A 53,828-nucleotide genomic window follows, 5' to 3' on the forward strand; every position below is an offset into this window, starting at 1 on the left:
GTTTGATCCGGCGCGTCGGGTAAATTTCGTCGAAATGGCTAAACACACCGACGCGGTGTTCCGGCTTGTAAGGATTGCCTTGCAAGACGGCCTCGACATAAGTCGGTACCGGAAACCCCTGCGCAGCTCCGTAAAGTTCAGCATCCGGGCCCGTCGCAGAGAACACTGGTGCGGCATTGCCCGCCGCGTTTCCACTGGCATCTATTGGTTTGGCCGTGACCAACGGCGTTCCGGTAGCCATTTGCGCAACGCTCGCGGCGATACCGACGAGCGCGTCACGACGGGAGAAAGAAAGCGATTTGGCGCGCATCCAGCTATAAGCCTCGTTCCAACATCGAACGAGGGTATATCATGCACGAAGCAGCCGGTCTCCTATTGGCCCTTAGCCGAAGATCACATTGGCCGCCTGCAGGTCGACTCGTGGGGTAGACCGGACGTAGCTCAGCGTGACCAAGTCCGGCTTTTGACCCGACCCGGACATCAGTGTCAGTTAGCCCGCCTCACAAGCAATAAGGAATGCCGCCGGGCGGCCGATATTGCATAGCGCGCAGCCGATAAAATCATGCAGGCTTGTTATGCGCGGATGTGAAAATCCGCGAGCATTGATAAAGATCAATGGGTCAATCCTCTCCTTATGGAGAGGTAGGGCCACACATTGGGAGGGCTAAATGAAAATGCACCGGATGAATCAGACCGCTGCTATGGCGCTGTTGCTGCTGACGGGTTTTGCAACGGCCTCCTTCGCTGACACCGGTACGGTGAGTGTCGTATTTACCAAGGGCGGCTTTATCGTCGACGTCGGCGGCGGCCAGGGTGTACTGACCTTTAGGGGCAAGAGATATCCCTTCACGGTTTCAGGTATGAGCCTAGGCCTTTCGATCGGCGCCTCCACCAGCAAGTTCGTGGGCAGGGCACTGAACTTGCGGAGGGCCGGCGATCTCGCAGGCAGCTATGTCGTAGCCGGCGCGGGCGGAGCGGTCGCCGGTGGAGCGGGGGGCGCGCAGTTGCAAAATGCCAACGGCGTTATCTTACAGCTCAGCGGTGCGCGGATCGGCGCTGAAGTTTCGGCCGCCGTCGGCGGCGTGACGATTACGATGCAATAAGAACCTGCGCGACCGACTGCAAGCAACCGTCCGCGAATGGGGCTCGTCAAGATAGAGACCCCCAATGGCAGAAGACGGACGGACACTTGGCTGGCACCGCGAGAGAGTAAGCTGAAGTGAGTGTTAGCTTTGCTATAATAGGATCTGAAGCGATGCCCAAATTTACGGGAGTTGTCACAGACCGCGTGACAATCTCTGTACTTTTGCTGTCTTTGCTCGGCACGTCCAGCTACGCTCAGCAAACTACTGGACAGCTATTATTGAGTTCGGGATTCAATCCCATCGCTGCCATTACGCCCGAAATGATGGCACGTTTGAACTCTCTCCCGGCAAACCAATTCCTGCTACGGAGTAAGGGAGGGCGTCCCTACTACCTTTATGCGGACCCGTCGGGATGTGGCTGTGCCTACGTCGGTACGGTAGCTGCGATGGACAAATATCGTGCCGCATTCGGGGCGTTGCCTGCCGACACTCTTTCGTCCGGTGGCTTCACGATTCCGGAGCAGAACATAATCAACAGCATGGAACAGGACGACGCGAGCGCCCAATTCAACGACGACGTATTCGGTCCGAATTTTTAGCCGATGTAGCAAGCTTCTGCTTTGTCGTGGCGGCTGAACGACCTGCGCGGGACAGGATGAATGTCGGAGGATGGCCCGATGGCGTCATGGCCAATAACCCCTGACATAATCGAAAGGACTATTGGTTCGTCGGCGTAGTAGCTGTTGCCATTGGAAATGGATATCTGGCCGCCGCCGCAAGTGTACAAATTTCCATCGGGGTCGGTTTGATAACAGGGTTGATGCACTGGCGCTTGTCACGAGAACAAGAGCGATAAAAAGCCCAAACACAATACGCATTACTCAACTCCCCAACAAAGCCCCATTCCACCGTCCCGCGGCGTTGAGTCAATCGTGGGGCTAATAAATATGCCTAGTCAGACGGGAAGGGTGACTGAGCGCGCGGAACGGCTATCGTCGCTGAAATTGCAGCGGAACATGCTTGTAACAAAGTCCATCTCGGGTATCAAAGTCCACACCATCGCCCACGCAAGGCACAGGTGGATTTCCAGGATATCGGAATGCTGTTGGATTGAAGGAAACAAACAATATCAGCGCGGCCGCGCCGGCCCACGCAATAATCACAATGTATCGTGCGTTCGTTGAGAGAGGAACCAACTGCTCTACGACACCCGCTGCGAGCCACGCCCACACGAGCACAGCTGGTAGCAGCGACAGGCATAGTGCCCATAGTTCAAAGGTGCTCATAGCCTGCAAGAGCTGCCTGCAGGGATTGGTTCCTAAAGCTCGTTTTAAGGGGGCCGAAAGCGCTGATGAGCCCGATCGCTATTGGGATGAGAGCGACGCAAATCCATAAATGCGGGCGCGCTAGAGCTCAGGCCGGCAATGAGGACCCAAAGACCAAACCCGACGAGTCCGAGCGATATGCATAGGCGACCGCTTTTTCCATGATCGAATCCAGACGCAAAACCGCGGGATCGCATCAAACTGGCGGACCTTTCGCTACCGCCAGATCAAACGGCCCCAGCTTCTGGAAGGACAAGCTGGGGCCGCCATTCCAATGCGCCAGGCTGGAAAGCTAACCGGCGCCAAGCAGAACGGGCCTAGTGACACTCTGTTCCTAAATCCGCCGATTGCTATAACCACAGGGCGGCTACGATCAAGATGACCGCTCCAACCACAAGGATCATCACGTCGATAGTGAGCCACTGGGGGACGCGCATCGCAAGTTTCGTCATGGGCCGGGTCCTCCCCAACCTGTATTCTCCGACGATCCCGAGCGAGACGCTGTGAGCTGGTTCACTACACCGGGAAAAAACGGCAATCGGTCGATCCACGTTAGCTTGCCCTTTGTCGGCTGATTCGCTACGCGCGAGGCAGGATACAGGTCCTCAACGCGCCGAAGGCAAATGACACTCATTTAGAGGTGGTAGCCTTCGGCCGCTTCCACATCGGTTAGTGAACTGCGCGAATCAAGTAATAACTAACACCGCCTATCACGATGACGGCAGGAACAGCCCACATGATGAATACTGGCATTTTGCGCCTCCTTCATACTTACCCACTCTGAGGAACGCTGCCGTATTGCCAGTTGTTCCCGTCTCCAGGTTGGACGATGTTCCTCTTCGGAAAAACGGCACTTCTGAGCGCCGGGCCATTTAAGTTAAACGGCTTTCCTTCGGATCGGCACCATAGCGCAGCAAAACGCCCCCCAGAGCTACCGGCAGGGGCTTTGCGGGTGGACGGCGTGAGGCTGGACATGTGTGTGTCACACCAAGAACCCGACTCTTTTAATGCGCGCGCAAATCCCGCCGCCCGAGAGTTACGGCAGGAATAGGCGCATATCCCTTCTCAGTTCGACGTGCAAACCTTGATGGCTTTCATGCCAGACTCGGCTTCGGCCTTGGTCTTGTAAACGCTGTCGCCGCTGACCACGGTCACTTCCGATGACGCCGGCTTCGTTTCGGTGATCGTGCATTTCTTGGTCTTGACGTCCTGCACCACGTAGAACGCTTGCGCGAACGCAGGTGCTGCAACTGCCGTCATAACTGCAGCGGCGATAAAGGTCGTTAGCTTCATTCTGTCCTCCTCCTCGTAGTGCAGGCTGTTCCGGCCTGTGTTTGCACCAACTAGGCGAATTGCCACTTATTCCCAACTGGACCTCGGAGCGCTTCCGAGTTTTTGAAAGTAGTGGAAGGAGTGGAATGATGGACGGGCGCCAAGAAGCAGGTTTGTCGGTTTGGGGATTGCGGCCCTGTATTTTGGTCTGATACTTGCGGCAGTTGCATCCATGTGAAGGGGTATAAAATGCCTTTACAAGGTCGCCACAGCTTCAATCGCTCTGCTATTTGCCGCGGTCCTCATGCTGAGCAGTTATCGGTTCGTGGATAGTCGCGCGCCAATCCACGATCCTGCAGTTCCCGTGCACGGGGTACGGTGAAGATTCAACGCGTCCACGTGAGGTCGCGTGGTCCCATCTGTCGCGGCGCGAACGGGGACGTCGGACGTGGAGAGGCGGCGTGCACGCCCAGACCCCTTCATTGTCGCCGACAAGCGCTGAGCCATGCTTGCGACTTTGAGGGATCCCAGGCGCCGGCGGGGCGACCAGTGGATTCATGAAATTAAGTACGGCGGCTACCGCGTTCAAATTCACCGAAACGGCGCTTTTCTTTGGCAAGCTAGAGATCTGCCTCCACGGATGATTGTAAGTAGTCGCTATCAAAGCTTGCAAGCCGCACAAGAGAATCCCAGTCCTTGATCCTCACATGCTTGGAATCCCACTCCACCAGCCCGAGCTGTCGAAGCTCCTGAATGACCCGATTGGCGTGAACCTGGGAGATACCGCTGGCGTCAGCAACGTCCATTTGAGTCCACGGCACGGAAAATGCGAGGTCGCGCGCCAATCCGACCATTTGAAGCCGTGCAGTTAATTCACAAAGGATATGAGCGATTCTTGCGATCGCGTCGCGGCGCCCCAAATTGACAATCCATTCTTGAGAAATAGCCGCCTGCATCAAAGTTTCGCGCCAGAATGCCCGCGCCAACCCAGGTGACCTATCAAGCACCTCCGTGAGTGACGAGTGCGGCACGAACGCCACGACCGTAGGACCGAGCGCGCTGATACCGTGCTCGACCTTCGACAGGTAAAATGATGAAAGATCCGCTACATCACCAGGTACAAAGAACGAGGTGATTTGGCGACGCGAAGTCGCTATGGATTTGTGGCTGTACAGAAAACCACCCAGCACAAGCGTGCATCGTGATGATGAGTCGCCATGCGAGACAACTTCTGCATCAGCGGAGTAGTTGGCGATCTTCAATGGAAGATCGATGAGGCGTTGCTTATCGTCAAGCGACAGGGCGTTTAACCGTTCCAGCCGTAGCAACAGCCGCGAGTATGGTCTTCCAATTTCCATGCCTCACCCCGCTGGCAAGGCTATAGGACCGATGCCCTAACCTTGCAGAAATGGAGCGCCCAACGCGGAACGCTGAAATGTGCTCGCCGTGGGGCGAACAACTGGTCCTCGGGATTCCCAATAAGTCGGGTACCCGACACTCCCGGCAAGATGTGTCCCGTTGGCCGGGAAAAAGTAGCAATTAAACTTTGATCAAAGGCGAGCGTTCCAATAAGCGCGATTCTGGGTAGAGCCCGTGCGTCGGGTCTGTACCTGCTGTCGGTGTACTGGCGTCGGGCTGAGCATTTTCCTTGCGGGAACGGGGCGTTTGGGTCGGCGTTCTCTGCCGAAGCGACAATCGGGCGCTGAATTGAGGATATCCGACCGATAACGTGCAGAAGGGTCGGAGAAACAGGCGGCCGCAATACCCGAAGCAAAATCGCTGGCTCAATTCTGATAGAGGAGAAGCTGGTGTCGGCACGAGAACGTTTGTCGGGACGGGACGGCATTGGTGCGATCTTTGTTCTCGAGATCGAGGGAAGACCGACGCTTGCCTTTGAAGCGCGTGATCGCACAGAAGCCCTTCAGATCGGTAGAGATGCTGGCCTGCGGATGAATCTGATGGAATTTACATCCAAGGGAGTTTCGATTTGCTCCTCGGAGTCAACGTTCAATATCCGACTGGCAAGGCAGACAGAAATCGAAGTGTTCAAGAACGCGATCGAAGTGGCACCAAAGTGCGATCAACCCACAATGACTTTCCTGATTGGAATCGACGGTTTGGTGGTCGTAACCGTCGGGCCTGAGTCAACCTAATACACAGCACGCATGTAAGGCTAACTGTTGATCGTTATGTCAACACGGAAGCGCAACCTGAACTTCTCAACGGCGAGGGGCGTTGGGGAATCGGCAGTGAAAAAGTGCGGGCCTAGAGACCCGCCGTCCGCCAATCGTCGCGGCTTGCGATTGCCACAAGCTCAATTGGAAGGTTGTGCCGGTACAATATAGTCGCGATGCAAGGAGTTGGTCGTCCTATTTCCATCGAACCGCACCGTGATGCTGCTTCTATAGATGCCTCTACCTACAACGGTGCCAATCTTTCCAGCGAGTCGAGGGCAACGAACAGACCCAAGCTCGCTCATCCTGACGCGAGTTCCGATCGGCATTTCGTGTGCTTCCTGATGCGTCACACGCAAAACACTTCTTTCGTTCGGATAAATCAATGTGGCGCGGGGAGAGCATCTTGTCCGGCGAACATTCGCCCGGCCGATTTGGAACCGGCTAGACTGTCGCAGGTTCTCAGTGATCGTAAGGCGAGATCTAGCAATTGCAAACAACAATCGCATTCTCTCACGCGGTGAGCAAGAGCCGGGCAACCGGTACTGCAATAACGACTCTGTTGTTCTGTTCTGCGTTTCAGTTCTTCCACTCGATCGGCAACGCCTTCGAAACGCATCCGCTTGCGGCCTATCTCTTGCTCGAAGCGACGTTGGCAATGCTGATTGCTATTGCCATGCTCACGATCTCCACCGAACTGGCTTCCGGCAAGTTGCGGCCTCTCGATCTTTTCTTCTTTCTTTTCCCTTTCACGTGGCTGCTTCTCGGCAGCGGATTTGCCTGGCTTGCGTTCGATCAGCCGCCAATTTACGGCCTAAGCGAAGAGCGACGCATCCTAACGTTTCTTTATTGGTTTGTGCTTGATCCAGTGCGGCGCAAATTTGGGTTGACGGTGAGTGACCTGCTGCTTTCACTTACATTGTGTGCCAGCATCTATTTGGTCACCGCCATTGGGCTCCAGCTCGCTGTACCGGAGCTGTTGAGCGGTCGGGCTTTGCCAGATCTCGATACGCGAAGGTTACGCATGTCCTCGGCTGGCGACTGCTTCGCCATATCGTTCATTATCGGGGTGGCCGGTTCGCTGGTCTCACCACGACGCACTACATATCTCGTGGCGGCGATCGTCGGACTTGTCGGGCTTGTCCAGGTCGCTCAGTCGCGCCAACTCACGTTGGCCGCCGCCATCACTGTCCTCGTACTCATTTTTCTACTACGACCGCTTTGGGCCATGGTTGTTGGATTGATAACAATTGTTGCGTTCCTGGGGACGTTGTCAATCCGCGGCCCAGTCGTGTTCTCGCAGATTCTGGACACGCTGCTGCCGAATATCTCAGAATTCTTCGGCTCGAATCTGTCAGATAATCCGCGCATCAATACGCTCGCCATCATCGCTAACTCACTCTCGGAGAACTATTTCCTCGGACTGGGAGCAGTGTCACTTCTTTACGACGGCGGCTTGGCGCGGCTTTATGGGCGCAATTTCTTCATCAATGATGTCGGCGTTATGGGAGAAGCGTTCCGCGTAGGTCTGTTCTATGCAATCTTCGTTTGTGCCTATGCAGCGATGGCTTTGAGGCCATGGCAACGTATCGACCGGATGGAGCACCGGAGCCTAGTTCTCGGGGTCTACATCCTCTATTTCCTCCAGGCGCCCACCAACGGATTTTTCTATCGGTTCGGCTTCGTGCATGCATTTCTACTCCTGTTAATGACCGCAGCGGGTCAACACCGAAAGCCATCATCTGCTTACCTGGCGTCGCCGCAACCAGCCGCTTCCATCAGGTGACCATAGGGATAGTCCAAGGAGGCGGGTCACATTGAGTGCTTCATGGAGGCATTCACGTCCAAGATGAGTGCAGACGAGTATGGCGAGAGTAATCGCATAGGCTGTGGATACGGATAATGCGATGAGCAGCCAAGGGGCGCTGGGCAAGCGTTGTCCAATGAGTGAAATCGCCGCTATGGTACATATCGCGGCAACGCAGAACGGCAGAACGACTTCGCCTACGTCTCTCGCTCGCACTGAACCTGTTCGGGTAGCCCAATAGATTGCCAGAGGCGACCGGACGACCTCGCTAACTGCATAGCACGCGGCGACTCCCCATGCACCGAATGGCAAGCCGATGGCGTAGGCAACGCACGCGAGCACAAAGCTGAGTGCATTGAGAACAGTCAACTCCCGCGCGCGCTCCTGACTGATCAGAAGCGAACTAATAGAACTTGTTACCAGTTGCAGTGCGCCTGCCAGAGACAGCCAGGCAAGAAGCGGGGCGGCTTCGATCCATTCGCTTCCAAGCAGCAGCAGACAAATAGGTTCAGGGATGGCCATGATTGTGACCATCGCCGGCAGGATGGCTAGCAGGGGAGCCTGGAGAGCCAGTCGGTAGATCTTCCGATAACGGTCGTGATCTAAGCGCATTCGCACCAACGAGGGAAGAACGAGGCGGTCCATGGGTGCGGTTACGAAAATGAGAGGAAACAATACTATGCGGTAGGATCGATCGTACAATCCGAGTTCAAACGGTCCGCGAGCGCGGCCGATCAGAACGTTGTCCACACTCCGGATTAGAAAGTCGAACAGGCCGGACAGGGTGATGTTGCCTCCGACGCGAAGGATATCCGCGATTTTGCTGCTTCTATTCGGCCAACCGGGGCGCCAACGGCAGAGGATCCAGCTCGCGATAACAATCGTCACTGTGGTGGTGTAGCTTGCACCCAACAACGCCCAGTAAGAGCGAGTCAGCAGCGCTATCACCGTGCCTACAGCAAAGCCAAGTGCCAGCGAACCCGCGTCTATGAATGCCAGGGCGCGAAAGCGCAGCTCTCGGTTCAGCAACGCCATGTGCTGCAGCGAGAGGGATCCCGTCACGACGATGGCGGTAGAGGCGATAATCAGAGGGATCAGGCGTGGCTCGTCGTAAAAATGCGCAATCAAAGGGGCTGATAACCCCAGGATTGCAGCAACTGCGCAACCCCAGCTCGCGTGCAGCCAGAATAGCGTGCTTAGTTCTTGATGGGTTATCGAACTGCGCTGAAGCATTGCGCCGTTAATGCCGCCGTCGCGCAGTATCGCGGCGAGCGCGAGTACTGGCGAGATCATGGCAAATACACCAAAATTGCTTGGACCAAGAAGTCGAGACAGGAGAACGATAGCGGCCATGTGCACGAGCAGCTTGAGTCCCTGCCCAAGGGCAGTGAAGGCCATACCGGCTGATGCAGCGGTGCGGAAGCTTTTGAGCTCTTCGTCTCGCACCGCTTGGCTCTTTCCCTAGTGAGTGGCAGCAGTTGCGGTCGTGATACGATCGATTAGGAAATCAAGATCGTTGGTTATCCAGAACGAAGCCGCCGGCTGTTCTGTGGCTGTAAGTCGGCCTGTCTTTTCCAACCAGTACACCGGCAGAACGGGCTTCCAATCAGGTGAAAAAAGCAGCAGAGCCGCCAGCAGGTACTGTTCGCCGTATAATCGGGAATTGTAGAAGCTTCGGTACTCGTACGGCAGGTTGACGTCGTGAACATGCACAAGAACGCCTTTTGGAAGCAGCGGCAAGATCTCCAGAAAGACGTATTGGGTATCACAGCCCTGCACCACGAGATGGCTTCCATCGAAGAAGAGGATGTCGCCAGGTTCTAACGATGTGAAGACGTTCGTGCTGGTACGCTGGACGGTCTCGTAATGTATCTCGTCGGCAATTGCATCTATTTCGGCTCGTGGGGCAGGATCCACACATGCCAGGCGGGTCGAAAGCCCATGATACTCGATCGCGTGACGGAAGAATTTCGTGGAGTTGCCACTTCCGATCTCAACGATCAATCTCGGTCGCATCAGCGCCGTAAGTGCCCATGCGGCGCTCGCGTCGTTTCCATGAAAATAGGCGTTATCCCAGAACGGCGTCGTTTCGTTCTGCGCCTCTTGCTGAATGATCGTCTTCGCTAGCGACGTATGAGGGCTCATTGCGCGGAGCAGCGTGTCATAAACAGCATCCTGCTCGGCTATTCGTCTGCGCACCTGGCCGTAGACGAACTCGCCGCTGGTCGGTGACACCACAGCTCGATGGTCGAGAGGCAGAACTGCATAACTGCCGAGGGCTGAACCTGTGCTGCTCAGTGCTCGAACGCCGAACCGAAAAACGCTGCGGATCGCGTCTCCGAGGGAGTGATAGGTCAGGCGGGAGAACTGTTCGCTAAGCGACATTGCGAACTCCGTGATCAGGTGGGTCGAAGGCCTGCCGAATAACAAATGCTAATCACCCCGAACACCGGGGAGCGGCTTGTGGAACGTTCCGACCTCGTGAACGTAGATGCCCACGAAAAGTTTCTCGGTCTCGAAGGGCGCGCATGCAAACAACATCAAATAGGGCGGCGCGGACGGGCGACCGGCCGGAGCCGGAGAGTGGGCCGGTCCCACTCAGTCACGCCGCAATCAATGGGTGTGCAACCATAGCTGTCTGTGTGCTGGGCCCTTGCGCCGACGTCCGGCTGTTTCATCAAACTGTGGAGGGCATTGTCGATCAGGACTATCGCGGCCTGGTCGTCGGGATTGTGCCCAATGTTATGGCGCTGGATGGTCAATGGGCTCTAGATCTAGCGAGTCAAACTCGAAAAATAATCGTCTGTCGAGGTTCGTCCGAGCTGAACTGCAACTCGGCGTGTGCGATCGCCTTGGATCTTCAGCCCGAGGCGCAATTCATAGCACTCATCAACTGCGGGGAGAGGCCTCCAAGAAAGTGGCTACATTCGCTTAAGGAGGTCCAGGAAGAGTTTGACGCCGACGTTGTTACCGGACCTGTTAAGTCAATGTTTGACGAGCCACCGTCCGATTGGATGCTGGCGAGTGGATATTTTGACAGATGCGGAATGCGTTTCGGCCCGATAACGTGTCTGCCCGCCCTCGATAATTCACTGATCCGGTCGACGACTATTCGATCGTGTTTGCCCGAGATCATCCCGTTTCACCTGCCTGAAGCAGACGGAATCGATTTCGCCTATCAGCTGAAGATGTTGGGCTCCGTTGCTGTTTGGGCGAATGAAGCTATTGTATTCAACTCAGTTCCCAAGTCCAGAATGAACGACGAATGGTTGCTCGAGAGAGATTTCTTGAGAGCATATGCCGTCGCACGCGTGGAGTCCCGCTATAGGGCGAACAGATTGGCTGATGCACTTCGTCGAGTTCGTGCGTGTGGCTTACTGCTAGCAGGTATTGCTGCTTACGGCGTAGCTCCGCGCGATTCGCTAAGAGCGCGTCTGATGCTTGCTCGGGCCAGGGGCGCACTTGCCGGCAGCCTTCCTAATCGGTCCTGACGCGGGAGGCAGCATGAAGGTTTCACGTTGTGTACAGCGCCGCGATTTTCTTGGAGGCATCGCATTGTCGGTCGGAATGGTGCTCTGGCCGGGATCGACTGGCGCCGTCGATGGGGAGAAGGCGGTCGTTTGCGACACTGGTCTGCCGAGTGAGCCCTGGAGAGAGTTTGGCATCAATATTGTGGGACCTGCGCTGTCGCCGGGCGTGCGCGGAGAGTATGCAAAGGACTACATATATCCGGACGAAAGTTTGTTGGCGTACTACCGCTCGAAGGGGTTCAGAGTAGCCCGGGTCACGTTTCTCTGGGAGCGGTTACAACCGAAGCTGTTCTCGGATCTTGACGCAGCAGAGACTGAACGTCTTCAGTCCCTGATCGAGAAGGCACGCGGTCAGAATATGGTCCTCATCATAGGACCGCACAATTATGCGCGTTACGCCGTGAAAGACGGCATTCCCGAGTTAATTGGCAGCAACGCGGTGCCTGTTGCCGCGTTCGTCGACTTTTGGAGACGCGTCGCTATTCGCTTTGCTGCCCACGATGAACAGCTGATCTACACTCTCATGAACGAGCCGCACGATACCAAGGGAGCGTGGGCAGGAATCGCGCAGGCTGCAGTCGACGCAATTCGCGAGATTGACAAGCAGCGCTGGATCTACCTGCCGGGTGACGGCTGGAGCAGTGCGCGGAGTTGGCGAGAGTTCAATGAACATCTGGCGATCACGGATAGTGCGGATCGGCTAGTTTATGTGGCGCACCAGTATTTCGACGGAAGCGGCAAGGGGATTTATGAGAAGAGCTACGATGACGACCGGATCCATCCCGAGATAGCGATCAATCGTCTGCGGCCATTTCTCGAATGGCTTCAACGTCGTGGCTTTCGAGGAACCGTAACAGAATACGGTGTCCCGAATGATGATCCGCGCTGGTTCGCCGTTCTTGATAGCGCGCTCGATACACTCAAGCAGGCGGGAGTTGGCGGAGCGTATTGGGCCGGCGGTCCCTGGTGGGGGGACTATCCGCTTTCGAGCGAGCCGCGGGGCGGAACGGACGCACCCGTAATGTCTGTCCTTACAAAATTCACCAATCCATGTTCGCTGCGCCGATGGGAATAGAGCGAGGGCGGGGACCAAGTGAAGGAATCTGACAACAGTAGCAGAGTGCAGACATGCTAAAAGAAACGCGCCAGCGACATCTGCAGATGGCTCGCCCCATGCTGGATGTTGAGGACGGGCACGTCCTTGCGATCCCGCCTGGCTTCGGCAGCTTGGTCAGGCACAAGCGCTTAATCTTGCAAGTGACGGCCTTCTTTGTCGTCCTGGCAGTTCTGTTCTCGCTGTATCGAAATGACTCCTACACAGCGATCACAAAGTTGCTGATCGATAACAAGAGCCTGCAGCTCGGCCGTCAAGATGCGGTTTTCGCTCGGTCGGAAGTCGACGTTCCATTGATTCAGAATCAAATAGAACTCCTTCGATCTGAAGAAATTGCAAACCGGGTTATCGACGCCCTTAAGCTGATCGACGATCCCGAGTTCTTGGCTGCGAGTGGGCTTTTTGGATCGTCGAATGCACTCCGGAGCGAGGAGCAGCAACGCCGTCGCGCTCTCGACTCGTTTAAGCGAAGGCTCTACGTCGGTCGTGTTGGTGATAGCTACACACTGGAGATTCGCTTCACTGCCCGTACACCCGATCAAGCGTCGAACATTGCCAACCAGATCGCTGTCGAGTACATAAACTTCGTGGCAAGTTTGAATGCCAAGGTCGCGCAATCCGCCAGTTCGTGGCTACGAACACGCATGGCGGGGATGGGACCGAATGCCACCGTCATAACAGCGGCGACCGCACCTATCCGCAAAGATGGGCCAAGTGCGATTGTGGTCCTGTGCGCGGCAATCCTGGTCGGATCAATATTTGGGATTACCGCTGCGTTTGCGGCAGACTTACTGGATCGCACCATCCGAACGCCCAACCAAGCGAGTCTCGCAACCGGAGCCGAATGCTTCGGGATTGCCCCGCTACTGAGCGACCAGAATGTCACCTTCAATGCGATTCGCAATCCGCGGTCCTTCCTCACTCACGCGATCCGTCGATCCCTTGCAGCTATTCGCGATCAGCCGAATACAAAAGTCATCGGTGTTACATCGATGCTGCCGCGTGAAGGGAAGACAGAGATAGCGGCCAATCTTGCGCAACTGGCCGCAGCTACGGGAAGCCGGGTGCTTCTCGTGGACGCTGCGACGAATAGCGGAAGACTATCGCAGCTGCTGGCTCCGAAAGCGCAAACAGGCCTGGTCGACTTGCTGGCAAAAAGCAGTTCGTTGGGGAATGTCTTGTGGGCTGTATCGGAATCAAACTTGCGGTTCCTGCCGCTCGGACAGATGCCGACCGCATCCGCCAGTCCACTGAGTTCGATTTCCGCCCTGTCACATGTGCTTTCAGAGGCGACCCCATTGTTCGACCTTATCATCGTTGATCTGCCGCCAGCAACACCGATGGCCGACGTGCGCGAGGCCGCCGGCGCATTCGATGGATTTCTACTAGTTATAGAATGGGGGAGGACGTCGCGGGATGTTCTTGAGTCCGTAATGAGCGGCCAAGAGGAGTTCATGCAGAAGGTGCTCGGAACAATCCTCAACAAAGTCAATGTTCGACGGCTTCGAACTTACGACGCAGCTTTGGCGGCGTTCTTCGACCAAACAAAGTTCGCAAGACCCGCGAATGGTTCGGCCGATTCGAGGCGGGTCACCTGGCTCAACGCCAAAGCCGAGAAGAAGCGGAGGGGACAATGAGCACGAAGCGGACTTTTATCGCTTTCCTCCTGCTGTTCACGACGCTAGGGGTACCCGCGCGTGCGGACTACTTGCTTGGTCCAGAAGACACTGTGACCGTTAAGGTATATGAGTGGCCAGATGTGAGCGGCGACTTCAAGGTTGGGGCGGATGGAAGAATCTCCTTTCCGCTGATCGGAGAGATCAATGTAAATGGGATTTCCACTGCGCAACTTGAACAAGCTGTGGAAGGTGCCCTTAAGCAGCAATCCCGTTTCAATGAAACCCCAAATGTGTCCGCTCAAATCAAGGAGTACCGGCCGTTCTTCATACTGGGAGACGTTCAGAAGCCGGGGGCATATGCATTTCGACCGGGCCTCACGGTGCTCCAAGCCGTAAGCATCGCAGGCGGCTTTTTTCGTATGAATGATCCCGGACTCCTGCGGCTTGAGCGCGATGCAATCATGCAACGGGCAGACCTTCGAATTCTCAAGGAAAAATCGACCATGCTCGCTGTACGCAATGTGCGCATAGAGGCTGAGCGAGCTGGTGCGGCCGAGATTTCGTTTTCCGAGATAGACGGGCTCGATCCAACAGACACGAAGGTGGGGCTCCAGGAACGCGAGCGTGGACTCTTTCAGGCTCGGAAGCGAGAACTGGAGAAGCAACTGACAGGCTTCGCGGAGCTTCAGAAGCTGTATCAAGGCGAGATTCAGGCAGTACAACAGCAGATTCAGGCGGAGAAGCGGCAGGCCGAGTTGGTTCAGAGAGAACTGGACGAGGTGCGCGGTCTCGCGGCGCGAGGACTTGCGTCCAACCCCAGAATCCTGCTCGTCGAACGCACGCTCGCGGAGATAGAAGGGACACAACGGAACCTCGATGCGATCATCATGCGCGCGCGTCAAAGCATTGCGCAGGCCATCCAACAAGGGGATGAACTGAGAGCGAAGTCGCGCGAGCGCATCGACGCGGAAAGCGACGCTGTCAGCGTCGAGATGCGAGACACACGAGCTCGGATTGAAATGGCGAAGCAATTGATAGCGGAGGCTGAGACGACTGCTCCCCTCGCGATAGCCAAGCGCGTGCGGAACGCCGGTGTGACGCCGAGATACGAGCTGGTGAGACGTGCATCCACAGGCGAGAGCCAGCAGACGGCAGTCGAGGGTTCGGAGCAAGTCCAGCCAGGCGATGTCGTTGAGGTGCGCGCCAGACCCTCCGAAGACCTCGAAAGCAGCGTCAGGCTGCGGACCGGCAGGGCAGAGCTGCCCGCGACCCGCTGATGATGGGCGCCAATCTCGGCTCGCATCGACTGATTGAGTCCCGACACTCCTCCCGCAGCGAGCAGCCGCTGCCGGCCGATCAACCCATGCGAGCTAGCCGGGTAGCAAGCCCGCGGCGACACCGTGGTGTGTCCAAGGGCACAAGTCAAAACATAGGTTAATGAATCTGCAAATAGTGGAGGATTTGCGGGAAGTTTCCGAACCGTACAGTCATCGCTGCGTTGCGAAGGGTATGACGTGCCGAACAGTGCGATCGGCATCCTTCCCTGACTGGAAAAGCCATGTTGATCGTTCATGTGGTTCGGCAGTTCTTCCCTTCGGTTGGCGGTTTGGAGGATGTCGTCCGCGAGCTATCCAGACGGCAAGTAGAAGATGGTTTTGCAGTTAGGGTCGTAACGCTGGATCGCCTGTTTCGGCCCAGCGCTGGCTCGGGCGAGGCGAAGCTACCGTCGTATGAGATTGTGGATGGAGTGGAAGTTGTAAGAATCCCGTATCGCGGTTCGCACCGGTATCCTATCGCACCACGGGTGCTGGGCTTTATCCGGACGGCCGATATCGTCCACGTTCACGGGATCGACTTCTTTTTTGATTTCCTTGCCCTGACGAAAGTCATTCACCGCCGCCGCCTCGTCGTGTCGACTCATGGCGGCTTTTTTCATACCAGCCGCTCCTCCCTGCTTAAGTCAATCTGGTTTCGGACGACGACGTTGATGTCAATGAAGGGCTATGCAGGCGTCGCTGCCGTGAGCAAAGCGGATCTGCAGCGCTTCAGCCACATTCGAAGCGCAGGCCTGAACTTGATTGAGAACGGCGTTAACGTTTCCAAGTTCGTGGCGGCGGGCAGCAGGTATCCCATCAAACACATGGTTTGCATTGGAAGACTGTCTTGCAACAAAAGGTTGGATCGGCTGGTCGCGTGGGTAAGGGAAGTTCGACAACTCGATCCAGAGTGGTCGCTGACAATTGCGGGACGACCGTGGGATCACACCGCAGCCGATATCCGTGATCTGATTAGCCGCTCCGGTCAACTGGAAGCCATTTCCGTCATAGAGTCACCTTCGGACGAGCAGATACGAGAGCTGATTCGGCAATCGAGCATTTTCGTCAGTGCGTCCGAGTACGAGGGCTTCGGCCTCGCCGCAGTTGAGGGCCTTTCGGCCGGCCTCTATCCGATTCTTTCCGGCATTGGAGCGTTTGAGTCCCTGGTAAGCTCTACTGGCATCGGTCGCCTGGTGGATTTTGATCAGCCGAAGGTGGCGGCGGGCGCCTTCGTTCAGCAGTGGATGCAGGTGAGCGAGCGATACGAAGAGGTGCGCAATGCCTGCCTCGAAGCGGCAAAGGCATATGATTGGAATGCTGTTACGGCTCGCTATTTGGCACTCTACAGATCGGTGCTCGGACAACCGACACGCGCGATTCTGGATGTGCCCATACAGACGATCAATCGGCGGGGCGCTTTTGTGTATCTCGAACGCGCGATCGATAACGGTTCAAAAGGTATTGTTGCGTTTGGCAATGCAAATCTTCTGAACATTGCACATGCCGAGCCAAGCGTTCGCGAGGCATTGCGCCGTTTCATGGTACTGAACGACGGCATCGGGACGGACATCGCAAGCAGAGTTTTATATGGCGCAAGATTCCCGGACAATTTGAATGGCACGGATTTCATCCCCTATTTTCTCGGTCGCTCTGTCCAAGGTCTGAGGATCTTCTTGTTGGGCGCGAAGCCAGGGATAGCCGCACAGGCTGGAGCTGCTCTGAAGAAGAAGTATCCTCAGCACGACGTCGTGGGGGTTGAGCATGGATATGGCGATCTCCAGTCGCCGGGGCTTCTTGCAAGAATCCGGAGTTGCAGGCCGAGCCTGATTTTGGTTGGCCTTGGAAACCCCGCCCAGGAGCTCTGGCTCGCGAAGAACTTCGATCAGACCGGCTGCACGCTCGGCTTTGGCGTCGGCGCGCTGTTCGATTTTCTGGCCGGTAACGTTTCGCGCGCACCTCACTGGGTGCGTGCGGCCCGCCTGGAGTGGGTCTACCGCTTGTGTCTGGAGCCGCGGCGGCTAGCAGCGCGCTACCTCGTTGGAAATCCGACATTTCTGGCGAGCATTATTGCGCATTGGTGGTCGGGAGCCCGAGGGGACGAAAACAGCGAGGCGATGAAGTTGCTGGGACGCTTGTAAGTGCGGATGGAGAGTGCGGGATGGTAGAATCGACCTGGTCAGCAGCCTCGGCCGAAGAGCGTGCATTTCTTGCGCACCGCGATGTCCGCAATAGTCTTGTCGCAGCCGTCGCCTTCACCGAAATGTTGGCTATCGCACTCTCAGCATACTTTGCGTTTGTCGCCTACCATCAAGTCGTGTGGGAAGGTCTGCCCGATAACCTGCCTTATGGGTGGATATCTATCGGTCTCGCATTGATCTACGGCATAATTTGCCTCGCAGACAAGCAGTATGACTTTCTGGGCACCGAATGGAATAACGGAGCAGTTCATCGGAGCGTACTCGCATTGTGCTTGGCATTTGTTTTTCTTCTCGCCCTTATGTTTCTATCGGGCAAGGTGACCATCTATTCGAGGGGTACGTTCGTTGCGCAGCTAGCATTGGGACTGCCAGTGGCAATCTGCGTCAGGATCATAGGTTGGCGTGCGGTGGAAGCGGCGCGAAAGCGTCATTACTGGACCGCTCCCGGCCTATTGATCGTAGTCTTTCCAGGAGTTAGCCAGCCCCTGGAAGTGCTCGAACGATGGTCTTCCAGATTGGAAGAGATACGGAAAATATACTACCTGAAAGCGGACGATGCCGACGCGCAGCTGAGTGAGATTGTTCGAGAATGCCGCAAATTCCGATCCACCTCTGTTCTGCTTCTATTTGATGGGGATGAGATGAGCGCGATTGCCGCAGCGGTGGAAAAGCTGTCGCAGGCGCCGGTAAAGGTTCAATTGTTGCCGAACGGAATGGTGGAGTTTCTGCATTGCGGTCGAATTGGCTCCTTTGGTCGTGCGCCCGTCATCGAGATGATTGCAGGTCCGCGGTGGGTGGCCGATCGTCTCCTCAAGCGAAGTTTTGATCTTGTTGTAGCTATCACGGCGGGGTTGCTGCTCATGCCCCTTATGCTGTTGGTGGCTGCGTTAATCAAACTCGACTCTTCGGGCCCCGTGCTCTTTCGTCAGATCCGACATGGATACAATAACGCGCCCATAAGGGTTTTGAAATTCCGCACCATGATGCAGCGGAGGGATGAACATCAGTTTCGCCAGGCGAGCCGGGATGATCCACGGGTCACGCGTATCGGACGGATGTTGCGTCAAACCAACATGGATGAGCTACCGCAGCTGCTTAACGTAATCCGAGGGGAGATGTCGTTAGTAGGGCCACGGCCGCATGCGGTCCTACATAATCAAATGTATGACGGCCAGATTGCGCGGCTATCGAGAAGACATAACGTCAAGCCGGGCATTACAGGCTGGGCGCAGGTAAACGGATTGCGCGGTGAAACGGATACCTTGGACAAGATGCAGATGCGTATTGCGTACGACCTTTACTACATCGACAACTGGTCCTTCGCGTTCGACGTGAAAATCGTCATCAAAACGGTGTTCTCGAAGAAGAGCTATCAGAACGCCTACTGAAAAAACTCGCCGGCAATGCCAGCTATTTTTGCAATGTGCGAAATAGATGGCCCCCGACATATCCAGCTTGTAACGCAAGTATCGCAAGAATGCTGACAAGAATGGAATCTAAGACTGTCCATCCGCTAAGAGCGGCAATGATGAATACTGCAACAGCAGAGGTCATGGTTGCGATTGCAACTGAAAACACATTGAATTTTGCTAAGAGTATTCCGAGTACAAAGGCCACCAGCCCAGCTGCAACCATTGAGCCTTCTCCGCGGCCGCGCTTACAGACAAGGAATGCGAATGGTGTAAAGTATAGACGTGTAGATGGTAGCTGTCTGCGATCGTCGACTGTTGACTGTCGGAAGCACTGCAGGAAAGAACTGTCTCTCACGTTGAGCAATAGCGCCTGTCGCCTAGTCCGCAGCTGCAGAGATCCTGTGCTCAGCTCTCAAGCGATGGCGCACCCTGTCGCGCGGGAGGACCGCGGCCAGCGCTTCTGCCATTGCGTTTGTACCCTCATGGGGTGCCGAACTGCGCCGTACGGTTGCGGCCCCGGTTGGGGCAATGGGACTACCATTTGGAGGTTAGTTGGAATCGATGTCGGCGACGTTGGATTGGTAGGTAGCGGTACGAAATGCTCTCGGAAATTAGGAACGAGGCCGTAGCGACGGCGCTCGCAAGGGGGTTGTATTGGCCAAACCCGCTTTCTTCTAGACCGCCCAAACGCCACGGCAGCGGATTTTTTCATCTAGGTTAGATGCGGGCGGGCCCCGCCTTTTGAGCAAGCGGACATTACGTTGCGTTCCGAAATACGAAGCTTCACAGCGATGGCACAAATCTACACGGCGCGTGGCGCGCCGCGCGAGACAGCGGGAGTTTGCTACCCGCCACTTCTCCCATTGCTTCGGACGGAAGCTCAAGATTTCTCAAGACCTCATCCAGCCATCTAGCGAATGGGCATCTCTTAGATGGGGAAGCGAGATAGTTCCGCCGATCACAGCTCAGCTTATCAATGGAAACGTGAGCGTTGTTGTGGTGCCTCCATGATTACTCTCGTGGTTGACGGTTCCGCCGATCTGTCTCGCAAGCGAGACAATCAATTTGAGCCCTGACCCACTTTTGTTTGGGCTATGCATGCCTCTTCCGTTGTCGGACATTGTCAAACGGGCCTCCCCATAGCCGATGCCTCCCACCAAGCTCACTTTGATCCTGCCGCCTTCTGTGCCGAACGCATGCTTTATGCTGTTCATCGCAGTCTCATTCAAGATGAGACCAACAGGTAACGCCCGGTCAATGTTCAATTCGAGCTCGTCGCACTCGACATCGAACTCCACTTGCTCAACCTGCTGGCGTATCGCACTGCAGAGAGCGCGAACGTAGTGGGAGAGCCGAACGATCTGGCCCTCTGGCCGAGGGGCAAGCTGATCATGTGCAAGCGAGATCGCATTGATCCGGCTCGCTACGTGGTTCAAAGCCCGATGGACCTCCGCGCCGCCATACCGATGCTTTTGAATGGAAATTGAGGATAGGACGAGCTGGAAGTTGTTCTTGACGCGATGTTGCATTTCGCGAAGCAAAATCTCTCGCTTTTGAGATTCGGCAACGGCAGCCATTAAGCGTGCTTGTTCATCCGGCCGCGCCTTGTGGTGCAGCACGGTTCCTAACAAGGCGGCAGTAGCGGTCAAAAAGTCGGTGGTATCCTCGGTGAAGTCTCTCGGCGTAGTACTGTCCACCTCCAATACACCCCATGCCGCGCCGCCGATAAGCACAGGCACATTGCTCAACGAGACAATGCCGTGCTGATTTAGGAAATCGGAGCGAATGTATTCCTCCTGCTCGCTGAAGTCTTTGATGCTGACTGGTTCGCCTGTTTGAAATGCTCGCCCAGGCGGTGATCGTAGGTCAACCGAGAAGGTAGCGGTGTGGGCGACCCCTTCCTTCCATCCGACGCCCGCGACGAGGAGCAGATCGGACGCCTCCGGACGATATCGAAGAACCTTCACATGATGTATCTCTACTGCGCGGGCGATCTGGATGACTGCCCGGTCTAAAAAGCGGTCCAAGTCGACATCCTCAACCGAAAGCCGGCCGATATCGACCAATATGCGGATGTGACGCCGAAGCTTGTCCAGCTTGCCGCTGTCGCTTGTTTCGTGAGGACGGTCCTCCATCAAACGCTAACGATGGATCCGCCGAATGGTGCCTAAAATCGTCGTCGTGGCGTTTTGCGCCGCAAATACGGCTCGATACCGTGGTCAGCCCATTGAGTAAGTCGCGGATTTGGCAGCTAATGCGCCGATTTGCTCGCACGGATGTCCGAAAATACTCAAGATCGGCGAGTTAGCTTGTGTAGGGGCGGGGAGGTATTTGATCTCCCGTGCCATGTCCGCCACCAAAATACTCTGGGGCCAAATTGCCGTCGTCCTTACGGTCGTGCTGATCACGACGTGGGCCGCGACGCAGTGAACGACGGCGTGGCGGCTTGGCTATCAGCCCCAACTCGGCCAACCCTGGTTCGAGCTCGCACCGGGCATTCCCATCTATCTTCCTCCGGCCTTCTTCTGGTGGTGGTACGCTTTCGACGCCTATGCGCCTGCAGTGTTCGTCGAAGGAGCATGTGTCGCGGCGTCGGGCGGATTCATTGCTATTGTGGTCGCATTCGCGATGTCGGTGTGGCGGGCCCGGGAAGCGGAGACGGCGGCGACCTATGGTGCGGCCCGTTGGGCGGGCCAGCTTGAAGTCCTTGCTGCCGGGCTCGCCGGCGCAGATGGTGTGATGCTCGGCCGATTCGAGGGACACTACCTGCGGCACGATGGGCCGGAGCATGTGCTGTGTTTCGCGCCGACCAGATCCGGCAAGGGCGTCGGACTTGTTGTCCCGACCCTCCTGACTTGGCCGGGGAGTTGTATTGTCCATGACATCAAGGGTGAGAACTGGACCTTGACGTCAGGTTTTCGGGCGCAGCACGGCCGGGTGCTGCTGTTTGATCCAACCAATTCACGCAGTGCGGCTTACAACCCTCTCCTCGAAGTAAGGCGAGGGGAGAGGGAAGTCCGCGATGTGCAAAATGTCGCAGACGTACTCGTCGATCCCGAAGGGTCGCTGGAGCAGCGGAATCACTGAGAGAAGACCAGCCACGCGCTGTTGGTCGGAGCCATTCTTCACGTTCTCTATTCAGAGCATGACAAGACGCTCGCCGGCGTCGCAAGTTTTCTCTCCGATCCGAAACGGCCGATCGAAAGCACGCTTCGCGCGATGATGACCACGCGGCATCTCGGCGAAGCCGGGACACATCCGGTGATCGCGTCCGCGGCGAGGGAGCTATTGAACAAGAGCGAGAATGAACGATCCGGCGTGCTCTCGACCGCGATGTCGTTCCTCGGGCTCTATCGCGACCCCGTCGTTGCCCAGGTGACGCGCCGCTGCGATTGGCGCATCCGGGATATCATCGAAGGTCATCGGCCGACCACACTCTATCTAGTGATACCTCCGTCGGATATCAGCCGCACAAAGCCCTTGGTGCGATTGATCCTGAACCAGATCGGCCGCCGTCTGACCGAGGACCTCCAGGCCAGGAGCCGCCGGCACCGGTTGCTGTTTATGCTCGACGAGTTTCCGGCGCTTGGACGGCTTGATTTCTTCGAGTCGGCGCTTGCCTTCATGGCGGGCTATGGACTCAAGAGCTTTCTCATTGCCCAATCCCTTAACCAGACCGAACAAGCGCAGCCACATGATCGCGCTTCGGCGCACCACTGATTTAGGCGAACAATCCGCCGTCGACGTGGTGGTCGGGCGAGCGCTAACGATTTTCGTGCCTAATCACGCTGAGCCGCCCGTCGCCTTCGAGCTTGGCGAGCTTTACATCAGTAATGTACTCCACTTGATGCTGACGCAACTGAGAAGCGAGTTCGTCCATCGACAGCATTTCCCTGCGCATTGCCTCCTCAACTATTCGCCCATCATTGATCAAGGTCAGAGACGAAGGTGTGAGGTATGGTCGCAGGAGGGGAAAGCGGTAAATCAGCCAGTCAATAATGTATTCCCAGGCAACGATCGTCATGACCAAGACGAGACCTTCGGTCACGGACTGATATTCCTTACCGAGCCCATTCTGCGCAGCATCCGCGATCAGCACGATCACAAGAAGATCTGCCGGCCCGAAATGCCCCGCCTGACGTCTTGCCATAAAGCGAAGGATCAAGAAAAGGCCGAGGTACATGAGCGTGCCCCGGAGGACGATCTCGGCGATACCGAGGCTAGGAACGAAAACACTGTTCCAATCGATTATCATGATGAGACCCTCGCGTTTTTCTTTTCTGCAAACGCCGTACGAAAACGCGAAGTTCCCCGAAGCCAGAGAACCGACGCCTCGGGCCATTCAACAGTTTCGCCCAATATGTTCCCGAGCCGACCACCGAGACGAAGAAGGACGTGGTCTGGCTCGCGCTTAGTCACGACCGCCTCGGTGGCCGCCTACGCTAGCATCTGGACGCGCTCCACGGGATCGCCGGACCAAGTCGAAGCCGGTGCCTGGGCCGCATCAGGTCTATGGTTTTCTGAGGACGTCGCTGAATGCGGTCGTCGAGCCGATCCATCCCAAGGCCATGCCGGTGATCCTGACGACCTATGAGGAGCGGGATGTCTGGATGCGAGCGCCTTGGGAGAGGCGAAGGCGGCGCTGCAAAGGCCGCTGCCGGACGAGGCGCTGAAAATCGTCATGCGAGGCGAGGACAAACAGGGCAAAGCCGCTGCGGCATGAAGTGGCCTTCGCTGTGATGACACCGGCTGGGCATACCGGCCACGCCGTTCATTTTGCTGCGTGCCGCCAAGATCCGGTGCCTGACATTACCATCCTGACAGTCGAGGAAAAAACAGCCGCCGTCGCGCCGACCGCTCGCCGGCGAAGTTCAAGGCCGCTCCGAGCAACAATTTCTGGGTTCCGTAGTTCTGACGTAAAACGAATTATGTCGTTTGATTGCCCACAAAATCCAGGCGCGCCGGTTCAAGTTGGCAATGAGAAGGCCCCAGCTCTCAACTGGACAGCTGGGGCCGCCAACTCCCGATGTTTTCTTCCGACAGAATTCTTCGGGCGGCAAAACCGGAAGCCGTGACCGACTCCCGCAGCAGGCGGATGTTCCTAGTCGGTTGCCACTTGTTCCCTAGTCGATCTTCCGCGGTTCACGTTGACGCCAAAGCGGCCCCACTATCTGGGAGGAGATAGCCGGGGCCGCCATTCCAACGCGCCATCCTGGTGCTAACCGGCGCCAAGCAGGAACGGGCCCACCGTCTCTCCGTTCCTAATCCGCCGGTTGGCGCTGGCGCTTTCGTTCACACTTGTTGCTCCCATTTTCCGGGGAAGTTCCTGCTCGGAACGAAATAAAGGTATCGCGCTGTGCCAAATCGGATTCCATGCTGTGCCATCACCGCACGGTCCTTTAGGCAGCTATCGGTGATGAGAACGCCGGTTGCGCTCCCGCCCCATCCCACAGGGAGCAGCGCTATGCAGAAGCGGCGCCTTCTCAAACAAATAGATCCCCTCGACAAGCGACTTTCAGAAGTGGCTGAGCGACTACGGCAAGAAGCCGAGGACACCCCCGCCCGGGGTGGAGCACGACAGGCTTGTCCGCAAAAGCGCGGCAAACGGAAACCGCCGTGCACATGAGCGAGTGGCTGAATTCGCCCGGTTTGCGACCACCGAGTTAGCCGCATGCTGGATCTTGCTGAACGCATTGTCATGGCGCAGCGCCATGTCGAAACGGGACAGGGTGTCATAGTGCGACAGCGCAACATTGTCGCCAGGAAACACGGTCGTGGCGTGGATGCGTCCGGCGCTGAGGAGTTGCTCGCTCGGTTCGAGCAGTGCCAAGCGATATTTGAGAACAACCTAGAGCGGCTTTTGCTGGAGCGCGAGCCACATCGTTAGCGGCCCCCTTCATTCTAGAACATCGTACTCAAGGCGACGCACGACGGGCGAATAACGGCTCCGACGACAGGGCGCGGCTGCTGCCTCGCCGAATCCCCTTCTTGAAAGGAGGATGAGCTGGGAACCATCGCCAGCCGGCGCGTTGGTATTGGCACAAGTGACGCTAGGATGGGAGGATTGTCCATGCGAACCACAATGGTCGCGCTGCTTGTAGTTGGTGGAACCATGATTACCATGCCAGTGCTAGCGCAGCAGCAGCCTGCACCGAACCCACAAATGCAACAATGCAGGAGGAGGCGGACAAGGGCGCGAAGACTCGCCAGTCGGGTGAGTCGGGCTATGTCGGCGAGCAGGAAAAGCCCGGTGCTTCCGCCCGCGCTCCTGGAAAGACTGATTCTGCTCCGCCGACAACGGGCTCAGCCACGGGCACCTCGACCGGGGCGACAGGCAGCGGTGAAAAGCCGCGCTGAACCTGGAGGTGTAGCACGACTAAGCGTACTCTTCCTGACGCGAGGAAAAAACCTTGCCGTCAACGCCAAGATTGCACGCGACCGAGATCCAGGCTCATAGCGGAGCTGAGAAGACAAATGCGGTGTTCGAGGCAAACGCGCCGCTCGCTTCTTTTTATCACATTCGCCAGCGGAGGGTCTCTGACGGGGAGGAGGTTCGCTGCGGCACAGAAGCGCGAATCCGCGACAACACTATTGTCGTAAGACTGGTGCATAACCGAAAAATGGATTCGGAACCGGGGGTCTCCGGACGGACACCACAGCGCAGCCAATGGCACCTATCGGTGATGAGAACGCTCGGTTGCGCTCCCGCCTTCCGCCAACGGGAAAGGAACAGCGCATGCAGAAGCGCCGCCGTTTCACCCAGACATCGACATTGGAAGAGCGGCTTTCACTTGAGAGAGCTCGCTGAGAAGCTTCTCCTGGTGCCCAACACGATCAGATCGTGCGGAAAATCCGGCAGAACGAAACCGCCACGCACATCAGCGAGTGGCTGCGGTCGGCCGGTTTGCGACCACCCAGGTAGTGAGATGCTGAACCTTGCTGAACGCATTGCCATGGCATAGCGTCATGTCACAGCGGGACACCGTATTATGGCGCGTCAGCGCAGCGTTATCGCCAAGGAAAACAATCTCGGCCTAGATGTGGCCGGTGCCGACCAGTTGCTCGTTCAGTTCGAGAAGTCCCAAGCGATTTTCGATGCCGACCTCGAGCGGCTTTTGCGCGAGCGGGACAGCAGGTAGGCCGACTTGCGGCGGCTTTTTATAGGGATGCTGCCGGGGTGATAATATGCGCACGGATCAACTGCCCAGAGAGGAGGTCCACCATGCTTGCGGAAAAGTTCTTTCTGATTTTGGAGACTATCAAGGACCACGCATCCGACGGTAGCGTGAGGGTTGTCAGCGCGATGCGACAGGTTCCGGTAAATCTACCAACCAAGAAATAGACGTAGAGGCCGCCTGCGCTGGCAACCTCTTTCGTTCGAGGACATCGTGCTCGAACGCGACGCCTTCCGGATATTTTCTTCGAACTGAGCCCATCGTGCGGCGGGCCTTACCGGGCGCTATTCTTTGGCCTGGAGTCTAGAAGGCTTGGCAAAGGCGGCATCTGTTGGCGAGGCGTAGCGGTCGGCTCTTCGGGAACTGGATCAACTTCGTCCGCCTTCTTTCTGCTCACTAAGACACCAATTAAGCCAGCAACCACCAGCAAGGTCCCTGCGATCATCAGCCAGTGTGGGAGTCCTAGCGATGCCATCATGCGCCTCAGTGTGGTGGCTTAGGGCACGTCGAAGGATTCGTGGTCGGGACAGCGCCAAATTTGGCTAGTTCGACGGTCCAAAACTTAAGTACAACAGCAGCGCGAGCACCGCGATTGCAGTGATGCAGCTCAAGACACGATCAGTACGAGTGCGTTGCAAAGAACGGCCCCAGCCGGCAAGGGGCGACGGCTAGGGCCGTCATTCCAATGCGTCAAAGGCCACATCTCTGCGCGCGCACCCAACACGCTTGGCTGGCTCTTGGTTCCTGGACTAGGGCTCACCGCCTTTGTCGGCGGCCGTAGAGACGACAGTCTCCGGCACTAGGCGATGAGCGGAGGCAACTGTCGGTTCAAGTCGGAATGCACATCATGGATCGGCGACTCCATCGGTGATATGGACCGCAAGGGGGAGCTGGCCTAGACGTGGCCGGGCACACGTTCCGAACGGGCAAGCCTTGTTGCCATCCATCGCGGACGCAAGCCCCTTCAGACGTACTGTGGCACCCGACGCCACATCCGTCCGCGGCCAAAGCTGGTTCGGCAACGGCATACACCACAAGACAGGCTGCGCAGCAGGCAAGGCGGATCATCATCGCGTTTCCTCGTTGTTTTTGAGGTGCTTTGGTTAGGAGAACGACTTCGACAGCCCGCAGTTGCACCAGTTGCTCCGGTGGCGACGGAATTCTTAGTGAGGAGCGGGACAGTCCCTGCTGAGGCCATGCGGTGTAAAGCCCCGCATGGCCCTTGTGTTGCGGGGAGGTCCCAGCGAGGAACTAGCGGCTTGGTGTGAACTTAAATCTGCAGGCCAGCCCCTAAGCCGGTCTAGCACGGTCCCGCTGATAAGCCCCCATACCCCTGAAGGTGGGGCCGTGCTCCAACTCGGAAAACCGAGCAAACAGGAGATCGAGGCGCAAGCGTACCAACTTTGGGAACGGCCGGCAGATCGAAAGATCGGGAAGCTGAACAAGAGCTGCGCAATCAGGACAAATCCTCGCCGACCCGCACCCCTGACACGCTATGAGCTTTCATGAATAGTGACGAGACCCCCGCGTCTGTTGAAAGGGCCGAACAACGGATCGATAGCGCCGTGGACGCGATCCGCAGCATGTCCTCGGACCTTGCCGGCGAGCTCGCGCCACACCAGACATGGCTCGACCGCGTAGCCGCCGCGACGCGCGAGGCGCCCATCCAGTCGTTAGCTGTTGCATTCTTGCTGGGTGTCATCCTAACGCGCCAATGAGTTGGCCGGTCGGCTGTGAAGGCCGCACCGGGCCGTCTCTTACAGGAACCCGATCACTTGCCAGACGATTGCAACGGCCGATCCGGTTCATTCCAGAACTTCATACTCGAGCACCACGCCTTCGGGATCGTTTTCCTCGAACCATTTTCCCGCGGCGTCAGCGTTTGCGAAGATCTTGAGGTGCTCGAGGTCGCCATGCGAGGCATGATGGCCCGCTGCCCTTGGCGGTGCCACGTTTTTAGCTGATTCGGTGACACCCGCTCCAGCGGCACTGGCAGCGCCGTCGACCACTCCGCTAACGTGCAAACGAACCGATGGAGATCCTCCAGCGTTTCGTTTCTATTTGCGCTCTGCGATCTGTTTCTTCAGTTCGTCGATAAACTGCTGGGCGCCCTCCTGGGTTAGCAGCTCACCCGATTTGTCCGGCACGTCCGCCTTCAGACAGAGCGTCTTGAGTTCGTCCCGTTGAGCTTCGGTCATCATCGGCTCTTCCGGCATTGTTCCATTCCTTCCTTTCGCTCATCTCATCGAGCTTTGCTGCTTCGGCCGCACGTGCGGCTACCTTACTCCTGGACGCGGGCAAGCGAGCCGATGGCCGGCGCGTTGATGGGTTGTCCGTTCACGTCGAAGATTGAGCCGTGGCAAGGGCAATCCCAGCAAGTCTCGAAACTGTTCCAGTGCAGATGGCAGCCGACATGGGTACAACTCGCCGAATTCAAATGCAGCGCTCCGTCATTGTCGCGATAGGCAGCAATCTTCTCAAGACCGCGCCGGATGATGCCGCCTTCGCCGCGCGTCAGCGCCTCAAGTGAAGTAAGTTCGCCCGGGGCCACATATTCGGCAAAGCTTTTGAGCGCCGTTACATTCTCGGCCATGAAATTTTTCGCGGCCTTCAGCGGGACGCGACCCGGCGCGTAGATTTCCTTCCAAGGATGGTCTTCGCCCGAGATCAGGCCGGCATTCAGCATCGCGCCAGCAACGCCGTGCGTAAGGCCCTGTCCGGAATCGCCCATCGCGATATAGACGTTTGTGCTCCCGGGATCGCGGCCAATGAAGCCGGAGTAGTCTATGGTGTCGAGCACTTGACCTGACCAGCGATGAGTTTCTTTGCCAAGGCCGGAGATCAAGCCGCGCGCCCATGCTTCAAGCTTTCTGAACCGATCCTGTGCGTCGTCGGCTTCTCCGCTTTTGTGGTCTTCACCACCGACGAGAACGTAATCGGTATTTGCCGGGCCTGGCTGCAGGCGGACATAATGGTAGGGGTCTTCCGTATCCCAGTAGAGCGCGTCGGGCAGAGCGCCGCGCTCGATCTCAAACGTGATCACATACGTGCGGTATGGCGCCGTCTTGGTGTGAATGGCGAAGCGGTCAGAGATGGAGGAGTTGGTCGCGACGACCGCATGCCGTGCGCGAATGACCCCGCGTGCTGTTTTCACGGTCACAATGACGTTCTCTTCAGTTACTTCCTCAACCGGGCTGTCACGGTAGAAAGTCACGCCGTTTTCGCGGCAAGCCTTCACGACGCCGGCAAGATACTTGAGCGGATGAAAGGTTGCCTGCTTGGGATAGCGTAGGACGTGACGATTCTCGCAGCCGCTGAAGGGCACGCCCATGAGCCTGTGGACCGGCGCGCCGACACCGCGGACTGCCTCCAGCTCTTCGTCGATGATGTCTGCCGGCATACCTTGCCCCTGAAAGAGATAGCCGTCGAGGCGACGGAAGTCGCAATCGATCTTCTCTTTCTTCTGGATTTCCTCAATGCGGTCGACAGCAGCCGCCTGGCTATCGCAAAAAAGCGTTGTCGCCTCCTTGCCCCTGATCTTCGCCATTTCGCTGACGAGATCATCGCACAACGGGGCAAGATGAGCTGAAGTCCTCGAAGTCATGCCGCCGCAGATGCGTCCGCGATCGATGACAAAAACGGATTTACCTCGCTTGCAGAGCTCATACGCGGTCGAAATCCCGGCAATGCCAGAGCCGACGACGGCGACGTCGCATTCCCGGACGCCATCCAGAACTCCCGCGTCTGGGGCAATGTCAATATCCATCCAGAATGACGTGCTGGCCATGAAACGTTCTCCCAAACGCTTATGAACGCTTACGATGCTGGCAGGGTTCCTACGTCTGGCCTTACGCGGCCAACGATACACGGTCTAGCATTCGCCGCAGAGCTGCCGCGTTCTTGGGGGCATGAGCTTCATTATCGTTGTTGAAGTAAATCCAGGCTCTTTTCGCTCCGCTCGCCCTGATCCTGTCCGCCCAGGTCGCCAGCTCGCTCTTCGAGTAGTCGTGCCGATACCAGCGCTTGGGGCCATGCAGGCGGACGTAAATTTCGTCGGCTGTCCGGATGAGTTCGTCGGGCAGGCGCGGCCCGCTGCAGGAGCAGAAGATAATTCCGGCTTTTCGGAACGCGCCATAAACTTCCTCGTTCCACCAGCTGGCGTGCCTAAACTCCACAACGTTGCGGCGCGCTGGATCGAGTTGGCTCACGATCGTGCTCAACCGCGCCTTTGTGTAGCGGTAGCTCGGCGGCAGCTGGAACAGGAAGCAGCCCATCCGCTCGCCGAGAATATCAGCGATGATGCCAAAATCTCGAATGAGTGTCCTTGTGCCCTTGAACGTTTTTACATGAGTGATGAGTTCACAGAACTTGATGGTGTAAACGAACTTCTTCTTGCCGGGTTGGCGTCGCCAGGCCTGAACGTTGGCAACCGTCGGCCAGGAGTAAAAGGATGCATTGATTTCGACGGTGTCGAAGCGCTTCAGGTAGTGCTCGAACCACTTTTCCTGGGGTACGCCCGCATAAAACGAGTCCCGCCATTTCCAGTAACGCCAGCCCGAACAGCCGACATAGACTGATGACTTCAAATCAGGCGGGCTCTTCGGGCTGTCAGCTTCCATCTTGAGGCGGGCGGCGTGCATCTTCGCGGCGCGTCCGATGTTGTCCTTGCGCTGCTTTTCGCGGCGGAGCTGCCGCCGCTCGCGGCGCTCCTCAGATGTCAATTCCTTCCAATTCGGTGCTGTGCGCGCGCGTAGCATGATCTTGTTTCTCGAGTATCTAACGAATGAACAGTGGGAAGGGGTTCCCAGCTTCCGGAAGCGTCCCATATGAGTTGGAATGGAGATGGTCTGCATGAAAATTGATGTGCTTATCGTTGGCGGCGGACCTGCCGGACTGAGCGCTGGCCTGATCCTGGGACGATGCCGCCGGCTGGTGCTGCTTTGCGATGATGAACAGCCGCGCAACCGCGCATCGCAGGCCATCCATGGCCTGCTGGGACGTGAAGGGCGGTCTCCATCCGCTTTCCTTGAGGAAGCCCGGCAGGAACTGACCCGCTACAAGTCGGTTTCATTTCGGAGGACGCGGGTAACCGAGCTCAGGCCTGCCGAGGACTGCTTTGCATTTGTCTGTGCCGACGGCACGGGCGGCGTCGCGTCCAAAGTCCTTCTCGCCACGGGTATTGTGGACGAACTCCCCGAGATAGCGGGGATCGAGCCTCTCTACGGGATTTCCGTCCACCACTGTCTGTATTGCGACGGCTTCGAGTATGCAGGCAGACCTGTAGCTGCGCTCGGCAAGGGGGATAAGGGGGCGGCCCTTGCGGTCATGATGAAGCACTGGATACCGGATGTTGTGGCTTGCAGCGACGGCACCGAGGTCAGCGTGAATGCAGCGCGGAAGCTGAAGCAACACGGGATCCCGCTGCGGAGCGAACCGGTCGTTGCCGTTGAAGGCGCGAATGGGGTGCTCACCAAGATCAAGTTCAAAAACGCACCCGATCTGGAGCGGGCAGGTCTGTTCTTTTCAACCGGTTGTCGTCAGGCGTCGGACCTGTCTCAGCGGCTTGGTTGCAGGCGGGATATGAAAGGCGGTGTCGTTACAGACCCCGAGACCGAAGAAACCAGTGTCCCGGGCGTATATGTGGCTGGGGACGTGTCACGCGACGTTCTACTCGTATCAATCGCGATTGCGGAAGGTGCCAAAGCGGCGGTCGCTATCAACAAGGCCTTCCTGCGCCGTGACGGGTTTTGCGACTGAAGCCGCTCTCTTACGACTTAACCTCCTTCTCAGCCTTCGGAAGCCAGCGCCAGACTCCGAACACGTTAATTAAAAGGAGAATGACGTTCTGGATAATGAGCGATGCCTTGTCTTCAAGCCAGCCGTCAATCATCCAGGCAACGGAAGCTACGATGAAGATAACAAAGCCGGCGACGGTAACGCGAGCATTCCAGTTGGCGGCTACGAGCCCGGCTGCGAGGACTGTCGTCACCGCCGAAAACGTCCTCAAAACCGTGAGTTCTTCCATCCCGTGTCCTTCACAAGGCACGACGCCTGCGCGGCGGTCATGTTACTTGAAGCGCCAGTTTTCGAGAATCGTCTCGGTCGACACGCATTCCACCTGCTGGCCTAACCGGTTCTCATAGACATTCATCATTGCGTCGTGGGTCTCGTCCGCCGAGCTGCACAGGGCGTCGGTCACCAGTAGGACGCGGAAGCCCCAATCGACCGCGCCCATCATGGTTGCGAGCACGCAGACATCGGTCTCTCCGCCGGTGATAATGAGGGTATCGATTCCGGCGCCGCGAAGCTGCCGGTGCAGATCGCTCCCGGTCCACGGGGAATAGACACGCTTGTCGAAGAAGCGAGCAGGTGGTGCAAACCGCGCAAGCGCCGGCACGACGTTCATCATATCCGCGCCGAGCTCATCGATCGTCATCGATGCCCAATGCTCGTAATAGCGCCGCCACATCCCGATGGCCTGACCGGAATGCTGGGCTGGGATGAAGCGCGTAAAGATGGTTCTTTCGGGATGCAAGGAAGTTATTGAAACGGTATTAGGCAAAACACGCTCAAGCCATGGCATCTTCCATTCCGTGCGCTCCGCAAACATCCTTTGCATATCGACGCACAAGTGCACCGCGCTGGCGCCCGGCGCTCCGTAGCGTAATCCAACGTTCTTCGACATAGCCCTTCAGGCCTGAAAGCCAGCTTCAACGGTGGCCGAAGAGCTTGGTTCCTGTGTTGCTCTGCCGGCAAGCGGGCGCAGGAGGTCGTGCGGGAACGCAGAAGCCGCGGGGACAGCCACTTCCCGAGCCCCCTTTCTCCCGCCGAGGAACTTTCGCCCAGGCCTCGCCCTTATCGGCGAATAGCCAAGGATTGAGAGCCATGTGGTGGACAGTAGCAAAAGAAGCGGTAGCCAACTGGTCGAGCCACAAGGACGCCCGTCAGGGAGCGGCTCTGGCCTATTACTCCGTCTTTTCGCTTGGACCCATCATCCTGATTGCCACCGCTGTTGCAGGTCTCTTCTTCGGTCAGGAGGCCGTCACTGCCCAGGTGATTTCATCATTGAAAGCGATGCTGGGCGAAACCGGTGCCAAGGCCGTCGAGGCGATGCTGGCTGGAGCAAGCCGTCCCGCCGCAGGCGTCCTCGCAACGATCCTTGGAATAGGCGCCTTGCTGTTCGCTGCCATCGGCGTCGTCGTGCAGTTGAAGGATGCCCTCAACATCGTGTGGGAGGTGGAAGAGCCCAAGGAAAGCGGCCTCTGGTACTTCGCCCGCAACTACGTCTTGTCGTTTGCAGCGGTGCTCGCACTTGGCTTTCTGCTTCTCGTATCGCTTCTTGTAACCGCAGGTCTCGCCGCGGCAGGAAAGTTCATCGCTCCTTACTTGCCGGAAGGGATTTTACACATTGTGAGCATGGTGGTTTCGTTTGCCGTTGTCACGGTCCTATTCGCGATGATGTTCAAATGGCTGCCCGAAGTTTCCGTCGCCTGGGCTGATGTCTGGCTCGGCGCGCTGCTCACGGCGCTATTCTTCGAATTGGGTAAGGCCGCTATCGGCTTTTACATCGGCAAGCAGGGTCTTGAATCAACTTATGGAGCTGCCGCTTCGATCGTGGTCGTGTTGATCTGGGTCTATTACACTTCGCAAATCATTCTGATGGGCGCCGAGATCACCCACGCGTATTCTAAACGTCGCCACCATCCATCAACGAATGCTCATCCCGCGTCGGGCGGAGTGGCAAGCGGACGAGCTTAAGATGAGCAGGCGCGTCCTTGCCCGTGTTGGCGATAAATTTGGATCGCGACTTTACTGCTCATCGGTTTGCATCTGAGCGGTAGCTTCTCGGGCGCGTCGTCGCAGAATAGAAAGGCGGGCTGCTATCGCCGATTTGCTGCGTTTGAACGCCGCGGCGATGGAAAATAATGGCCGCCCGGTCCTGTGCAGCTCCAGCAAACGGCTATCGTCATCAGTAGTCCAAGGCGCATTTCTCTTCATCAGGGTCAATCATCAACGATGGTCATCATCGAACGAGCCTAGCCGGACGGCGCCTGTACGCAATTGATAGCAAAAGCCTGCGCCGCTCGCCGCGCCTCATCCAAGCGATGTTATCAAATAGAAATCGCGAGCTGTCGTTAGGTTCGCCTAGTTCACCCGTCCTCTTAAGGACGCTCCAAGCACATATTGAACGACTGCTCAAAGAGTTCGGTATCGGTCACGCATGTCAACCAACCCGGAACTGAAGCGTTCCTATTTCCGGGCCGTTGCTAAGGCGATGGCGCCTTTTTTCGTTCACGTGAACTAACTCCCATCTCCCGAATTACGTGATAAATCGGGAGATGCGCATGTCCAAGTTCATGACCCTGTTGGTCGAGGATGACGCATTCCAGCGTGAGGCGCTGGCAGAGGTGTTGAAGGATGAAGGTTTCGAAGTGATCGAATGCACGACCGCTGAGGCCGCCGAACTAATCATCGCGTCAACTGGAACCGAATTGCAGGCGCTCGTAACGGATCATAACCTTGCAGGTGAGATGTCCGGTGCGACGCTCGCTCAATATGCTCGCCGCCGATATCCCGATATGAGCATTGTCATCATGTCCGGCACAGTGGTGAAGCCAATGCCCATCGATACGACGTTTTTGCAAAAGCCTTTTTCCTGCTCGCCTACTTGAAGCAGCGATTGAGAAGCGTGGGGGCCTCGCTCCAGAGATCGCGAGCATACCCCACGCCTTCAATCCACCGCCAATTCATTGCGGACGGCGGCGGCTGAATTTCCGACCTTCTCGATAGCCTTCTGCAATTCTTGCTTCGAAACGTTGAGGTGCTTCGTCCAATAACGAACCTCATGGATTTGGTTCATATTGATTGTGCTTCGGTCAGGCTGCTCTCGCGTTGTTAGGTTATCGGTCATCAGACCTTCCTTGCGATCCGTCGTTTGGCGACACGATCGAGGCCGCGCAGAGCGGAGCCCCTCGACTGCGAGCGTCTTTTCATCAGCATCCATGCCGGCCAGATGCGCCGTCAGTCTTTCGCGCGCGGCCTCTGCGTCTTCGGGAGTGAGGCTGGCCATCATCACGAAGGTCTGCATTACGCGGTCGATTGCTGCCTGCATCCGTTTCCCCCATATGCGGGGGCATTAACTGCGTGCCAAACGCTAGGTTCCTAAGTGCAACCAGCATGGAGGACAACATGGACCGTGTGACGCTAGTCGCCGTTTAGGACCCTTGCCGACACGTGGCGCGTTGGAAGGTGTGTACCTTTCCAGGTCCAAAAGCCAATGTTGAAGCCGACCAGATTTCCAGGACGTCGCCTCCGCTGCGGACGAAGCTTTCCGATCGCGGTCCGGCCGACTAAGGCGGACGTTGCTATCGCGCGCGCGATCGCCCGCAACACGGCCCCGGCCCCGGAATACGCGGCTCGCGGCCTGACTTGGGGCGCCGACGAAAAGGTCTTGTTGGTTCTGGCCACGGCCGGCTGGATCCTCTCGCGCGACCGTAGCGAGCCGCTGCGGCGCGCGGGTAATCACGCGCTGCTCGTTACGGCGGCGACGTCCCTGTTGCCGCACGTCATGAAGTCGTTGTTCAACCAGACCCGGCCCGATCGCAGGACGGTGATCGGGCACATCCATGGCGTCTCCTTTTCCGGAAAGCGCGAAGACGCCTTTCCCTCCGGGCATGCGATGCACATGGGCGCGTTGGCATCCGCAGCCGGGACCTTACCGGCCGGTCCCCGCCGGGCGATCCGAGCCTACGCGGTCGGCCTCTCGCTGACGCGGGTTGTCGTCCTGGCGCACTGGACGAGCGACGTCGTCCTGGGCTTCGCGCTCGGGGCGGCCTTTGAGCGCCTGCTGCGGTTGTGGACCGGCTATCCTATCGCCATCCCCACGCCGAAGGAGAACGATGATGCCGATACTTGAGGATCTCAAGGAATACGCCGAACGTGCGACCGGCCTCCGGAGACCCGGCAGACGGAAAGCTGCCGCGCTCGCCCGGCCGCGTAAGCCCCATACGGTTCGTTTCAAGGACGACGGTCTGGTCCCGAACCATCCGCGGTGGCCCCTGATCATCTATCGGGGCGCTATCGATCTCGGCGAAAATCACGATCCGGCGGCCGTGACCGAAGACCTGTTCGAGGCAAACGGATGGGGGGAGACTTGGCGCGACAGCATCTACGATTATGTGCACTACCACTCGCGAATCCACGAGGTGCTCGGCGTTGCAAGCGGCAAGGGGAGGGTCCGCTTCGGCGGCGCCAAGGGACGGATATTCACCTTGAAGGCCGGGGACATCGTCGTTCTTCCGGCCGGCACGGGCCATCAATGCCTCTCCGCCGATGATGACTTCCTCGTCGTGGGGGCCTATCCACCGACCGGCACCTACGACGAGTGCAGAACGGCGGAGGATCGGCCGCGAGCGCTGAAGACCATTCCGAAGGTGCCAGTGCCGCGCAAGGATCCGATCTATGGGACCGGCGGGTCGCTCTTCAAACTTTGGAAGAAGGCCAGATGACCGAGTACATCGTCCGCTTTCTCGTTGGTGGCGCGGTCGTTTCGGCCTTCGCGATGCTTGCCGACGTCCTGCGTCCAAAGAGCTTTGCGGGCCTTTTCGGTGCGGCGCCCTCCGTGGCGCTCGCCACGCTTGGCATCGCGATTTACGCGCACGGCGCGGGCTACGCAGCCCTACAGAGCCGATCCATGATGGCTGGCGCGATAGCGCTCGCCGCCTACAGCATTCTCGTCTGTCATCTTCTCGTTCGCACGCGGCTGCGGGCCTTGCCTGCGACCATCCTGTCGCTCGCAGCGTGGCTCCCGGTTGCCTTCCTTCTGCTGGCGATCGCCGGAGCGCAGACATGACGCCCGTCCACTTCTCGCCGTCGTCTCTCAAGGAAAGCCGGTGGTACGAATACCTCATCCGCTTTGTTCTCGGCGGCGCAGCGACCGTCTTCACCGGTCTTATCAGCAGCCGCTATGGCGCGTCCGTAGGTGGCCTTTTTCTCGCCCTTCCAGCCATCTTCTGCGCCAGCGCAACATTAATCGAAAAGCACGAAATCCGCCGCAAACGGGAGGCTGGCCTCTCCGGCAAGCGCCGCGGCCAAATGGCCGCCGCGGTAGATTCCGCCGGCGCCGCGCTGGGAGCACTGGGTATGCTGGCGTTCGCGGCCGTCTTTTGGCTCGCGGTGGAGGGCAGCGTTGCGGGCGCGTTCATTGCGGCGTCGCTCGCGTGGCTGGTCGTTTCGATTGCCGCTTGGTACGTGCGAAGCAAAATGCGGTCAGTTCGGAGAACGGGAAGGCTCCGGCAAGCAAACGGCCCCGCTATCTCGCGGAGCCGTTCGGGCTGATCGGAACTGCCATCAGGCAGCGTTAGAGGCCTTCGCGTTGACGCCCTTGCGCAGCGCCACCGTGTTGAGCTTGGTATTCGCCGCCTTTTCCTCGTTCAGATTGGTCGTCAGGAAGCGCACGATCTCGTCGTGGCCGAGTTCTTCGGCCCAAGCGATCAGCGTGCCATAGCGGCACATTTCATAGTGCTCGACGGCCTGCGCGGCTGCGACGAGGGCGGCGTCCAGCACCGCCTTGTCCTCGATCTCGCCCGCGGTCTCGTCGGCCTCCTTGATGATGCCGTCGATCGCGGGACACTGCGTGCCGCTCGGCTCCTTGCCGAGCTTCTCGAACACCTTCTGAAGTCGCTCGACCTGCTTGTTTGTCTCTTCGAGATGGGCTTTCAGACCCGCGGCGAGGTCGCGGTTGGTCGCCTTTTCGATCATCTTGGGTAGGGATTTGAGGATCTGCTGCTCAGCGTAGTAGATGTCCTGCAGGCCATGGACCAGCAAGTCTTCCATAGTTTTAATGTCCTTGGTGAAGATTCCCATATTCGACGTCTCCTTTCGCAATGATGACAATGGAACGTCGTCGCTCCCTTGGGGTTCCCATCTATGAGGCCGCAGCGGAGAGCTGATGGCATTCCCGTTCGGAATGGCGACATCGATCATGCAGCCAACTGCGGCATCCCTCGAACTGGGCCGCGGCAGTTGGCTGACCGGGTTGCTGGCAAGGCCGAGCTGAGCGCTGCCAGCCAAGGCGACTTCGCGTCTCTCGCGGCTTCCATTACCCGAACGGCTTCATCACCACCTTGATGCAGCCGTCTTTCTTCGCACGGAACGTCTTGTAGAGGTCTGGGCCGTCGTCAAGCGTAGCGCGATGGGTGATGACGAAGCTCGGATCGATCTCGCCTTTTTCGATGCGTTCCATCAGTTTCGGCAGGTAGTGCTGAACTGGGGTCTGGGCCATGCGAAAGGTCAGGCCACGATTGATGGCGCTGCCCATGGGAATGTTGTCCAGCATGCCTCCATAGACGCCGACGATGGAGACGGTACCGAAGTTGCGGCAGCATTGGATCGCCTGCCGCAGAACATGCGGACGGTCGGTGCCCATGAAGGTTGCTACCTTGATGCGGTCAATCACGGAATCCACGCTTGCCCTGGTCTCGGGTTCGGTCCCGACCGCATCGATGCAGGCATCGGCGCCGCGACCTTGCGTGAGTTCCTGGATGCGCTCGTAGATATCTTCCTTCATGAAATCCAGAGTGATGGCGCCTGACTTGGTAGCCAGCGTCAGGCGCTCGGGTACCGTATCGATCGCAATCACCCGTTCGGCGCCCAGCAAGAATGCGCTCTTGATTGCAAATTGGCCAACCGGTCCGCAGCCCCACACCGCAACCGTCTCTCCGCCTTTGAGGTTGCAGAAATCGGCTGCCATGTAGCCAGTCGGGAAGATATCGGACAGGAACAACACCTGCTCATCCGTGAGTCCCTCTGGAATCTTGTAGGGACCGACATCGGCATAGGGGACGCGCATATATTCTGCCTGGCCGCCGGCGAAGCCGCCGAGCATATGCGAATAGCCGAAGAGGCCGGCAGGAGAATGACCCCAAAGTTTCTCGGCCTGCTTCGCGTTGGGATTGGAGCGTTCGCAGCCGGAGAAATAGCCGTTCTTGCAGAAGAAGCATTCGCCGCAGGCAATGGTGAACGGCACCACCACACGGTCCCCAACCTTGAGCTTCGCGTTGTCCTTGCCGACCTCGACAACCTCGCCCATGGTCTCGTGGCCGAGAACGTCGCCCTTTTCCATGGTCGGCATGATGCCGTCGAACAGATGCAGATCCGAACCGCAGATCGCGCAGGCCGTCACCTTGATGATTGCGTCGCGCCCATCCTGAATCTTAGGATCGGGAACCGCTTCACAACGAACGTCGCTCTTGCCGTGCCAGGTGAGGGCTTTCATGGACCGCTCCAACGAGTTGTTTCGACGAGACCAAGCGTGAGCGCAGCGGCTTGTTCCTTTTGAATAAGAACGGTCTCGCGTCAGTTCGATTAGGTCCGAAGTCACCTAAAAATCTGGAAAGCCGAGATGGCGATGGGCCATGGCCGGACAATTTGCGATCGTGACAGGCGCCTCGACCGGCATTGGTTTTGAGCTTGCCCGACTTTGCGCGGCCGAAGGCTACGACCTTTTGGTCGCGGCGGATGAGCCCGAAATCGAGACGGCGGCGCAAGCGCTGCGCAACGAAGCGAACAGGAGCGCCATTGTGGCGGTTCAAGCCGACCTCGCCACCGTCGAAGGTGTCGACAAACTCTGTGAGACCGCTCAGGACCGCAAAGTTGATTTGCTGATGGCCAATGCCGGCCGCGGCCTAGGCCATGCTTTCCTTGATCAGGACTGGGACCGCATTCGTCGGGTCATCGACACGAATGCCACCGGCACGACCTGCCTGATCCACCGTGTTGGCCAGGACATGCGGCGTCGCAATGAAGGACGCATACTGATCACCGGCTCGATCGCCGGCTTTACCCCAGGCAGCTTTCAGGCGGTCTACAATGCCACCAAGTCCTATTTGAATTCGTTCTCATTCGCACTGCGAGAGGAACTGCGCGATACGAGGGTCACAGTGACTTGTCTGATGCCTGGCGCTACCGAAACGGACTTCTTCGCCCGCGCGGACATGCTCGATACCAAAGTCGGATCCGAAGACAAAGATGACGCTGCCATGGTCGCTCCCGTGGGCTTTGACGCAACGATGAAGGGCGAGGGCGATGTCGTCACAGGCCTGAAAAACAAGATTCAGTCGGCGGTCGCCAATGTAACGCCGGCCGAGCTTCTTGCCAGACAGCATCGCAAGAAAGCGGAGCCGGGTACGGCAAAATCATAGTGACACATCAGGCGATGTTCAAAGAATGCGGGGGGAATGTGCCGAAGGCATGCTTCGATTTTTGACCCGCTGCATGTCATCAGCCGCAGGCATATGATGGAAGCCGGACCGCCCTACGCGCGCGAGCAGTCTGGCGGCCCTTGCGGTGCGCAGCCGCCTGTAACAGAGGGCAGCCGGCATAAATAAACCACGGCACCGGTACCGCCCATGACTACCTCCACATCGCGAGCAACATTGTTAGGCAGGAAGCCCATCTTCCACTTCATTGTCATAATCGTAAGGCCTTGGTGACCATAGTAAGGCCTTGGTCCATAGTCTCTGTCGGGCCTTGGCCCAAAATCTCGATCGGAGCGCCGCGGTCCATAATCTCGATCGTAACGCCTTTGCCCGTAGTCGCGATCCTCACCACGTGAGGGCGCATCGCCCTGTGCAAAAACCGCGCGGCACCGATCGCTGAGTTGCGGAGCATTTCGCCGTAAGCACGCCACGATCCTATCCACATCGGGTATTTGCGCACCACATAGCCGCCAGACGTCGGGCGTGCACGCCCTTTGTTGTTCCCACGTCCCCCGATACTCTTGCGAAACCGCGGTACTTTGGATGATGCCGCAACCGATCACTATTGCAAAGCTCAGGAAAATTCGATGCGCTCGCATGTCGACCTTCCTTGAAATAGCCGTGCGGAGTTCAGCGGAGAGTGCTTCGTCTTGAAATAACTGCAACTCGCGAATGTTCGCTTCGCACATAACGAAAAGGGGTGTTGGTCCGTTCCTGAAATCAGTAGGGGCTCGATACGTCCTAAATTCGCGGCTACAACGCCGGGCAGTGAAAAGGAACGCGGTCGCGGATCCGGGCCCGATCGACAATACGAACGACCAACGACTTGGTCTGCCAAGATCAGCGCGAAGGCTTGTGTCGAAAGGCAGACTGCGTGTCGTCGCCGCGGGGCTTGGCAAAAGCGTGAGCTACGAGCTGCAGTACGCAAACGGATGATGGTCTCTAGTATCGCGCTGCGTGTCGGTGCGATAGTCGACATAGCGGGAGGGATATAACGGCCCTTCTTCTTGAAATGACCTAACAATTGTTCGGGCACACTTCGCTGCGCAATGCATACTGCACCCATCGAACGCGGCGGTGATGAGAACGCAGTAAGCGGTCCCGCCTCCTCCAATAGAGAGCCAGTTCATGGTCATCAAACGTCGTCGCTTCAAGCAAACTCATTCTCTTGAGGAGCGTCTTGCCCAAGATACCGCGGAATTAGTTGAGCAAGCTAAGGCGCTCCCGGAAGGAGCCGAGCGGGAGCACATCATGCACAGAATCAAACAGAATGAGGCTGCCACTCACGTTTGCGAGCTGCTTCGCTCGCCACGACTTCAGCCTGCCAGGTAGGTGTTTCTGGTGACCAAGTATCAAGCGTATTCTGTAGGTTCAGACGGGCAGTTCATGAGCCATCGCGCGTTTGCGTGCTATACGGACGAATAAGCTGTCGAGTGGACTAAGCAGCTAATGGATCAGGCGCCGGCGGAGCTTCGGTGCGGCGAGCGGCTGGTGAAGCGTCGCTCTCCTTCGGATGATCGACGGGTCCACCCCCTTTCTATAATGGGCCCGATGATGTCAAGCCTCCCGAGTGAACGTCACGCCGCCGAGCTCATGCTTCTGTCCGTGGTCAACGCCTGGCCGCCACATCATGCTGTCAGAGGGAGCGGTGAGCCTATCTAGATACGCGTAGTTCGTCAGATGACGGCCACTGGGCGTGTAACGGCTTCACCGGATCCACCGTCCCGGCGACGGGACTTCGGGCACCGAGCTTCAGTTCAGCCCGGTTGCGTTCTCGATTTCCTCCACGTTTTCTACGCTGCGATCGGGCCGGCGTCAGTCCATCGGTAACTTGTTCCGTCGACCCAGATTCGATGCAGGATCACTGCGAGCTTGCGTGCCAGGGCGACTTTTGCGCGCTTCGAGCCTCGCCGCTTGGCAACGTCCATCCCCCAGCGCTTGAGTTTTGAGAACCGTGTGATGCGCGACAGCAGAACGTTGGCGGCCTCATACAGCACCGTGCGCACCGTCTCATCGCCGGCCAACGTGATCCCGCCCGTGACGTCTTTTTCTCCCGATTGGTATTTCTTTGGCGTGAGCCCGAACAGCGCGCCTGCCGCCTTCGATTTTACGATGCGATGAGGGTCATCAATTGCCGATTTGTAGGTGATAGCCACCAGGGGACCGACGCCCGGCACTGTCATAAGCCGGCGACAGACCGCATCGTCACGCACAATTGCCAGCACAGCCTTGTGTAGCCTTCCGTACTCTGCCTTCAGAGCCGATCGTGCCGAAAGCATCGCCGCAGCAATGCGCTCCAATGTCGCCTGACCCGCAACCAACTCCCGGATCCTCGCTTCGAACGTCTTCCGCGTCACCAGACCAACCTTCAGTCCGAAGCCACGCAATATCCCGCGGATACTCAACTCCACGTCGATCAGCCGCCCGAGAAGCTGTTTGCGTGCAATCAGGAGGGCCCGAATCTCCTGCGCATCGACCGACTTCGCGTGTACCGGCCGGAACCATCCCATCCGGATCAGTTACGCGATCCCGCGCGCATCCTTGCGATCAGTCTTTACCGTCATTGCAGACAGCGCGGCCTTCACATGCCGTGTTTCCAGCAGAACCGTCTCGAATCCTGCTCCTTTCAGGCCCGCATGCAGCCATTGCGACAGCGGCCCCGCTTCCAGCCCGATCCGCTTCACTTCAAAGCCAAGTGCTTCAAAAAATTCAACTAAGGCGTCGGGTTCACTCGCGACCTTCGCTTCTTTCAGGATTTTACCCTGGGCATCCACAACGCACACGCTCGACAGTTCCAATGACACGTCGATTCCGGCATAATTCTCCACGGCTGTCCTCCGTCTCTAGATGCTTGGGGCCGACTCACGTCGTGACCCCGTTTCATCATCTATCGGGGGACAGCCACCATCATGACCCCTTGCTCGGAGCAGGGCTCATTACGGCATCTAGTCGCTGCGCCGGGCGGAGTTCCACCTCCGCTTAAGCGATGTTGGCTCGGTAGAAGGCGGACCCGCATTTCAGACAGAACGATCTACCCAGCTGCCGGCAATTGCCCGTCGGGAGTATATTTGTCGACGGCAGCTGGAAGCTCGCGCGACAACCTCGCAAGAATCTCTTCCTGCGTGAGGCCAGTCTGTTGCTCCAGTTTTTGCAGGACGTCAGCTCCGATCGCCTGTTTAAGCTCGAGGGGCGTCACTTCCTTGTTAGGACCCTGATTGATCCAGGATTCGGCCGCCTCTCCCTGGCCGTTCTGTCTGAACCGCTCCAAAAGCTCTCCGATTCCGCCATTGAGTAGACTACCGACGCCGGCGCCGCCCAACATTCCGCTGAGATTGCCGAGCATCCCGCCAAGCCGATCCGGGTTACCACTTTTCGATTGACCGTCAGTTGCGCTGCGAAACATCTCAGCCAGCTTGTCCCGGTTTTGATAGCCAGCGATCGCAAGCAATCCAAGCAGGGCGGTCATAGAAGGCATTACGCGGCTCATGTTCGGCTCCGTGCAAAATCAAAATGATGGGCATCCCGCCCCTAAGCGAGAATAAGCGGCCCGACAGGCGGGCCGCTTGAAATAATCAACGCATTCCAGCGCCGTAGAGTTGGCGCTCGTTGCGCACATCGTCAGCGCCATACGGCTTGGCGGAAGGATCGAAGGTCTTCCAGCCGGATTTCTGCCAAGCCGCACTTCGGTCGCGGAGGTTGACCGCGGATTGGTTCAGAATGGCTTCGAGGCGAGCTCGATCTGCGTCCGGCACGCGAGCCGAAACCAGCGTGCCGCCGCGCCTGACGCCTTCGGCGTAGAGCGGAGCGTCCTCCTTGGATACGCCGGCCTGAGTCAGTGCGCCGACAATTCCGCCGGTTGCGGCACCGGCTGTTGCGCCGAGCGCAGTAGAGGCAAGCCATCCCGCCGCCACTACCGGACCAAGCCCTGGAATGGCGAGCAAACCAAGACCGGCCAGCAAACCTGCCGCGCCACCGAGGCCTGCACCAATTCCAGCGCCCGTAGCAGCACCTTCTGCACGATCGTCGACCCCGTCGCCGTCGCGATCGACATTATTATCCGAGCGATACCAATTGTCGGAATTGTTGGCGACGATGCTTAGATCGGAATGCGGCACGCCAGCTGCCTCCAGATTAGTCACGGCCCGCTGCGCATCTGCATAATTGTCATATAGACGGGAGATTGTAACTGTCATTCTAGAATCCTCTCTTGGTACTCAGTGCTAGTTTTCTATTTGGCCGAGTTCACGTTGCCCTGAAAATCCAAGCTGACATTGGTTGACGTACCTCCCTTGCTGGCCTTGCCGCGCCACACGCCATTATCGTCCTTCTTCAGTGACGTGACGTTCGTGTAACCTGCTTCCTCGATCTTCGATTTGGCCTGCCCCTCAGTGAAGCTGTTGGCACCGGAGACAGGCTTGTCGGAGTTGTTCTGCCCGGCGGTGTTGACGGCATTGTTGTTCGGGCGATCCGCGGCCGGGGGATTTTGCGCTAGCGACGGGCTGGCCAGGAGCGAAGCGGTCGTTAGCAAGAGAAGAAACGTCGTTTTCATATTGTCCTCCAGTAGTAGCCCTCGACAACAAGACCCCCAGAGCGATGTTCCTATTTTTCCCGGCTCGAGCCGGTGCAGTTTGTCGCATTGTCTGGAGAGATCTGAGGACGCGGCGATAGATCGCCCGCGCCCGATCCGTGGCTAGGCGAGACGTCCCATCGACCTCCGGGGTCTATCTTGCGGGCGACAGCTTCTCAGTATTTGCGGAAGTAAACGCGCGCGAAGATATGATGTCCCCATTATGAACCAGGCGCGGAGGCGGCAAAGGCTCGAATTGAAACGCATGATGTCACTTCCCGCGATCGTTCAACGCGGACAGCACGGAAGCTGGCAGCGACGCGATTGGCTGGTATCACGAAAAGAAGTCGAACGATGATCGAAAAGGGCTCCGGCCAAACCACGATTGGAGTTCGCAAGGCGCAGACGGATTCGGCCTGATGCACATCCATTACGATCAAGCGGAAAGCGCCGCATGAACGATACCGGGGCCGACGAACAACTTTGCCGCGGCTCTTGGCAGAGCGCATAAAGTACGTCTGAACTTTCGGAACGAATGTCCTGTAACCGACTTACCCGCACTCCAGGGAGGTTTGCGTGGTACAGAGTAAAGAGCTCCCGTCAAAGGCGACCGAGGAGCAGAACGAGCCGCGTTGCCCAATTTGTTCGGCCATCCCGCTTCTCACACATAGTGTTTTGTCCGTCGGGAGGGGAAACATAGTCCGCGTTTACAAGTGCCAATGCGGTGCGAGAGTTTGGATAGAATAGATCTAGCAACATGACCGTTCATAAGACATCTCGGGAACGCGTCTCTCACACCGCGGCCAATAGGTGCGGTCTGGACTTGACCAAGAGGTAGTTGGCGGCGGCTCCTGGTAAGTACGTTGGTCTGCTCGGCCAATGTCCGCACCAAATATGCGGCGGCAAGCCGGTGACGCGGGCTTTTGTATCCGGCTCCAAAATTTTCCGGGAACCTTTTTCCTCCAAAACCATCCGAAGGTCAGCACGACGATCACCGAGAAGGCCGCCGGTGGCCGCGCAATGGGCACGGCCCCGTTTGCATCGGACGATGCCGAGCTGCAAATGCCTCTCGAACGCGACATAAGGAGGTAGTGATGACAAGGACTCGTTCGACATCCATCAGCAGACGAAGCGTAGTCGCAGGGCTGGCGCTGACAGCAGCCCCGGCGGCTTTGGCCGGGGCCAATCAAGCGCATGCGCAGGCCCAGCAAACCTCGCCGGACAAAAGCCTGTATGAGCGACTTGGCGGAGTGTTCGCCATTGCAGCGGTCGTGGATCACTTCAGCGAAGCTGTCGTAAAGAATCCCATAGTAGGCCAGAAGTCCAAAAACCCGCAGCTGAGGGAATGGCACACCAAGAATCTGAAACGGCTACCCGGCCTCAAGTTCATGCGAACACTGTGGGTCTGTAACGTTTCGGGTGGGCCTTTCCAGTTCAAGGCGACCAAGCCGGGGGCGACGCCGCTTGGCCTTGAGGAGGCCCATCGTGACTTGCGGATCTCCCCAGCAGAATTTGACGAGGTCGCAGCCGAACTCGGGCGGACACTTGACTTCGCCAAGGTCCCGAAGCGCGAGAAGACCGAAGTACTCGCTGCGTTCGCTGGCCACAAAGATGAGGTCACCGCCGGCTACGTATCGAGAGCCAAGCGCGGCTGAACTCTGGATTCACGGGACTGTCGGTCAGCCTGAAGCGGCCCGGTCGCGATTTTCTTTCGTGTACAGAGTTTTCGTCGCTTGTTCGGTACTCTGTTTCTCGGCCCGGGTCCTAGTCCTGTTTCGCATGATGCCGTAGGCCATAACCAGCCCCAGGACGCCGGCACCGATGAACCAAAGGGCGACCGGCAGATGCGATGCAGTTTCGACCGGCTGTCCCTGCGCAGCGAGATCGTTCGGAAAGAAGAGCAGGATGAACAGCACCAGAATTGTCGCCGGGAGCCAGGCGCTAGTGATGGGCCGTTCGTGAGGTGAAATCGAAATCATCTGCGTTCTCCTTCTGGCAAGAGGAAAACCAACTGCAGCGCCGCACCAGCGTTCCTAAGGCGCTTAGGAACATGGAGCAGAACCGCTTGTTGCCTTCCCGCCATGCAGCACTTCACGGCCATGAACGACGCCCAGAGTCGACTTGTGGATTTGATGATTTGCATCGTTTGCAATCAAACGATGAAAGCTGAGAAGATCTGGCCTGACGACGGCGGCGGTGATCTTCTTCAATACCGCTGCAAAGGTTGTCTCCGGATCGAAGTGGTGCGGCTATCCCACCGCGCGGTGAGCTCGCCTTAGGGTACAAAAAAAGCGATGCAGCTAACCTTTGTTGTGGTGGAGCTGCCTGATAAGTGCGGCAATGTTGGATCAGCCTGTGTGGGTGCGGGCCAGGTGCCCCAGAGCTGCGACTTATCGAGCGTGGAACAGGCGGAACCACTGATTTGATTCCGTGCAATTACACTTGGGAGCTTGGCCACCGCCTGCGTTTTCGCATCTGGGGCTTCGGCGATACGCGCAGCTATTGCGCTAAAGCGAACAGTCGCGGTGACGAAGCTCAAAGCGAAAAAACTAGGCGTGCCGTTTAAACCTGAAGCCGAACTTCAGAAAGAGCGTCGACGGATTTTTGAAGCGGCGCTCTGATTGATGCTGTACCGACGGCTAACCTACATCGGGCTTGAAGCCGACCGGCATTGTAGGAACGCCGTCCGGATCGATTCTGTTGCAGTCCGGGCATGGCGGCAGACAAGCGCGCTTTGAAGTTGATTGGCGTCATCCTTGCCGCGTTGACTTTGACGGTTATTTCGACAGCGGTTGTAGTGGTGATGGCCGGTCACGCCGCAAGCAGCGTCAAGGGCGAATATTTCAGATTGGCAGACCTTCATGAGTAGTTCGCCGGAATGGCGGATGCAGATTGCGAGCTTGCGAGCGCGATGGTCATGGTCGCCTTCTACGAGCGTATGGGCAGCAGGCAGCGCTTCATTCAACAGGGTTACGGACCCTGCGCATATCTTGAACCTACCGTCGTCCTTGCGGCGACAGTGCTCGCGTTAGCAGTGACCGAGCAGAGACTACGCGCCAACTTCGATCATACGTTTTGAGCAAGCGGTGACGAGCCAAGGTTCCGGCAGACGCCCAGATAGACCAACTTGTCCGGCTGAGGGACTTGAATAGCCTCAGCGCACGGTTCGCGCTGGGGCCATTTTTATGGTCCTGGCGATTTACAAGAGGAATTTGACTCCGATCAGCCATTCCGTTCGCCAAATAGCGATGCACCTGGTGCATTCAGGGGCGACCACCAATATAAATTGTGCCGGAAGATTGATCGTGCTAACGAACTGCAAGGCCGCTCCAGTCTCGGACCGGTTACGAACGAAACAGTCAACCGAGTTCCCGCTAAACTCAATGCTTGCTGCGTGCATGCCTAGTGACCACTTTTTTCTTCTCACCTGGCTTCGCCTTCGGTAGCGGCAGCCGAGCTGACTAGAGGCCGATTGACCCTCCCAGTCTGTTCGGCAGTCGACACTAGGTGAACAACGACGATTGATTCCGCCGCTTGGCGTGCAGACGGCAAATTCAACGATGCTGGCCGGATCGTTCGTAGCGGATGCGGCCCCGTTTAAAATGACAGCACCTAAGAGCATCACACGAATGCCTCTGACGGCACCGAGCCGCTTGAGGCAATGGCGAAGGCCACACGCAAACGCGGTTTTCAATATTTCGGGGTGGCGGACCACTCGCAGTCAGCGCATTACGTCCGGCGGACTCTCGCTCGACGAGATCGAGGAGCAGCACCGCGAAGTGGGCTCAACAAGAGCTTCGGTAAGGAATTCCGGATCCTCAAGGGCATCGAATCCGACATCCTGGCCGAGCACCTTCTCGGGACGTAAGCCCGGTACCGTCAGCATCTCGAGGACGCCCGCGGGATCTCCTTACGGAGGCTTCTCGAGGCTCGGATGAGTGCCGTTCCGATGCAGCTTTGTGATGATGTCGGCAATAGCTTCGCCCACTCCCGGAATTTCGGTGAGGCGATCCTCCCCGATCAGCACGTGGAGGGGGACGGCAAGCGCGGAAAGACTGTCGGCAGCGCGAGAGTAGGCCTTTGCACGATATGGATTGCCGCCGCGCAATGCGGTCCGCTGCGCATATTCCCGAGGTAGCCTAACGACCGTCTGGGTGTCGGCAACCATCATTCAACTCGTCTCTCGGCGGACACCCCGCGTTCCTCCTAAAGCGCACGCAATTTCTTCGCGAGCGCCGCTTCGATTTGAGGAATTTGCTATTCCCGTCAGTCGAGCGATTTTTCGAGCTTTTGTGCCGCCCGAAAATCCTCCATGTGATGCAAATTTGGGCCGTATGCGGCCTCCTTCGTCAGGAGGTGATAAATCCTTCCTACCACGATCTGGAGATGCCTCATCCGTCCGACAGGCATCGTCCGAGCCTTGCAAAGGGCGCGGACAGCATGAGCTCGGAAATAGTGAAAAGCGTCCGACATGCGGATCCAACGTCCACCGGGGATTTTGGTTCTTCCAGCCGCCCCTCCCGGGAACCCCGGAGCAGGTCCTACCTGCTCGAGGTCTTCTTTGAGGCCAACGACCTCGCGGTCTCCAGGTGCTTCTGTAAAACTGCGAGGTTCCCTTTCGCGTACTCCCCAGCCGCATCGGCGCTTTTTGAGGCTTTCTTGTATTCTGCAATATCCTTCTGGTGGTCGGCGACCATATGAGTTGCGAAATCGCGATCGAACGGTTGCCCGGACATTTTTGACATTTTTTCGTAATCGGCCTTTTGCTTGGCATTCGGGCCGTCGGGCGGTGTCACGCCCATCGACTTCGCTGCGTCGATGGCCTTCTCATTTGCTGCTGTATGGTCGGCCTGCAGCATCTGGCCGAACTTCTTCACATTGTCGCTTTGGCCGTTTTGTTGCGCCAGCTTCCCCATCTCGACTTCGGCGTAGTTGCCTTCAATGGCTTTCTTCAGGAAGGACTGGCTCGGCTTTTCCGCAGCATAGCCGGAAGTTGCGAGAAGAAGCGCGAGAACAGTGAGGGTTGTAACCTTCATAAGCGTCTCCTTTGTTTGACGTCAGCGTGGCCTTCAAACAAGGATATTCGAGCGCCGTTCCACTTCCGCATGCCGGACTACGATCAAGACCTGCTGATAACGTCCCGCAATCTAGGCATTGCGGTCCGTGACGCAGGAACTTACTGAACGGAGAGGTGGCGAGCAGGACCGGGTCAAATAGGACCTGCCCGCTCCCATCAAGGGCAAAGTGCTGGGCGGCAGGAGATGGTAGAGCGGAATTCGTTCGACGAGAAAGCCGGCAATCCGCCTTGGATCAAGGCACTTGCGGAGTGCGGCTGATGGCGACGCGGATGGATACTACTACCAGCACGTCCAGGCCATTACGGTTGCCATTGACCAGTGCGCGGAGAAGGCCTGGGTAATCGCCAGTACTTCGTCAAAAAACCCTACAGCATTGGTAGTGGTAGAAAGGATCACGTCCCCTGATTGTTCGAGATTCCAGGGAAATAAACAAAAATGCCCGCTCGCCCTAGCGGGCTTTTTTGTGAGTTGAGTTATTGCCAAGACACCATGCCGGGGTTCATTAAACCCCAGCTAGCGACGTTGAAGTCCAGGGCGCCAAAGGGCGAACACTGGCTTCACGAAATCAAATACGACGGTTACCGCGTCCAGGTACACCTCAATCGAGGACGCAAGAAGGTCTACACCCGCAACGGGCTGGACTGGACCAAACGCTTCTCGGCAATCGCCGGTGCGTTGGACATTCCGGGCGAAGCCATCATCGACGAGAGGTGGTTGTCGTTCACGAGGGCCGTACCAACTTTTCCGAACTTCAGGCAGAGCTAGCGGCGGGCAACAGGACCGGATGGTCTACTATGCCTTCGACCTGCTCTGGCGCGACGGCGACGTCCGCAGGCTCCCGCAAATGAGCGCAAGCAACGGCTGTTACACCTTCTTGGGGACAACAACATCGGGCTGCCGGTGCTGCACTCCGAACATCTCATCGGGGACGGGCAGGCGATGTTTGAACATGCCGCCAAACTGAACTGGGAGGGGATCATTTCCAAGCGCGTGGACGCACCGTACCGTTCGGAGCGGAACGAGAGTTGGTTGAAAATCAAAACCGTCCAGCGTGGCAAGTTTCCGGTCGTGGGATTCATCAAAGATCCTTCCGGCGTTGCGGCTCTCTACCTCGGGAGGCGGGAAGGGAAAGAACTTCGTTATATGGGGAAGTTGGAACGGGCTGGTCACGCACTGTCTCAAGTCAACTCCGCAAGCAACTTGATACCGTGGTCAGCCCGAAGAGCAGATTGAGTAAGTCGCTCAAGAAACCCAAGGCGACGTGCATCGATCCCGTATTCACGGCAGAAATCGAACCGCGACATCACGTCTGAAGGGCTGCTGCGAGCCAGTTCGTTCAAAGGTTTGTCGAAGGACTGATTTATGTTGTTTCGCGCCCTCCAGTAAAGGGCCTAGCTTTCATCATCACCGCGCGGCCCTTGGCATTTTTCGGTGATGAGAACGCTCGTTGCGCTCCCGGCTAACTCAACAGGGAGCAGCGCCATGCAACAGCAGCGACTTCATCCTAAACAAGTCGCTCATCTCGATAAGCATCTTTCGGAAGAGGCCGAGCGTCTACGGCAAGAAGCCCGTGGCACCCCGCCGGGAGTGGAGCGAGACAGGCTTATTCGCAGAGCGCGGCTCGCCGAAACCGCCGCTCACTTGAACGCGTGGGTTACATCTCCCGGATTGCAACCGCCCAAGTAGATTCTTGGCTTCGTTGGAACGAGTGGTCGGTTTCCGCTATTTAGTTAAGGGCGCTATAGTCCTTGGAATTAGTCCGCCGATGCCCCGCTACTATTTCGACTTGCGAGACGGCGACAAACTCGCCACCGATGACGAAGGCCTTGAACTCTCCACCATCGAGGCCGTGCAGGCGGAGGCGGCCCGTTCATTGGCGGACATGGCGCGTGACGCCGTCCGGACGGATCGCGATTGCGCAGGTCACCACATGGCGATCGAAGTGCGGGACGATTACGGCCCAGTGCTGCAAGTCAGATTCACATTCGAGATGAACCGGCAAAGGAACTAAGAACATTGGCCTGAAACCACCTGCGTAGGAACATATTGATTGCGGATGTCGTTTGCCCCGCATGATTGCCGACACTGACTTGATAGAGCAGTCCTTCCAGATTGCCTGGAGCGTCCTCGAGAGAACTGGTGAACTTGGGGAGCCGAACTGGTCTGCCAATTTTTTGCTCGATGATATCATCGAAAGGTTCAGGTGCGGGGAACGGCGCAGGCTCGTACTTTCAAATTGCGCAATCGATGCATACCGCCATCAGCCGGTCAAACTCGTCTCATGATCGACCCGGACTGTAACGTCTGCCTTGGCATTGGCTGGGTATGCGAGAACCACCCTAACCGGGCTTGGTCGAGGGAGCTGGGCTGTCAGTGCGGCGCAGGAATGCCCTGTGAATGTGTTCGCGCTGACGGTCTCGATAAGCCTGACATTAGTCAGGTACTTGAAGAAGGACCGTCAGCACGAAATTAGCGTCTCGCCTTCTTTGCAGTAAGGAGAGCGGTTGGCGGGCTTCAGGGGGATGCCCTCGCGTTGCGCTTTGCTTGCAATCGACGCGGGGGCCCTTGGCCAGGGAGCGGAGCCGCTTGTGGCGTCCGGCCGGCGCTTAACCACGCGGCTGGTGAACCAGTTTCTTAATGAGCTGGTACCCACGATCGAAAGTCTCGGATGCGCCTGGCGTTATAGGCCACCCGGTCGCGCTTCCCAGTAGCTAGGAGTCCCATAGTACTGATGGGTGCGCGCTTCCCAGTCTCGATCCTGCCACGAATCATCACTGAACTCAGGCGCATCCTTGAGCTGCTGCTCGGTGATACTGGTTCGAAAACCACCAAGCGACGTATCATATGTCAGAGCGGCCCACGGGATGGGATAATGGCTGTGGCCCAATCCAACAAATCCGCCAAAGCTCATGACGGCATAAGCTACGCGACCTGAGATCTTGTCGATGATGATGTGATCAATCTCACCGATATTCTTTCGATCTGCTCCATAGACCTCGGTTCCTTGGATGTCTTCGCTTGAGATGCATTGATGATCCGGATGGGCTGTTGCGCGGGCCATGGCGCCGGCTCCCTTCATAAGTGGGTTTTGTCGCCTTAACACGGCCAAGACGGGGTCGTTCCTGGGCCGCGGAGAACATTTCACAGCGCGGCCAAAGGTATGCTGCGGTGCAGGGGCGTAGTGTCCGCTCGGGAACTAGCCGAAATCTAGTCCACGCGATTTGCCTATAACCACCGGTACCCAACGTCATGATCAAGCGCCGAACATTGGTATTGATGCTTCTTCTGCTGTCGGCGGAGCGCGGGCCGATGATTTTGCTGGTCAAGCCAGCGTCGTTGATGGCGACACGCTGGAAATACATGGAAGCCGCATTCGGCTCTGGGGTGTCGACGCGCCGGAGCGGCCAGCTATGCCGCGGCGAGGACAGTTCGCAATATCGTTGTGGCGCAAAGACAGCAACCAACTTGACGCATTCATTGCGCGGCGTCCGGTCAACTGCTCGCTCGTTAACTTTGACCCATACGGCCGGGTAGTTGCGACCTGTTCGGTCGGCGGCACCGATCTCGTCGAATGCCTTGTGCGCAAGGGCCTGGCGCTGGATTGGCCTCAATACTCGAAACACCGATATGATGGCGCTCAGCGCGACGCCGAGCACGCCGGCCGCGGACTCTGGAAAGGCAGTACGCTGAGCCGTGGCTCTATTGTGCCTGCATCCGCGCAAACGGAAAGCCCTCCGATTGTTCTGACCACGCGAATGCCCATCCTTGATGAACTTCAATGCGAGGCGTCAATCCACAGCGAACGATAGCCTATCCCCACGGTCGTGCTTGCCCGCGAAACTGGGCAGTCGATCTCGGATCCGGCAAAGCTGGTCGCACCAATGCTGGCGCGATTCAT

49 protein-coding genes and 4 pseudogenes are annotated in these 53,828 nt (G+C 57.6%); 27 read left to right on the plus strand and 26 right to left on the minus strand.

The window, feature by feature from the left end:
• Window positions 1-310, minus strand: a pseudogene (locus CQ12_RS01935) (hypothetical protein); the annotation flags it as partial.
• Between the two features lie 364 nt (window positions 311-674).
• On the opposite strand from CQ12_RS01935, the gene CQ12_RS01940 reads away from it, so the two are divergent.
• Both CQ12_RS01940 and CQ12_RS01945 read left to right on the plus strand, forming a co-directional pair.
• Complete coding sequence (locus CQ12_RS01940; RefSeq protein ID WP_430642175.1) at window positions 675-1,103, plus strand: hypothetical protein; 429 nt, start codon at window positions 675-677, stop codon at window positions 1,101-1,103.
• A gap of 152 nt (window positions 1,104-1,255) precedes the next feature.
• Complete coding sequence (locus tag CQ12_RS01945; protein WP_057833683.1) at window positions 1,256-1,684, plus strand: hypothetical protein; 429 nt, start codon at window positions 1,256-1,258, stop codon at window positions 1,682-1,684.
• Between the two features lie 1,791 nt (window positions 1,685-3,475).
• On the opposite strand, the gene CQ12_RS01950 is transcribed toward CQ12_RS01945, so the two are convergent.
• Together CQ12_RS01950 and CQ12_RS01955 are read right to left on the minus strand one after the other, a co-directional pair.
• A complete protein-coding gene (locus CQ12_RS01950) occupies window positions 3,476-3,703 on the minus strand; it encodes a hypothetical protein (RefSeq protein ID WP_057833684.1) in 228 nt (75 codons plus the stop codon).
• 599 nt (window positions 3,704-4,302) lie between these two features.
• A complete protein-coding gene (locus tag CQ12_RS01955; RefSeq protein ID WP_057833685.1) occupies window positions 4,303-5,040 on the minus strand; it encodes a Crp/Fnr family transcriptional regulator in 738 nt (245 codons plus the stop codon).
• 450 nt (window positions 5,041-5,490) lie between these two features.
• Here CQ12_RS01955 and CQ12_RS01960 point away from each other — a divergent pair, with 450 nt between their 5' ends.
• On the plus strand, window positions 5,491-5,835 hold the full coding sequence (locus CQ12_RS01960) for a hypothetical protein (RefSeq protein WP_157087942.1): 345 nt from the start codon (window positions 5,491-5,493) through the stop codon (window positions 5,833-5,835).
• A gap of 511 nt (window positions 5,836-6,346) precedes the next feature.
• Window positions 6,347-7,642, plus strand: a complete 1,296-nt coding sequence (locus CQ12_RS01965; RefSeq protein WP_157087943.1) for a hypothetical protein — start codon at window positions 6,347-6,349, stop codon at window positions 7,640-7,642.
• On the opposite strand, the gene CQ12_RS01970 is transcribed toward CQ12_RS01965, so the two are convergent.
• A complete protein-coding gene (locus CQ12_RS01970) occupies window positions 7,595-9,109 on the minus strand; it encodes a lipopolysaccharide biosynthesis protein (RefSeq protein WP_157087944.1) in 1,515 nt (504 codons plus the stop codon). The two genes, CQ12_RS01965 and CQ12_RS01970, sit on opposite strands and share 48 nt — an antisense overlap.
• A gap of 15 nt (window positions 9,110-9,124) precedes the next feature.
• Entirely contained in the window at window positions 9,125-10,048 is a 924-nt protein-coding gene (locus tag CQ12_RS01975) for a class I SAM-dependent methyltransferase (protein ID WP_057833689.1), read from the minus strand.
• 1,119 nt (window positions 10,049-11,167) lie between these two features.
• Here CQ12_RS01975 and CQ12_RS01985 point away from each other — a divergent pair.
• From CQ12_RS01985 to CQ12_RS02005, 5 genes are all read left to right on the plus strand, one after another.
• A complete protein-coding gene (locus CQ12_RS01985; RefSeq protein ID WP_083519081.1) occupies window positions 11,168-12,268 on the plus strand; it encodes a glycoside hydrolase family 5 protein in 1,101 nt (366 codons plus the stop codon).
• 53 nt (window positions 12,269-12,321) lie between these two features.
• Entirely contained in the window at window positions 12,322-13,944 is a 1,623-nt protein-coding gene (locus CQ12_RS01990; RefSeq protein WP_057833692.1) for a Wzz/FepE/Etk N-terminal domain-containing protein, read from the plus strand.
• The gene (locus tag CQ12_RS01995; protein ID WP_057833693.1) at window positions 13,941-15,203 is read left to right on the plus strand and encodes a polysaccharide biosynthesis/export family protein; all 1,263 of its coding nucleotides are present in this window, start codon (window positions 13,941-13,943) and stop codon (window positions 15,201-15,203) included. Before CQ12_RS01990 ends, CQ12_RS01995 begins: the two co-directional genes overlap by 4 nt.
• Window positions 15,204-15,484: 281 nt before the next feature.
• Window positions 15,485-17,380, plus strand: a complete 1,896-nt coding sequence (locus CQ12_RS02000) for a WecB/TagA/CpsF family glycosyltransferase (protein WP_057833694.1) — start codon at window positions 15,485-15,487, stop codon at window positions 17,378-17,380.
• A 20-nt stretch (window positions 17,381-17,400) separates the two neighbouring features.
• Window positions 17,401-18,828 carry an exopolysaccharide biosynthesis polyprenyl glycosylphosphotransferase gene (locus CQ12_RS02005; RefSeq protein WP_057833695.1) on the plus strand — a complete coding sequence of 476 codons (1,428 nt, stop codon included), beginning with the start codon at window positions 17,401-17,403 and terminating at the stop codon, window positions 18,826-18,828.
• A 22-nt stretch (window positions 18,829-18,850) separates the two neighbouring features.
• Here CQ12_RS02005 and CQ12_RS43260 read toward each other — a convergent pair whose 3' ends face one another.
• Together CQ12_RS43260 and CQ12_RS02010 are read right to left on the minus strand one after the other, a co-directional pair.
• On the minus strand, window positions 18,851-19,075 hold the full coding sequence (locus CQ12_RS43260; protein WP_157087945.1) for a hypothetical protein: 225 nt from the start codon (window positions 19,073-19,075) through the stop codon (window positions 18,851-18,853).
• A gap of 742 nt (window positions 19,076-19,817) precedes the next feature.
• Entirely contained in the window at window positions 19,818-20,987 is a 1,170-nt protein-coding gene (locus tag CQ12_RS02010; protein ID WP_057833696.1) for a sensor histidine kinase, read from the minus strand.
• Between the two features lie 211 nt (window positions 20,988-21,198).
• Here CQ12_RS02010 and traG point away from each other — a divergent pair.
• Window positions 21,199-22,572 (plus strand): annotated as a pseudogene (traG, locus tag CQ12_RS02015) (IncP-type conjugal transfer protein TraG).
• 43 nt (window positions 22,573-22,615) lie between these two features.
• Here traG and CQ12_RS02020 read toward each other — a convergent pair.
• A complete protein-coding gene (locus CQ12_RS02020; RefSeq protein ID WP_245309690.1) occupies window positions 22,616-23,194 on the minus strand; it encodes a DUF421 domain-containing protein in 579 nt (192 codons plus the stop codon).
• Between CQ12_RS02020 and CQ12_RS45870 the strand changes: the two are divergent.
• The 3 genes and pseudogenes from CQ12_RS45870 to CQ12_RS43270 all read left to right on the plus strand — a co-directional run.
• Window positions 23,167-23,575 (plus strand): annotated as a pseudogene (locus tag CQ12_RS45870) (SOS response-associated peptidase family protein); the annotation flags it as partial. The gene CQ12_RS02020 and the pseudogene CQ12_RS45870 sit on opposite strands and share 28 nt — an antisense overlap.
• 948 nt (window positions 23,576-24,523) lie before the next feature.
• A complete protein-coding gene (locus CQ12_RS44810) occupies window positions 24,524-24,739 on the plus strand; it encodes a hypothetical protein (RefSeq protein ID WP_057833697.1) in 216 nt (71 codons plus the stop codon).
• A 1,102-nt stretch (window positions 24,740-25,841) separates the two neighbouring features.
• Complete coding sequence (locus CQ12_RS43270) at window positions 25,842-25,991, plus strand: hypothetical protein (RefSeq protein ID WP_157087947.1); 150 nt, start codon at window positions 25,842-25,844, stop codon at window positions 25,989-25,991.
• Window positions 25,992-26,855: 864 nt separating this feature from the next.
• Here CQ12_RS43270 and CQ12_RS47540 read toward each other — a convergent pair.
• From CQ12_RS47540 to CQ12_RS02045, 5 genes are all read right to left on the minus strand, one after another.
• The gene (locus tag CQ12_RS47540) at window positions 26,856-27,098 is read right to left on the minus strand and encodes a GCG_CRPN prefix-to-repeats domain-containing protein (RefSeq protein ID WP_083519082.1); all 243 of its coding nucleotides are present in this window, start codon (window positions 27,096-27,098) and stop codon (window positions 26,856-26,858) included.
• A gap of 734 nt (window positions 27,099-27,832) precedes the next feature.
• On the minus strand, window positions 27,833-28,036 hold the full coding sequence (locus tag CQ12_RS02035) for a hypothetical protein (RefSeq protein WP_057833699.1): 204 nt from the start codon (window positions 28,034-28,036) through the stop codon (window positions 27,833-27,835).
• A gap of 48 nt (window positions 28,037-28,084) precedes the next feature.
• A complete protein-coding gene (locus CQ12_RS41670) occupies window positions 28,085-28,243 on the minus strand; it encodes a DUF3072 domain-containing protein (RefSeq protein WP_083519083.1) in 159 nt (52 codons plus the stop codon).
• 65 nt (window positions 28,244-28,308) lie between these two features.
• Entirely contained in the window at window positions 28,309-29,814 is a 1,506-nt protein-coding gene (locus CQ12_RS02040) for an FAD-dependent oxidoreductase (RefSeq protein ID WP_057833700.1), read from the minus strand.
• A gap of 61 nt (window positions 29,815-29,875) precedes the next feature.
• On the minus strand, window positions 29,876-30,784 hold the full coding sequence (locus CQ12_RS02045; RefSeq protein WP_057833701.1) for a DUF72 domain-containing protein: 909 nt from the start codon (window positions 30,782-30,784) through the stop codon (window positions 29,876-29,878).
• Between the two features lie 94 nt (window positions 30,785-30,878).
• Between CQ12_RS02045 and CQ12_RS02050 the strand changes: the two genes are divergently transcribed.
• Window positions 30,879-31,784 (plus strand): NAD(P)/FAD-dependent oxidoreductase, encoded by a 906-nt coding sequence (locus CQ12_RS02050; protein ID WP_063799663.1) that lies wholly within the window; start codon window positions 30,879-30,881, stop codon window positions 31,782-31,784.
• 10 nt (window positions 31,785-31,794) lie between these two features.
• On the opposite strand, the gene CQ12_RS02055 is transcribed toward CQ12_RS02050, so the two are convergent.
• Together CQ12_RS02055 and CQ12_RS02060 are read right to left on the minus strand one after the other, a co-directional pair.
• On the minus strand, window positions 31,795-32,052 hold the full coding sequence (locus CQ12_RS02055; protein WP_057833703.1) for a hypothetical protein: 258 nt from the start codon (window positions 32,050-32,052) through the stop codon (window positions 31,795-31,797).
• Between the two features lie 42 nt (window positions 32,053-32,094).
• Complete coding sequence (locus CQ12_RS02060) at window positions 32,095-32,712, minus strand: cysteine hydrolase family protein (RefSeq protein ID WP_057833704.1); 618 nt, start codon at window positions 32,710-32,712, stop codon at window positions 32,095-32,097.
• 200 nt (window positions 32,713-32,912) lie between these two features.
• Here CQ12_RS02060 and CQ12_RS02065 point away from each other — a divergent pair, with 200 nt between their 5' ends.
• Entirely contained in the window at window positions 32,913-33,785 is an 873-nt protein-coding gene (locus CQ12_RS02065) for a YihY/virulence factor BrkB family protein (protein WP_057833705.1), read from the plus strand.
• Window positions 33,786-34,372: 587 nt separating this feature from the next.
• Window positions 34,373-34,699, plus strand: a complete 327-nt coding sequence (locus tag CQ12_RS02070) for a response regulator (protein WP_245309692.1) — start codon at window positions 34,373-34,375, stop codon at window positions 34,697-34,699.
• A gap of 59 nt (window positions 34,700-34,758) precedes the next feature.
• Here CQ12_RS02070 and CQ12_RS47545 read toward each other — a convergent pair whose 3' ends face one another.
• On the minus strand, window positions 34,759-35,139 hold the full coding sequence (locus tag CQ12_RS47545) for a DUF3606 domain-containing protein (protein ID WP_430642174.1): 381 nt from the start codon (window positions 35,137-35,139) through the stop codon (window positions 34,759-34,761).
• 165 nt (window positions 35,140-35,304) lie between these two features.
• Here CQ12_RS47545 and CQ12_RS02080 point away from each other — a divergent pair, with 165 nt between their 5' ends.
• Genes CQ12_RS02080 through CQ12_RS02095 form a run of 4 tightly spaced genes read left to right on the plus strand, consistent with a single transcriptional unit; the run spans window position 35,305 to window position 37,364 of the window.
• On the plus strand, window positions 35,305-35,943 hold the full coding sequence (locus CQ12_RS02080; protein ID WP_057833706.1) for a phosphatase PAP2 family protein: 639 nt from the start codon (window positions 35,305-35,307) through the stop codon (window positions 35,941-35,943).
• Complete coding sequence (locus tag CQ12_RS02085) at window positions 35,930-36,535, plus strand: cupin domain-containing protein (protein ID WP_057833730.1); 606 nt, start codon at window positions 35,930-35,932, stop codon at window positions 36,533-36,535. Before CQ12_RS02080 ends, CQ12_RS02085 begins: the two co-directional genes overlap by 14 nt.
• Window positions 36,532-36,879, plus strand: coding sequence for a DUF3147 family protein (locus CQ12_RS02090; protein ID WP_057833707.1), 348 nt, complete (start codon window positions 36,532-36,534; stop codon window positions 36,877-36,879). The genes CQ12_RS02085 and CQ12_RS02090 overlap by 4 nt, the downstream gene beginning before the upstream one ends.
• A complete protein-coding gene (locus tag CQ12_RS02095) occupies window positions 36,876-37,364 on the plus strand; it encodes a DUF3147 family protein (protein WP_057833708.1) in 489 nt (162 codons plus the stop codon). The genes CQ12_RS02090 and CQ12_RS02095 overlap by 4 nt, the downstream gene beginning before the upstream one ends.
• A 12-nt stretch (window positions 37,365-37,376) precedes the next feature.
• On the opposite strand, the gene CQ12_RS02100 is transcribed toward CQ12_RS02095, so the two are convergent.
• Both CQ12_RS02100 and CQ12_RS02105 read right to left on the minus strand, forming a co-directional pair.
• Window positions 37,377-37,892, minus strand: a complete 516-nt coding sequence (locus tag CQ12_RS02100; protein ID WP_057833709.1) for a YciE/YciF ferroxidase family protein — start codon at window positions 37,890-37,892, stop codon at window positions 37,377-37,379.
• A 235-nt stretch (window positions 37,893-38,127) separates the two neighbouring features.
• Window positions 38,128-39,303 carry a zinc-dependent alcohol dehydrogenase gene (locus tag CQ12_RS02105; protein ID WP_057833710.1) on the minus strand — a complete coding sequence of 392 codons (1,176 nt, stop codon included), beginning with the start codon at window positions 39,301-39,303 and terminating at the stop codon, window positions 38,128-38,130.
• Window positions 39,304-39,442: 139 nt separating this feature from the next.
• Between CQ12_RS02105 and CQ12_RS02110 the strand changes: the two genes are divergently transcribed.
• Window positions 39,443-40,228 (plus strand): SDR family NAD(P)-dependent oxidoreductase, encoded by a 786-nt coding sequence (locus tag CQ12_RS02110; protein ID WP_057833711.1) that lies wholly within the window; start codon window positions 39,443-39,445, stop codon window positions 40,226-40,228.
• Window positions 40,229-42,078: 1,850 nt separating this feature from the next.
• Here CQ12_RS02110 and CQ12_RS02120 read toward each other — a convergent pair.
• From CQ12_RS02120 to CQ12_RS02135, 4 genes and pseudogenes are all read right to left on the minus strand, one after another.
• A pseudogene (locus tag CQ12_RS02120) lies at window positions 42,079-43,113 on the minus strand (IS110 family RNA-guided transposase).
• A gap of 203 nt (window positions 43,114-43,316) precedes the next feature.
• Entirely contained in the window at window positions 43,317-43,772 is a 456-nt protein-coding gene (locus tag CQ12_RS02125) for a YidB family protein (protein WP_057833713.1), read from the minus strand.
• A gap of 85 nt (window positions 43,773-43,857) precedes the next feature.
• Window positions 43,858-44,478 carry a general stress protein gene (locus CQ12_RS02130; RefSeq protein WP_057833714.1) on the minus strand — a complete coding sequence of 207 codons (621 nt, stop codon included), beginning with the start codon at window positions 44,476-44,478 and terminating at the stop codon, window positions 43,858-43,860.
• Window positions 44,479-44,513: 35 nt separating this feature from the next.
• Window positions 44,514-44,834, minus strand: a complete 321-nt coding sequence (locus CQ12_RS02135) for a PepSY domain-containing protein (RefSeq protein WP_057833715.1) — start codon at window positions 44,832-44,834, stop codon at window positions 44,514-44,516.
• Between the two features lie 1,112 nt (window positions 44,835-45,946).
• Between CQ12_RS02135 and CQ12_RS02145 the strand changes: the two genes are divergently transcribed.
• Entirely contained in the window at window positions 45,947-46,507 is a 561-nt protein-coding gene (locus CQ12_RS02145) for a group I truncated hemoglobin (RefSeq protein WP_057833717.1), read from the plus strand.
• A 24-nt stretch (window positions 46,508-46,531) separates the two neighbouring features.
• Here CQ12_RS02145 and CQ12_RS02150 read toward each other — a convergent pair whose 3' ends face one another.
• On the minus strand, window positions 46,532-46,831 hold the full coding sequence (locus CQ12_RS02150; protein ID WP_057833718.1) for a hypothetical protein: 300 nt from the start codon (window positions 46,829-46,831) through the stop codon (window positions 46,532-46,534).
• Between the two features lie 734 nt (window positions 46,832-47,565).
• Between CQ12_RS02150 and CQ12_RS43280 the strand changes: the two genes are divergently transcribed.
• Window positions 47,566-47,721, plus strand: coding sequence for a hypothetical protein (locus tag CQ12_RS43280; RefSeq protein WP_157087950.1), 156 nt, complete (start codon window positions 47,566-47,568; stop codon window positions 47,719-47,721).
• Between the two features lie 1,041 nt (window positions 47,722-48,762).
• Here the strand turns inward: CQ12_RS43280 and CQ12_RS41685 are convergent.
• Together CQ12_RS41685 and CQ12_RS02180 are read right to left on the minus strand one after the other, a co-directional pair.
• Window positions 48,763-49,023 carry a helix-hairpin-helix domain-containing protein gene (locus CQ12_RS41685; protein ID WP_057833722.1) on the minus strand — a complete coding sequence of 87 codons (261 nt, stop codon included), beginning with the start codon at window positions 49,021-49,023 and terminating at the stop codon, window positions 48,763-48,765.
• A 370-nt stretch (window positions 49,024-49,393) separates the two neighbouring features.
• On the minus strand, window positions 49,394-49,888 hold the full coding sequence (locus CQ12_RS02180; protein WP_057833724.1) for a DUF4142 domain-containing protein: 495 nt from the start codon (window positions 49,886-49,888) through the stop codon (window positions 49,394-49,396).
• A 531-nt stretch (window positions 49,889-50,419) separates the two neighbouring features.
• Between CQ12_RS02180 and CQ12_RS45890 the strand changes: the two genes are divergently transcribed.
• The 3 genes from CQ12_RS45890 to CQ12_RS02190 all read left to right on the plus strand — a co-directional run bounded on the left by CQ12_RS45890 (window position 50,420) and on the right by CQ12_RS02190 (window position 51,941).
• Window positions 50,420-50,695 (plus strand): ATP-dependent DNA ligase, encoded by a 276-nt coding sequence (locus tag CQ12_RS45890; protein WP_245309693.1) that lies wholly within the window; start codon window positions 50,420-50,422, stop codon window positions 50,693-50,695.
• Between the two features lie 174 nt (window positions 50,696-50,869).
• On the plus strand, window positions 50,870-51,163 hold the full coding sequence (locus tag CQ12_RS45895) for a hypothetical protein (protein ID WP_245309694.1): 294 nt from the start codon (window positions 50,870-50,872) through the stop codon (window positions 51,161-51,163).
• Window positions 51,164-51,695: 532 nt separating this feature from the next.
• Entirely contained in the window at window positions 51,696-51,941 is a 246-nt protein-coding gene (locus CQ12_RS02190) for a DUF6894 family protein (RefSeq protein ID WP_057833725.1), read from the plus strand.
• Between the two features lie 669 nt (window positions 51,942-52,610).
• Here the strand turns inward: CQ12_RS02190 and CQ12_RS02200 are convergent.
• Window positions 52,611-52,991: a PRC-barrel domain-containing protein gene (locus tag CQ12_RS02200; protein ID WP_057833731.1), complete on the minus strand. Its 381-nt coding sequence runs from the start codon at window positions 52,989-52,991 to the stop codon at window positions 52,611-52,613.
• Window positions 52,992-53,340: 349 nt separating this feature from the next.
• Here CQ12_RS02200 and CQ12_RS41700 point away from each other — a divergent pair, with 349 nt between their 5' ends.
• A complete protein-coding gene (locus CQ12_RS41700) occupies window positions 53,341-53,739 on the plus strand; it encodes a thermonuclease family protein (protein ID WP_245309695.1) in 399 nt (132 codons plus the stop codon).
• Window positions 53,740-53,828 lie beyond the last annotated feature (89 nt).

Source organism: Bradyrhizobium jicamae (assembly GCF_001440395.1).
Classification (GTDB): Bacteria; Pseudomonadota; Alphaproteobacteria; order Rhizobiales; family Xanthobacteraceae; genus Bradyrhizobium; species Bradyrhizobium jicamae.

Excerpts from the sequence above, each read along its gene's own strand:
- CQ12_RS41670 (WP_083519083.1), bottom strand. The coding sequence starts at position 28,243 with ATGCCGGAAGAGCCGATGATGACCGAAGCTCAACGGGACGAACTCAAG.
- CQ12_RS01950 (WP_057833684.1), bottom strand. The coding sequence starts at position 3,703 with ATGAAGCTAACGACCTTTATCGCCGCTGCAGTTATGACGGCAGTTGCA.
- CQ12_RS45890 (WP_245309693.1), top strand. The coding sequence starts at position 50,420 with ATGCCGGGGTTCATTAAACCCCAGCTAGCGACGTTGAAGTCCAGGGCG.
- CQ12_RS02005 (WP_057833695.1), top strand. The coding sequence starts at position 17,401 with ATGGTAGAATCGACCTGGTCAGCAGCCTCGGCCGAAGAGCGTGCATTT.
- CQ12_RS45895 (WP_245309694.1), top strand. The coding sequence starts at position 50,870 with ATGTTTGAACATGCCGCCAAACTGAACTGGGAGGGGATCATTTCCAAG.
- CQ12_RS02055 (WP_057833703.1), bottom strand. The coding sequence starts at position 32,052 with ATGGAAGAACTCACGGTTTTGAGGACGTTTTCGGCGGTGACGACAGTC.
- CQ12_RS02125 (WP_057833713.1), bottom strand. The coding sequence starts at position 43,772 with ATGAGCCGCGTAATGCCTTCTATGACCGCCCTGCTTGGATTGCTTGCG.
- CQ12_RS02135 (WP_057833715.1), bottom strand. The coding sequence starts at position 44,834 with ATGAAAACGACGTTTCTTCTCTTGCTAACGACCGCTTCGCTCCTGGCC.
- CQ12_RS02065 (WP_057833705.1), top strand. The coding sequence starts at position 32,913 with ATGTGGTGGACAGTAGCAAAAGAAGCGGTAGCCAACTGGTCGAGCCAC.
- CQ12_RS02100 (WP_057833709.1), bottom strand. The coding sequence starts at position 37,892 with ATGGGAATCTTCACCAAGGACATTAAAACTATGGAAGACTTGCTGGTC.
- CQ12_RS01995 (WP_057833693.1), top strand. The coding sequence starts at position 13,941 with ATGAGCACGAAGCGGACTTTTATCGCTTTCCTCCTGCTGTTCACGACG.
- CQ12_RS01990 (WP_057833692.1), top strand. The coding sequence starts at position 12,322 with ATGCTAAAAGAAACGCGCCAGCGACATCTGCAGATGGCTCGCCCCATG.
- CQ12_RS02110 (WP_057833711.1), top strand. The coding sequence starts at position 39,443 with ATGGCCGGACAATTTGCGATCGTGACAGGCGCCTCGACCGGCATTGGT.
- CQ12_RS02060 (WP_057833704.1), bottom strand. The coding sequence starts at position 32,712 with ATGTCGAAGAACGTTGGATTACGCTACGGAGCGCCGGGCGCCAGCGCG.
- CQ12_RS02070 (WP_245309692.1), top strand. The coding sequence starts at position 34,373 with ATGTCCAAGTTCATGACCCTGTTGGTCGAGGATGACGCATTCCAGCGT.
- CQ12_RS02095 (WP_057833708.1), top strand. The coding sequence starts at position 36,876 with ATGACGCCCGTCCACTTCTCGCCGTCGTCTCTCAAGGAAAGCCGGTGG.
- CQ12_RS41685 (WP_057833722.1), bottom strand. The coding sequence starts at position 49,023 with ATGATGGTTGCCGACACCCAGACGGTCGTTAGGCTACCTCGGGAATAT.
- CQ12_RS02180 (WP_057833724.1), bottom strand. The coding sequence starts at position 49,888 with ATGAAGGTTACAACCCTCACTGTTCTCGCGCTTCTTCTCGCAACTTCC.
- CQ12_RS02010 (WP_057833696.1), bottom strand. The coding sequence starts at position 20,987 with ATGGAGGACCGTCCTCACGAAACAAGCGACAGCGGCAAGCTGGACAAG.
- CQ12_RS02040 (WP_057833700.1), bottom strand. The coding sequence starts at position 29,814 with ATGGCCAGCACGTCATTCTGGATGGATATTGACATTGCCCCAGACGCG.
- CQ12_RS02105 (WP_057833710.1), bottom strand. The coding sequence starts at position 39,303 with ATGAAAGCCCTCACCTGGCACGGCAAGAGCGACGTTCGTTGTGAAGCG.
- CQ12_RS02190 (WP_057833725.1), top strand. The coding sequence starts at position 51,696 with ATGCCCCGCTACTATTTCGACTTGCGAGACGGCGACAAACTCGCCACC.
- CQ12_RS47540 (WP_083519082.1), bottom strand. The coding sequence starts at position 27,098 with ATGATGATCCGCCTTGCCTGCTGCGCAGCCTGTCTTGTGGTGTATGCC.
- CQ12_RS01955 (WP_057833685.1), bottom strand. The coding sequence starts at position 5,040 with ATGGAAATTGGAAGACCATACTCGCGGCTGTTGCTACGGCTGGAACGG.
- CQ12_RS02090 (WP_057833707.1), top strand. The coding sequence starts at position 36,532 with ATGACCGAGTACATCGTCCGCTTTCTCGTTGGTGGCGCGGTCGTTTCG.
- CQ12_RS43260 (WP_157087945.1), bottom strand. The coding sequence starts at position 19,075 with ATGGTTGCAGCTGGGCTGGTGGCCTTTGTACTCGGAATACTCTTAGCA.
- CQ12_RS44810 (WP_057833697.1), top strand. The coding sequence starts at position 24,524 with ATGCTGGATCTTGCTGAACGCATTGTCATGGCGCAGCGCCATGTCGAA.
- CQ12_RS01985 (WP_083519081.1), top strand. The coding sequence starts at position 11,168 with ATGAAGGTTTCACGTTGTGTACAGCGCCGCGATTTTCTTGGAGGCATC.
- CQ12_RS02080 (WP_057833706.1), top strand. The coding sequence starts at position 35,305 with ATGTTGAAGCCGACCAGATTTCCAGGACGTCGCCTCCGCTGCGGACGA.
- CQ12_RS02050 (WP_063799663.1), top strand. The coding sequence starts at position 30,879 with ATGAAAATTGATGTGCTTATCGTTGGCGGCGGACCTGCCGGACTGAGC.
- CQ12_RS02150 (WP_057833718.1), bottom strand. The coding sequence starts at position 46,831 with ATGATTTCGATTTCACCTCACGAACGGCCCATCACTAGCGCCTGGCTC.
- CQ12_RS02085 (WP_057833730.1), top strand. The coding sequence starts at position 35,930 with ATGCCGATACTTGAGGATCTCAAGGAATACGCCGAACGTGCGACCGGC.
- CQ12_RS43280 (WP_157087950.1), top strand. The coding sequence starts at position 47,566 with ATGGCGGCAGACAAGCGCGCTTTGAAGTTGATTGGCGTCATCCTTGCC.
- CQ12_RS47545 (WP_430642174.1), bottom strand. The coding sequence starts at position 35,139 with ATGCAGGCAGCAATCGACCGCGTAATGCAGACCTTCGTGATGATGGCC.
- CQ12_RS43270 (WP_157087947.1), top strand. The coding sequence starts at position 25,842 with ATGGCGCGTCAGCGCAGCGTTATCGCCAAGGAAAACAATCTCGGCCTA.
- CQ12_RS01940 (WP_430642175.1), top strand. The coding sequence starts at position 675 with ATGCACCGGATGAATCAGACCGCTGCTATGGCGCTGTTGCTGCTGACG.
- CQ12_RS01975 (WP_057833689.1), bottom strand. The coding sequence starts at position 10,048 with ATGTCGCTTAGCGAACAGTTCTCCCGCCTGACCTATCACTCCCTCGGA.
- CQ12_RS02000 (WP_057833694.1), top strand. The coding sequence starts at position 15,485 with ATGTTGATCGTTCATGTGGTTCGGCAGTTCTTCCCTTCGGTTGGCGGT.
- CQ12_RS02020 (WP_245309690.1), bottom strand. The coding sequence starts at position 23,194 with ATGGCCCGAGGCGTCGGTTCTCTGGCTTCGGGGAACTTCGCGTTTTCG.
- CQ12_RS02145 (WP_057833717.1), top strand. The coding sequence starts at position 45,947 with ATGACAAGGACTCGTTCGACATCCATCAGCAGACGAAGCGTAGTCGCA.
- CQ12_RS02200 (WP_057833731.1), bottom strand. The coding sequence starts at position 52,991 with ATGGCCCGCGCAACAGCCCATCCGGATCATCAATGCATCTCAAGCGAA.
- CQ12_RS41700 (WP_245309695.1), top strand. The coding sequence starts at position 53,341 with ATGCCGCGGCGAGGACAGTTCGCAATATCGTTGTGGCGCAAAGACAGC.
- CQ12_RS02130 (WP_057833714.1), bottom strand. The coding sequence starts at position 44,478 with ATGACAGTTACAATCTCCCGTCTATATGACAATTATGCAGATGCGCAG.
- CQ12_RS02045 (WP_057833701.1), bottom strand. The coding sequence starts at position 30,784 with ATGCTACGCGCGCGCACAGCACCGAATTGGAAGGAATTGACATCTGAG.
- CQ12_RS01945 (WP_057833683.1), top strand. The coding sequence starts at position 1,256 with ATGCCCAAATTTACGGGAGTTGTCACAGACCGCGTGACAATCTCTGTA.